General features: G+C 63.4%; 49 protein-coding genes and 2 pseudogenes (1 of these 51 running past the window's edge). 28 read left to right on the top strand and 23 right to left on the bottom strand.

Features of this window, described 5'->3' with window-relative positions; genetic code table 11:
• The 5 genes and pseudogenes from PSEMO_RS17630 to PSEMO_RS33840 form a co-directional block, all read left to right on the top strand.
• Positions 1-427, top strand: partial view of an ABC transporter permease gene (locus PSEMO_RS17630; protein ID WP_218641244.1) — the 3' portion only. It extends 599 nt beyond the left edge of the window; the window shows 427 of its 1,026 coding nt (coding positions 600-1,026); the start codon falls outside the window, past its left edge; it ends in the stop codon at positions 425-427.
• Between the two features lie 26 nt (positions 428-453).
• Positions 454-1,224: an SDR family NAD(P)-dependent oxidoreductase gene (locus PSEMO_RS17625; RefSeq protein WP_075804275.1), complete on the top strand. Its 771-nt coding sequence runs from the start codon at positions 454-456 to the stop codon at positions 1,222-1,224.
• A gap of 229 nt (positions 1,225-1,453) precedes the next feature.
• The gene (locus PSEMO_RS17620) at positions 1,454-1,762 is read left to right on the top strand and encodes a Dabb family protein (RefSeq protein WP_075804274.1); all 309 of its coding nucleotides are present in this window, start codon (positions 1,454-1,456) and stop codon (positions 1,760-1,762) included.
• Positions 1,763-1,931: 169 nt separating this feature from the next.
• Entirely contained in the window at positions 1,932-2,798 is an 867-nt protein-coding gene (locus PSEMO_RS17615; protein ID WP_075804273.1) for a sugar phosphate isomerase/epimerase family protein, read from the top strand.
• 238 nt (positions 2,799-3,036) lie between these two features.
• Positions 3,037-3,533: pseudogene (locus PSEMO_RS33840) on the top strand (transposase); the annotation flags it as partial.
• 54 nt (positions 3,534-3,587) lie between these two features.
• Here the strand turns inward: PSEMO_RS33840 and PSEMO_RS33010 are convergent.
• Complete coding sequence (locus PSEMO_RS33010) at positions 3,588-3,770, bottom strand: hypothetical protein (protein WP_144443590.1); 183 nt, start codon at positions 3,768-3,770, stop codon at positions 3,588-3,590.
• A gap of 84 nt (positions 3,771-3,854) precedes the next feature.
• Complete coding sequence (locus PSEMO_RS17600) at positions 3,855-5,153, bottom strand: mechanosensitive ion channel family protein (RefSeq protein ID WP_075804272.1); 1,299 nt, start codon at positions 5,151-5,153, stop codon at positions 3,855-3,857.
• 147 nt (positions 5,154-5,300) lie between these two features.
• On the opposite strand from PSEMO_RS17600, the gene PSEMO_RS17595 reads away from it, so the two are divergent.
• Positions 5,301-6,620 carry a DEAD/DEAH box helicase gene (locus tag PSEMO_RS17595; RefSeq protein ID WP_075804271.1) on the top strand — a complete coding sequence of 440 codons (1,320 nt, stop codon included), beginning with the start codon at positions 5,301-5,303 and terminating at the stop codon, positions 6,618-6,620.
• Between the two features lie 116 nt (positions 6,621-6,736).
• Here the strand turns inward: PSEMO_RS17595 and PSEMO_RS17590 are convergent, their stop codons facing one another.
• Entirely contained in the window at positions 6,737-7,006 is a 270-nt protein-coding gene (locus PSEMO_RS17590) for a hypothetical protein (protein WP_075804270.1), read from the bottom strand.
• Positions 7,007-7,123: 117 nt separating this feature from the next.
• On the opposite strand from PSEMO_RS17590, the gene PSEMO_RS17585 reads away from it, so the two are divergent.
• Both PSEMO_RS17585 and PSEMO_RS17580 read left to right on the top strand, forming a co-directional pair.
• Positions 7,124-7,519 (top strand): transcriptional regulator, encoded by a 396-nt coding sequence (locus tag PSEMO_RS17585; RefSeq protein WP_075804269.1) that lies wholly within the window; start codon positions 7,124-7,126, stop codon positions 7,517-7,519.
• Positions 7,520-7,629: 110 nt separating this feature from the next.
• Positions 7,630-8,562: a DMT family transporter gene (locus tag PSEMO_RS17580; protein ID WP_075804268.1), complete on the top strand. Its 933-nt coding sequence runs from the start codon at positions 7,630-7,632 to the stop codon at positions 8,560-8,562.
• Here PSEMO_RS17580 and PSEMO_RS17575 read toward each other — a convergent pair.
• The gene (locus PSEMO_RS17575; RefSeq protein WP_075804267.1) at positions 8,507-9,688 is read right to left on the bottom strand and encodes an MFS transporter; all 1,182 of its coding nucleotides are present in this window, start codon (positions 9,686-9,688) and stop codon (positions 8,507-8,509) included. The two genes, PSEMO_RS17580 and PSEMO_RS17575, sit on opposite strands and share 56 nt — an antisense overlap.
• A 110-nt stretch (positions 9,689-9,798) precedes the next feature.
• Between PSEMO_RS17575 and ptrR the strand changes: the two genes are divergently transcribed.
• Both ptrR and PSEMO_RS33835 read left to right on the top strand, forming a co-directional pair.
• The gene (gene ptrR, locus PSEMO_RS17570; protein ID WP_075804266.1) at positions 9,799-10,692 is read left to right on the top strand and encodes a putrescine utilization regulator PtrR; all 894 of its coding nucleotides are present in this window, start codon (positions 9,799-9,801) and stop codon (positions 10,690-10,692) included.
• A 112-nt stretch (positions 10,693-10,804) separates the two neighbouring features.
• Positions 10,805-10,927, top strand: a complete 123-nt coding sequence (locus tag PSEMO_RS33835) for a PA1414 family protein (protein ID WP_256721154.1) — start codon at positions 10,805-10,807, stop codon at positions 10,925-10,927.
• Positions 10,928-11,031: 104 nt separating this feature from the next.
• On the opposite strand, the gene PSEMO_RS17565 is transcribed toward PSEMO_RS33835, so the two are convergent.
• Positions 11,032-12,411: a sodium:solute symporter gene (locus PSEMO_RS17565; protein ID WP_075804265.1), complete on the bottom strand. Its 1,380-nt coding sequence runs from the start codon at positions 12,409-12,411 to the stop codon at positions 11,032-11,034.
• A gap of 142 nt (positions 12,412-12,553) precedes the next feature.
• Positions 12,554-13,504, bottom strand: a complete 951-nt coding sequence (speB, locus tag PSEMO_RS17560; protein ID WP_075804291.1) for an agmatinase — start codon at positions 13,502-13,504, stop codon at positions 12,554-12,556.
• A gap of 223 nt (positions 13,505-13,727) precedes the next feature.
• Here speB and PSEMO_RS17555 point away from each other — a divergent pair, with 223 nt between their 5' ends.
• The 4 genes and pseudogenes from PSEMO_RS17555 to PSEMO_RS17545 all read left to right on the top strand — a co-directional run bounded on the left by PSEMO_RS17555 (position 13,728) and on the right by PSEMO_RS17545 (position 17,001).
• A complete protein-coding gene (locus PSEMO_RS17555; RefSeq protein WP_075804264.1) occupies positions 13,728-14,624 on the top strand; it encodes a LysR family transcriptional regulator in 897 nt (298 codons plus the stop codon).
• Between the two features lie 133 nt (positions 14,625-14,757).
• Positions 14,758-15,039, top strand: a pseudogene (locus PSEMO_RS34315) (PAS domain-containing protein); the annotation flags it as partial.
• A gap of 156 nt (positions 15,040-15,195) precedes the next feature.
• Positions 15,196-16,323, top strand: a complete 1,128-nt coding sequence (locus PSEMO_RS17550; RefSeq protein WP_372239125.1) for a methyl-accepting chemotaxis protein — start codon at positions 15,196-15,198, stop codon at positions 16,321-16,323.
• 78 nt (positions 16,324-16,401) lie between these two features.
• Positions 16,402-17,001, top strand: a complete 600-nt coding sequence (locus tag PSEMO_RS17545) for a tRNA-uridine aminocarboxypropyltransferase (RefSeq protein ID WP_075804262.1) — start codon at positions 16,402-16,404, stop codon at positions 16,999-17,001.
• A 128-nt stretch (positions 17,002-17,129) separates the two neighbouring features.
• Here PSEMO_RS17545 and PSEMO_RS17540 read toward each other — a convergent pair whose 3' ends face one another.
• The 3 genes from PSEMO_RS17540 to PSEMO_RS17530 form a co-directional block, all read right to left on the bottom strand.
• Positions 17,130-18,476 carry an HlyD family type I secretion periplasmic adaptor subunit gene (locus PSEMO_RS17540; protein ID WP_075804261.1) on the bottom strand — a complete coding sequence of 449 codons (1,347 nt, stop codon included), beginning with the start codon at positions 18,474-18,476 and terminating at the stop codon, positions 17,130-17,132.
• Between the two features lie 135 nt (positions 18,477-18,611).
• Positions 18,612-20,765 carry a type I secretion system permease/ATPase gene (locus tag PSEMO_RS17535; RefSeq protein WP_075804260.1) on the bottom strand — a complete coding sequence of 718 codons (2,154 nt, stop codon included), beginning with the start codon at positions 20,763-20,765 and terminating at the stop codon, positions 18,612-18,614.
• Between the two features lie 36 nt (positions 20,766-20,801).
• Positions 20,802-22,175 (bottom strand): TolC family outer membrane protein, encoded by a 1,374-nt coding sequence (locus tag PSEMO_RS17530; protein WP_075804259.1) that lies wholly within the window; start codon positions 22,173-22,175, stop codon positions 20,802-20,804.
• Positions 22,176-22,691: 516 nt separating this feature from the next.
• On the opposite strand from PSEMO_RS17530, the gene PSEMO_RS17525 reads away from it, so the two are divergent.
• Complete coding sequence (locus PSEMO_RS17525; protein ID WP_178392014.1) at positions 22,692-32,708, top strand: retention module-containing protein; 10,017 nt, start codon at positions 22,692-22,694, stop codon at positions 32,706-32,708.
• Positions 32,709-32,813: 105 nt separating this feature from the next.
• On the opposite strand, the gene PSEMO_RS17520 is transcribed toward PSEMO_RS17525, so the two are convergent.
• Together PSEMO_RS17520 and PSEMO_RS17515 are read right to left on the bottom strand one after the other, a co-directional pair.
• Positions 32,814-33,179, bottom strand: a complete 366-nt coding sequence (locus PSEMO_RS17520; protein WP_075804290.1) for a YbaN family protein — start codon at positions 33,177-33,179, stop codon at positions 32,814-32,816.
• Between the two features lie 10 nt (positions 33,180-33,189).
• Complete coding sequence (locus PSEMO_RS17515; protein WP_075804258.1) at positions 33,190-33,777, bottom strand: UPF0149 family protein; 588 nt, start codon at positions 33,775-33,777, stop codon at positions 33,190-33,192.
• Between the two features lie 244 nt (positions 33,778-34,021).
• Between PSEMO_RS17515 and recQ the strand changes: the two genes are divergently transcribed.
• Together recQ and PSEMO_RS17505 are read left to right on the top strand one after the other, a co-directional pair.
• Positions 34,022-36,157 carry a DNA helicase RecQ gene (gene recQ / locus PSEMO_RS17510; RefSeq protein WP_075804257.1) on the top strand — a complete coding sequence of 712 codons (2,136 nt, stop codon included), beginning with the start codon at positions 34,022-34,024 and terminating at the stop codon, positions 36,155-36,157.
• Positions 36,158-36,270: 113 nt separating this feature from the next.
• Positions 36,271-36,711 (top strand): MarR family transcriptional regulator, encoded by a 441-nt coding sequence (locus PSEMO_RS17505; protein WP_075804256.1) that lies wholly within the window; start codon positions 36,271-36,273, stop codon positions 36,709-36,711.
• Between the two features lie 96 nt (positions 36,712-36,807).
• Here the strand turns inward: PSEMO_RS17505 and PSEMO_RS17500 are convergent, their stop codons facing one another.
• Positions 36,808-38,997: a patatin-like phospholipase family protein gene (locus tag PSEMO_RS17500; protein ID WP_075804255.1), complete on the bottom strand. Its 2,190-nt coding sequence runs from the start codon at positions 38,995-38,997 to the stop codon at positions 36,808-36,810.
• Positions 38,998-39,064: 67 nt separating this feature from the next.
• Between PSEMO_RS17500 and PSEMO_RS17495 the strand changes: the two genes are divergently transcribed.
• A complete protein-coding gene (locus PSEMO_RS17495; RefSeq protein ID WP_075804254.1) occupies positions 39,065-39,346 on the top strand; it encodes a SelT/SelW/SelH family protein in 282 nt (93 codons plus the stop codon).
• On the opposite strand, the gene PSEMO_RS17490 is transcribed toward PSEMO_RS17495, so the two are convergent.
• Together PSEMO_RS17490 and PSEMO_RS17485 are read right to left on the bottom strand one after the other, a co-directional pair.
• A complete protein-coding gene (locus PSEMO_RS17490; protein WP_075804253.1) occupies positions 39,343-40,224 on the bottom strand; it encodes a DMT family transporter in 882 nt (293 codons plus the stop codon). The genes PSEMO_RS17495 and PSEMO_RS17490 overlap by 4 nt on opposite strands.
• 77 nt (positions 40,225-40,301) lie before the next feature.
• Entirely contained in the window at positions 40,302-41,066 is a 765-nt protein-coding gene (locus tag PSEMO_RS17485) for a helix-turn-helix transcriptional regulator (protein ID WP_075804252.1), read from the bottom strand.
• A gap of 131 nt (positions 41,067-41,197) precedes the next feature.
• Here PSEMO_RS17485 and PSEMO_RS17480 point away from each other — a divergent pair, with 131 nt between their 5' ends.
• The gene (locus PSEMO_RS17480; RefSeq protein ID WP_075804251.1) at positions 41,198-42,019 is read left to right on the top strand and encodes a UDP-2,3-diacylglucosamine diphosphatase; all 822 of its coding nucleotides are present in this window, start codon (positions 41,198-41,200) and stop codon (positions 42,017-42,019) included.
• A 127-nt stretch (positions 42,020-42,146) separates the two neighbouring features.
• Here the strand turns inward: PSEMO_RS17480 and PSEMO_RS17475 are convergent, their stop codons facing one another.
• On the bottom strand, positions 42,147-42,458 hold the full coding sequence (locus PSEMO_RS17475) for a DUF962 domain-containing protein (RefSeq protein ID WP_075804250.1): 312 nt from the start codon (positions 42,456-42,458) through the stop codon (positions 42,147-42,149).
• 145 nt (positions 42,459-42,603) lie between these two features.
• Here PSEMO_RS17475 and PSEMO_RS17470 point away from each other — a divergent pair, with 145 nt between their 5' ends.
• Positions 42,604-43,680 carry an AraC family transcriptional regulator gene (locus tag PSEMO_RS17470; RefSeq protein ID WP_075804249.1) on the top strand — a complete coding sequence of 359 codons (1,077 nt, stop codon included), beginning with the start codon at positions 42,604-42,606 and terminating at the stop codon, positions 43,678-43,680.
• On the opposite strand, the gene PSEMO_RS17465 is transcribed toward PSEMO_RS17470, so the two are convergent.
• On the bottom strand, positions 43,637-45,091 hold the full coding sequence (locus tag PSEMO_RS17465; protein ID WP_075804289.1) for a TrkH family potassium uptake protein: 1,455 nt from the start codon (positions 45,089-45,091) through the stop codon (positions 43,637-43,639). The genes PSEMO_RS17470 and PSEMO_RS17465 overlap by 44 nt on opposite strands.
• A gap of 148 nt (positions 45,092-45,239) precedes the next feature.
• On the opposite strand from PSEMO_RS17465, the gene PSEMO_RS17460 reads away from it, so the two are divergent.
• Complete coding sequence (locus PSEMO_RS17460; RefSeq protein WP_075804248.1) at positions 45,240-45,794, top strand: NAD(P)H nitroreductase; 555 nt, start codon at positions 45,240-45,242, stop codon at positions 45,792-45,794.
• A gap of 128 nt (positions 45,795-45,922) precedes the next feature.
• Here the strand turns inward: PSEMO_RS17460 and PSEMO_RS17455 are convergent, their stop codons facing one another.
• The 6 genes from PSEMO_RS17455 to PSEMO_RS17430 all read right to left on the bottom strand — a co-directional run bounded on the left by PSEMO_RS17455 (position 45,923) and on the right by PSEMO_RS17430 (position 49,980).
• The gene (locus PSEMO_RS17455) at positions 45,923-47,263 is read right to left on the bottom strand and encodes a sensor histidine kinase (protein WP_075804247.1); all 1,341 of its coding nucleotides are present in this window, start codon (positions 47,261-47,263) and stop codon (positions 45,923-45,925) included.
• 55 nt (positions 47,264-47,318) lie between these two features.
• The gene (locus tag PSEMO_RS17450; protein WP_075804246.1) at positions 47,319-47,756 is read right to left on the bottom strand and encodes an LTXXQ domain protein; all 438 of its coding nucleotides are present in this window, start codon (positions 47,754-47,756) and stop codon (positions 47,319-47,321) included.
• Positions 47,757-47,882: 126 nt separating this feature from the next.
• Entirely contained in the window at positions 47,883-48,560 is a 678-nt protein-coding gene (locus tag PSEMO_RS17445) for a response regulator transcription factor (protein WP_075804245.1), read from the bottom strand.
• A gap of 7 nt (positions 48,561-48,567) precedes the next feature.
• On the bottom strand, positions 48,568-48,960 hold the full coding sequence (locus PSEMO_RS17440) for a translation initiation factor 2 (RefSeq protein ID WP_075804244.1): 393 nt from the start codon (positions 48,958-48,960) through the stop codon (positions 48,568-48,570).
• Positions 48,961-49,082: 122 nt separating this feature from the next.
• Positions 49,083-49,382, bottom strand: coding sequence for a YciI family protein (locus PSEMO_RS17435; RefSeq protein ID WP_075804243.1), 300 nt, complete (start codon positions 49,380-49,382; stop codon positions 49,083-49,085).
• 1 nt (position 49,383) lies between these two features.
• Positions 49,384-49,980, bottom strand: a complete 597-nt coding sequence (locus PSEMO_RS17430) for a septation protein A (RefSeq protein WP_218641243.1) — start codon at positions 49,978-49,980, stop codon at positions 49,384-49,386.
• A gap of 67 nt (positions 49,981-50,047) precedes the next feature.
• On the opposite strand from PSEMO_RS17430, the gene PSEMO_RS17425 reads away from it, so the two are divergent.
• From PSEMO_RS17425 to arfB, 7 genes are all read left to right on the top strand, one after another.
• A complete protein-coding gene (locus tag PSEMO_RS17425; protein ID WP_075804241.1) occupies positions 50,048-50,911 on the top strand; it encodes a PHP domain-containing protein in 864 nt (287 codons plus the stop codon).
• A gap of 13 nt (positions 50,912-50,924) precedes the next feature.
• Positions 50,925-51,554 (top strand): L-threonylcarbamoyladenylate synthase, encoded by a 630-nt coding sequence (locus tag PSEMO_RS17420; RefSeq protein WP_086937240.1) that lies wholly within the window; start codon positions 50,925-50,927, stop codon positions 51,552-51,554.
• Between the two features lie 128 nt (positions 51,555-51,682).
• Positions 51,683-52,381 (top strand): segregation and condensation protein A, encoded by a 699-nt coding sequence (locus PSEMO_RS17415; RefSeq protein ID WP_178392016.1) that lies wholly within the window; start codon positions 51,683-51,685, stop codon positions 52,379-52,381.
• 15 nt (positions 52,382-52,396) lie between these two features.
• Complete coding sequence (scpB, locus tag PSEMO_RS17410; RefSeq protein WP_075804238.1) at positions 52,397-53,185, top strand: SMC-Scp complex subunit ScpB; 789 nt, start codon at positions 52,397-52,399, stop codon at positions 53,183-53,185.
• A gap of 150 nt (positions 53,186-53,335) precedes the next feature.
• Positions 53,336-54,394 (top strand): 23S rRNA pseudouridine(2605) synthase RluB, encoded by a 1,059-nt coding sequence (rluB, locus tag PSEMO_RS17405; RefSeq protein ID WP_075804237.1) that lies wholly within the window; start codon positions 53,336-53,338, stop codon positions 54,392-54,394.
• A 727-nt stretch (positions 54,395-55,121) separates the two neighbouring features.
• Entirely contained in the window at positions 55,122-56,528 is a 1,407-nt protein-coding gene (locus tag PSEMO_RS17400; RefSeq protein WP_075804236.1) for an amino acid permease, read from the top strand.
• Between the two features lie 161 nt (positions 56,529-56,689).
• Positions 56,690-57,103, top strand: a complete 414-nt coding sequence (gene arfB, locus PSEMO_RS17395) for an alternative ribosome rescue aminoacyl-tRNA hydrolase ArfB (RefSeq protein WP_075804235.1) — start codon at positions 56,690-56,692, stop codon at positions 57,101-57,103.
• Between the two features lie 81 nt (positions 57,104-57,184).
• Here arfB and PSEMO_RS33830 read toward each other — a convergent pair whose 3' ends face one another.
• Positions 57,185-57,316 (bottom strand): hypothetical protein, encoded by a 132-nt coding sequence (locus PSEMO_RS33830; RefSeq protein WP_256721153.1) that lies wholly within the window; start codon positions 57,314-57,316, stop codon positions 57,185-57,187.
• Positions 57,317-57,671: the final 355 nt, after the last annotated feature.

Here is a 57,671-nt window from a genome sequence, read left to right as displayed (position 1 = left end):
GTTTGGTCTGTTCCTTCGCTATCACCGCATCGGTCGTAACTTCTACGCTATCGGCGGTAACCCTCAGGCAGCTCGGGTAGCTGGTATCCCGGTTGATCGTATGGTGTGGGCGGCTTTCATCATCGGTGGGCTTCTGGCCGCTCTGGCTGGCTTGATGCTGACTGGCCGTATCGCCTCGGTCGTCGCTAGCCAAGGTCAGAACATGATCTTCTACGTGTTCGCTGCAGCGGTAATCGGTGGCATTAGCCTGAACGGTGGCCAAGGACGTTTGATTGGTGCACTGACCGGCGTTCTGATGCTCGGCATCCTGCAGAATGTTCTGACTCTCGCCCAGATCGCGGCATTCTGGATTGATGCTTGCTTCGGCGCGATCATCCTTATAGCTCTCATCATTGCACGCATCAGTGGCGGCACTCCGCGCAGCTAATAACCAACAATAAAAGGGTAATAGAGATGTCGAATACACTTCCTGATCGCCTGCGTCTCGATGGTAAGGTGGCACTGGTAACTGGCGGCGCCGGTGGCATGGGTGAAGCCATTGCACTGAGCCTGGCTCAAATGGGAGCGAAGGTGGTGCTGACCGACGTCAGCCACCACGTAGCTGAGGTAGCTGCATCGATCGGTGCGAGCGTCGACTGGATCGTCGCTGATGTGACTGACAGCGCTGCTGTCGACTCTGTCGTGGCTGAGACTGTCAGTCGTCACGGCAAGCTCGATATCCTGGTCGCCAACGCTGGGATTTCCTACCAGTCCACCACTGTTGATCATGATGATGCTACCTGGCGCAGAGTGATGGCCATCAACCTAGATGGTACGTTCTACGCGATGCGTGCCGCCGGGCGCCAAATGCTGAAGCAGGGCAGCGGTAACATCATTGGCATTACGTCCATCTGTGCCGTTACCGCCGTTCGACCAGAAATTCACATCGGATATGACGTATCCAAGGCTGCGGTATCTCGGATGTGCCGCAATTTGGCAATCGAATGGGCAAGAACCGGAGTGCGGGTAAATGCCGTTGCGCCGGCTTACACCAAGACCAAAATGCTCCACGCTTCAGGCGATAGTCAGCCTGGTTTCATGGCGCAGTGGCTGGATGACATGCCCGTCGGGCGTCTGATGGAAACCCACGAAATTGCGGACACCGTGGCATTCCTTGCATCGGATGCTGCAAGCGGTATTACAGGCGTAGAGCTTATGGTCGACGGCGGCTATTCCGCAGGTTGATGTCCACACTGGACTGATCCCGAAGGGCAGCTTACGTGAGTGATGTTCCTTCGGGCAGTTGACTTGCCAGTTTGCTGTAACGCTTTAAAAGGTCGTCTGGTCTGAAAAAGAGAGAGTAGGCCGCCTTTTTATACGTGCCGCAAAACTGAAAAAGAGTTTCCCAGAATCAACGTTTCGCTCCGCGAATTGTGCGCTTACGATGAGTGCGCTCGCGAAAGGGAGGAGCAAAATGATTAAACACATTGTGATGTGGAACGTTCAAGGCGAGAACGAGCATGAGCGTTCGGAAGCGGCGCAGCTCGTCAAGCGTAAATTCGAATCGCTGGTGGGTCAGATTCCTGGATTAGTTGAACTAGAAGTTGGGATTGATGAAAGCCGGATTAGCTACGCCTGTGATGTCGTACTCTATTCAGTTTTCCATTCTGTCGAAGCGCTGAACGCATACGCCGAACATCCTCGTCACCTGGATATACGGCGTGACCTAGAAGGAATGCGCATCGCTCGTCATCAAGTAGATTACCGAGTGCACGCTAACTGAAAGCACGCGGCTAGGCTTCTCCCTAGCATTTAACTTTTAGCGAGACGAACAATTGTGTGTCATAGCCTTATAAAGGCTCTGCGGCTTTGAATGCGGCATGGACACTGGGAACTCTTAATCGATCTGAAATGCGGATCAAGTTGTATCACAATCCGAAACGGAGAGAACTATGACAAATATCATCGCAAGCTACTGGACTATCGCCGGCGATCGCTTCCCAGGTTGTGGGGCTGAGGCGTCCTCGCGTAGCTTCAAGGAACGTTACGAGATGGCCGGCAAGCTCGGCTATGCGGGCGCAGGCCTTGTTCTCGATGATTTGGTTGCTGCGCGTGACACCATTGGTTATGCCGAGCTAAGCCGAATCCTGAAAGGTAACGGCATCGTAGATCTTGAGGTCGAGATCCTGACTGACTGGTTCGCAACAGGCGAGCGTCGAGTTGAGTCGGATCGTCAGCGGGCCATCCTTCTGGAGGCAGGTGAAGCGCTAGGCGCCCATCACTTGAAAGTCTCTGGCGATTTCCAGTCCAAGGAACTGAATATCGAGCAGATGGCTGAAAGTTTCGCAGGCCTCTGTGCCGATGCTGAAAAGCGCGGCTTGCCAGTAGGTATCGAGGTAATGCCGTTCACTAACCTGGCTACCGTTAAGGAAAGCCGCGCAGTGGTAGAGGCTGCAGGTGTCAAAAAAGGCGGCCTGCTCCTGGATATCTGGCACATGGAGCGTAACAACATTCCTCATGCCGACATCGCCGCACTTCCAGGTGAGATGATCGTGTCGATCGAGATCAACGACGCTGCTGCAGAAGTAGAGCGCGATATCTGGTTCGACACCTTGAACCGCCGTATCCTGCCAGGCCAAGGCTCCTTCGACATCGATGGTTTCCTCGCGGCCATCTACAAAACGGGCTTCAACGGCCCGGTCGGGATTGAAATTATCTCGGAAGCGCAGCGTCAGAAGGCTCTTGAAAAAGGTCTGCGTGACGCCATGGACGCAGGTCGGCCTTACATCGAACGTGCTGTTAAAAAAGCTATCGCCTGATAGCTCGATCAGCTCTTGTTCTAGACATTCGATCCTCTACGCCAGTAGAGGGTCGAATGTCTAATCTCAGCATCCGGCCCGGCCATGCTGATTGTCTCCCGCCTATTTCGTATCCAGTCGCTGATCACCGTCCTTCAGAGTCCCTGGTTCTGTCTGAAATTGAGCGAAACCGAACTTCAGTGCCGCGAACGCTGAGATTTTTTAAGGTTTTCAGCCATCTATGGAAAGGAATCCTGTGATGGCTAAGCGCTACGAACTTTGGGAAGAAGCATGGAACCTGGTCGCAGATCTGTTCACCTCAACCCACACAAGAGGCAGGCCGCGATCAAGTGATCGCCTGATGCTCGATGGCGTGCTGTGGTTGCTGCGCTCCGGTGCTCCCTGGCGCGACATGCCCGAGTGCTTTGGGCCCTGGCGAACGGTTTATCACCGCTTCCGGCTTTGGCGAAACAGGGGAACCTTCGAGCAGATGCTCAAGCGACTGCATCTGAAGCTCAATGATCAAGGGCTCCTCGACCTGCAGACCTGAAATGATCGATTCAACTGCTGTTCACTGCTTTCTGGCGGTCAAGCTAGTGATATCAGCTACGCAGAGCCATTGCCGGACGATGTCTGCATCCCGACGAGCAACGCGGCCGACCTCGAAAACGCTGCCGCTGGTTTATGCCCGACAAGGGTTACGATGCTGATGCACTACGCCGATACTGTGACCTGTATCGCATGAAACCGTTTATTTCTTGCGTCTTGCGCAGGGGGCCGCAGAGCAGGGGATGGAGTGCACTCCGCTGTTCAATATGCCGAGACTTTACGACTGGCCTTGGCAAAACGCTCATTGATGGATGCCGAGTCCTCCGTCCGGAATAGCTCACGCGCAAACGTGCTCACAGCTTCTTTCGAGCTGTAGCGATCCAGCACCCTGGCTGCAAAGTCGCCTTTGCTGTCAGAACGTGACGCTTTTATCAGGCCGGCCATAAGCCCTCCAATGCTTCTCGCTAGTGCATGCCGCGCTCGTTTCGAGCACGGCAGACGCTGGTGCATTTGGCAGTTGCGAACCTCTCAAACCTCACTCATCTCACCCACCCGCCGCTCCACCGGCGCCACAGGCCGCCCAGCCAACCCCGCCCGCAAATCACTCCCACTAGGCTGCTGATACAACGCCAACCCAAACTCCGGCAACACCGCGAGCAGATAATCGAAAATATCCCCCTGAATCCGCTCGTACTCCGCCCACACCGTGGTCCGCGTAAAGCAGTAGATCTCCAGCGGCACACCTTCGGCGGTGGTCTGCATCTGCCGGACCATGCAGGTCATGCCCTGCTGCACGTCGGGGTGGTTCTTCAGGTAGGCGAGGGCGAAGGCGCGGAAGGTGCCGATGTTGGTCAGCTTGCGGCGGTTGGCCGAGAGCTCGGCGACCTGGCCCTGGGATTCGTTCCAGGTGTGCAGTTCGTTGCGCTTTTGCGCGAGGTAGTCCTTGAGCAGGCGCACATCGCTGAGGCGGTGCTGTTCTTCGGCGGTGAGGAAGCGTACGCCGCCGGCATCGATGAACAGGCTGCGCTTGATCCGCCGTCCGCCGGATTGCTGCATGCCGCGCCAGTTGCGGAAGGATTCGCTCATCAGGCGCCAGGTGGGGATGGAGACGATGGTCTTGTCGAAGTTCTGCACCTTGACCGTGTGCAGGGTGATATCCACCACATCGCCATCAGCCCCGACCTGGGGCATCTCGATCCAGTCGCCGACCCGCAGCATGTCGTTGCTGGTCAGCTGTACGCTGGCGACGAAGGACAGCAGGGTGTCCTTGTAGACCAACAGGATCACCGCCGACATGGCACCCAGACCGGACAGCAGCAACAGCGGCGAGCGGTCGATCAGGGTGGCGACGATGATGATCGCGCCGAATACGTACAACACCATCTTCGCCAGTTGCACATAACCCTTGATCGAGCGGGTCCGCGCGTGTTCGGTGCGTGCATAGATGTCCAGCAGGGCATCGAGTAGCGCGGCGACGGCGAACAGCAGGAACAGGATGGTGAAGGCCAGCGCCAGGTTGCCGAGGAAATGCTGGCTGGTGACGCTCAGTTCCGGCACCAGCTTGAGGCCGAACTGCACCACCAGCGACGGGGTGATCTGCGCCAGGCGGTGGAACACCTTGTTTTGCAGCAGGTCCTTGAGCCAGTGCAATGCCGGCTGTCGGCTGAGCAGCTTGACCGCGTGGAGGATGACGAAGCGCGCCACCCGGCCCATCAGCAGGGCGACGAGCAACAGCACGACCAGGCCGATACCGGCGTGCAGCAAGGGGTGCTGGTCGAGGGTGCCCCAGAGGTCGAGGGCGTCTTGCCAGAACTGTTGAATAGCCATGAGGGATGGAAAATCTCGTGAAAGGGGGAAAACAGGCGGTCCATTAGAGCCTTGCGAGCACCCTGCGGGCAAAAAGAAATTCGGCTCCGGCGGCGGAAAACGTTACCCTATGTGGCTGAATTTCTGCACATGCCCGAGGTTACATCCGTGTTCTCCCAATTCGCCCTGCACGAACGCCTGCTCAAAGCCGTCGCCGAACTCAACTTTGTCGAGCCGACGCCGGTGCAGGCCGCGGCCATTCCCCTGGCCCTGCAAGGGCGTGACCTGCGGGTGACGGCGAAAACCGGTAGCGGCAAGACCGCGGCCTTCGTCCTGCCGCTGCTCAACCGCCTGGTCGACCTGAACCAGAAACGCGTCGAGATCCGCGCCCTGGTCCTGCTGCCGACCCGCGAACTGGCGCAGCAGACCCTCAAGGAGATCCAGCGTTTCTCCCAGTTCACCTTCATCAAGTCGGGCATGATCACCGGCGGTGAAGACTTCAAGGAACAGGCCGCCATGCTGCGCAAGGTGCCGGACATCCTCGTCGGCACCCCGGGGCGCATGCTCGAGCAACTGAACGCCGGCAACCTGGAACTGGAACATGTGCAGGTGGTGGTGCTGGACGAAGCCGACCGCATGCTGGACATGGGCTTCGCCGAAGACGTCGAGCGCCTGTGCGGTGAATGCCCGAACCGCCAGCAGACCATGCTGTTCTCCGCCACCACCGGCGGTGCCGGCCTGCGCGAGATGATCGACAAGGTCCTCAAGGACCCCGAGCACCTGATGCTCAACGCCGTCAGCCAGCTCAACGAAACCACCCGCCAGCAGATCATCACCGCTGACCACAACCAGCACAAAGAGCAGATCGCCCAGTGGCTGCTGGCCAACGAGACCTACGAAAAGGCCATTATCTTCACCAACACCCGGGTCATGGCCGACCGTATCTACGGTCACCTGGTGGCCAAGGACATGAAGGCCTTCGTTCTGCACGGCGACAAGGACCAGAAGGACCGCAAGCTGGCCATCGAACGCTTCAAGACCGGCGGCGCGAAAGTGCTGGTGGCCACCGACGTGGCGGCCCGTGGCCTGGACGTGGACGGCCTGGACCTGGTGATCAACTTCGACATGCCGCGCAGTGGTGACGAGTATGTGCACCGTATCGGCCGTACCGGCCGTGCCGGCGCCGATGGCCTGGCGGTGTCGCTGATCTGCCACGGCGACTGGAACCTGATGTCGAGCATCGAGCGCTACCTGAAGCAGAGTTTCGAGCGCCGGGTGATCAAGGAAGTGAAGGGCACCTACAGCGGGCCGAAGAAGGTCAAGGCTTCGGGCAAGGCGGCTGGGGCGAAGAAGAAAAAGACCGACAAGAAGGGCGACAAGAAGGCTGTGGCCAAGCGCAAGCCGACTGCCAAGCCGCGTCCTAATGCGCCGCTGGCAAGCTCTGATGGTCTGGCGCCGTTGAAGAAGCGGGCTCCGGCAGCCGAGTAATCTGTCGCCCTTGAGGGCCCTATCGCTGGCAAGCCAGCTCCCACAGGTTCAGCGGTGCACGCGATCCTTGTGGGAGCTGACTTGCCAGCGATGAGGCCCTTAAATCCACTGCAAGATCAGGTCTTCTTCTCGGCCTCCCGCAACTCCTGCAACCGCTTGTCGATCAACTGGCACTTGTCCGGCAGATCCTTCGACTCGGTCCCCAGCTTCATCCCGCGCAATTCCTCATTGATCTCCTTGGCCTTCTGCGGATTCTGCTCCGTCAGCCGGGTCACTTCCTTGGCCAGTTCCTCACGTTTCTCAGTCGCTTCTTCCAGCGTGCAGGCCCAGCTTGGCAGGGCGAACAGCAGGCTGGCGGTGGCGGTCAGCATCATCAGGGTCTTCATGGTCGAGCCTCCTTGTCCAGGTTTCCGGTTGAGGACGGCACCGCCGGGAAAGTTCAGTCGAACCGCGGCGAACCGGGCCGGTCACAACCTTGACTGTCACCACGCGAGGCCTTTGCCATGAGCACTGTGTATGACTGGGACCTGATCGAACGCCTGCTCCACGAAGTGCAGAACAGCGCCGACCAGCACTTCACCCCGCGCCCCTACGCCGAACAGCACGCCGCGCAACTGGCGGCCGCCGGCGAGCCGGTACCGGACGTCGACCACCTGAAAACCCGCGCCTGCGACTACGAACGCGTGCTCCTTGAGCGCGGCTATATCGCCGATCGCCCGGAAGAAGAAGGCGGCAACGGCGAGAACTACGTGCTGACCGAACGCGGCTCGCGCCTGCTGAGCCTGATCGATAGCAGCATCCCGGGCAACGATCACCCGCGCCAGGTCCTCAACGACCAGGCCGACGCCCTGGATGAAGCCACCTTCGAGGAGGTCGCCTCGAAAGCGCAGATTGCCTGAAAATGGTGCAAGACATATCTGGTAATACCTGACCACCGTCATCAATAATTGGCGCCAATTCCTAGCTGCCAAGAGGTAGTCATGCCGTTGCCAGAGTTCGGGGGTGCGCGATGAGCGCTACCCGTCGCAATCCCGATGCCTTCGCCTTCCAGGTCATGCTGGGCCTGTGCCTGATCTGGGGTGTCCAGCAGGTCATGGTGAAGTGGGCCGCCGCCGACATCGCCCCGGTGATGCAGGCGGCGACCCGTTCCGGCATCTCTGCGCTGCTGGTCGGCCTGCTGATGTGCTGGCGCGGCGGCTGGGAGCAGGTCGGGACGACCTGGCGCGCGGGCTTGCTGGCCGGTGCGTTGTTCGGCCTGGAGTTCCTGTTTATCGCCGAGGGCCTGCTGCGCACTTCGGCGGCGCATATGTCTGTGTTCCTCTACACCGCCCCGGTCTTCACGGCCCTCGGCCTGCATTTCAGCCTGCCCAGCGAGCGCCTGCGGCCGTTGCAGTGGCTGGGCATCCTTCTGTCGTTCTGCGGGATCGCCGTGGCCTTCGCCGGCGGCGTGTCGCTGGATGATCTCAATGGCCCGATGCTGCTGGGCGATGCCTTCGGCGTGCTGGCCGGCGCGGCCTGGGGCGCGACCACCGTGGTGGTGCGCTGCTCGCGGCTGTCCGAGGCGCCGGCGACCTTGACCCTGTTCTACCAGTTGGCGGTGGGCTTCGTCGGCCTGCTGCTGATCGCGGCGTTCAGCGGCAAGATCACCCACGTCTCCCTGACCCCTATCGCCATCGGCAGCGTGCTGTTCCAGGCCTTGGTGGTGTCGTTCTTCAGTTACCTGACCTGGTTCTGGCTGCTGCGCAAATACCTGGCCTCGAACCTGGCGGTGTTCTCCTTCGTCACGCCGATCTTCGGCGTGACCTTCGGTGTGCTGCTGCTGGATGAGCCCCTGAGCCTGAACTTCATCCTCGGCGCGGTTTGCGTGCTGCTGGGGATCGTCCTGGTCAGCGCCGAGCAGTGGGTGCGCAGGCGGTTGCGCACAATGCTGGGACAGCGTTAGGCCGCAGGGTCAGCAGGCCGGCCAGGAGCAAGCCGCTGCCGGCCACCATCAGCGCCGGTTGCAGGCTGCCGGCGAACTGATTGCTCAGTGCGGCCAGCAACGGGCCGCACAGTTGGCCGACGGCGAAGCAGGCGGTGAGCAGGCCGGCATTGCGTTGCGTCGAGTGGGGCGCCAGTTCCCGCGAGCGCTGCATCACCAGTTGCATGCAGGCCAGGAACGGCGTGCCGCAGAGGATTACGCCCAAGGCCAGGCCGAGGCCGTCGCCCATCAGGCAGGCGAACACACCCGCCGCTTGCAGCCACAGGGTCAGCATCAGCCAGCGCGGTGTGCTGTTCGTCGTCGGCCGACGCAGGCTCAGCAGCATCACGCCAATCGCCGCCGCCAGCCCGAAACCGGGCCAGAACAGGTCGGCCATCCACTGTCCCTGGAAGCGCGCATTCGCCATCTGCGACATGAAGGTGGCCGGAATGATGTAGCCGATACCGTACAGGCCATAGATCAGGCCGAGGCGGGCGACGCCCCGGGTCGGATGGGTGGTCAGGCCGCTGGCGGGTTGCAGCGGGCTTTCTTCAGGTTGCGGGAGCAGCGGGCGCACGGCCAGCAGCATGATCAGCGCCGTGGCGGCATAGATCAGCCACAGCGGCGCCGAGCCCAGGCCGAAGAGGTTGGACACCAGGGCCAGCAGGCCGGTCAGCATGATCCCCAGGCCTGGGCCAGCGAATACCAGTGCGCCGAGTCGCGGCAGATTGCTGCGCGCCGCCAGTGGCTGGCTGAGGCTGGTGATCATCACCATCACCCAGGCGCTGGCGACACCGGTGCCGAAGCGCAGCAGGGCATGGCTGATAAGTCCGTCGGCGCTGTACGACACCAGGGTGAGCAGCACGCACAGCCACAGGCCGAGGTTCAGGCGCAGGCGCACCTGCTGCGGGCGGCGGGCGAACATCGCATCCAGCGCACCGAGCAGATAGCCGAGGTAGTTGGCGGCGGCCACCAGGCCGGCGGCGGTGAGGCTCAACTGGCCTTCGCCGACCAGGTGCGGCAGTTGCGGGGTGAGGGCGAAGCGGCCAATGCCCATGGCCATCATCAGGGCCACGAAGCTGGCGAGTAAGCGCAGGGTGGGCGACATGTCCGGTACTCCTGTCAGAAGGATGCGTTCGATGCTGTCAGACTACCGGTGGTTGTCATTCATAAAAATTGAATAATAATGAGCGACTTGTTCGATTTTGGAGAACGGTTATGGAGCTGAGCCAACTGCGCATTTTCCAGGCCGTGGCCGAGACCGGCTCGGTGACCCGCGCTGCCGAACAGTTGCACCGCGTGCCGTCCAACCTCTCGACCCGTCTGCGCCAGCTTGAGGATCAGCTGGGTGTCGAGCTGTTCCATCGCGAGCGCCAGCGCCTGCAATTGTCGCCGGCCGGCAAGGTGTTGCTGGACTACGCCGGGCGCATGCTGGCGCTGCATGACGAGGCTTTCGCGGCCGTGCAGGGCGGGCAGCCGGCTGGCGAATTCGTTCTCGGCAGCATGTACAGCACGGCGGCGATTCATCTGCCGGGTTTGCTCGCCCGGTACCACAAGGCTTATCCGGCGGTGAACCTGCAGGTGCAGACCGCGCCCAGTGGCGAATTGCTTGAAGGTTTATTGGCCGGACGCCTCGACGCCGCGTTGCTGGACGGCCCGCTGTCGCTGGCGGGCCTGGATGGTGTGCCGCTGTGCGAGGAAACCCTGGTCCTGCTCACCGAGCCTGACCATCCTCCGGTGCGCAGTGCGAGGGATGTGGCGGGGCGGGCGGTGTTCACCTTCCGCAAGGGCTGTTCCTACCGCATGCGCCTGGAAGCCTGGTACGCACATGACCATGCGGCCATGGGCCGGGCCATGGAGATCGAGTCCTACCCGAGCATGCTGGCCTGCGTGGTGGCGGGCTCCGGGGTGGCGCTGATGTCGCAGTCGATGCTCGACAGCTTGCCGGGTCGGGAGAATGTCGCGGTGCATCGCTTGCAGACGCCGTTCGACCAGGCGACCACCTGGCTGGTCTGGCGCCGTGGCATGCGTGGGGCGAATCTGGATGCCTGGGTGAGCTTGCAGGAGGAGGGGCGGGAAGCACCGTCCGTCGGCCAGGCGCTCAGCGCTTGATCCGGATCAGAAAGCTGTTGAATTCTACAAGCGGCATGTAGGATTTCGTCCTATGATGACTGGGAAACATCGTTGCTATTGGATTGCCACGATGACCCTCAAGGGGGACCTTATGAAAAACCTGATGATGAACTGGCTCCACGACCTGGCGGTGGCCCTGGGCCTGATCCCGCCGATGCAACCGGTACCGATTCCTGCCGATGAAGAGAAGCGCAGGCGTCAGCCGCGGCGCTGAGGGAGTCGAGCTGCAAGCGGTAAGCCCTAAGCTGCAAGAAAAAGCATTCGTGCCACTGGCCGGCTTTTTCTTACAGCTTGAAGCTTAAAGCTTGCAGCTTCCCATCAAGCCAGCTTGGCCGCATTCACCGCCGGCCGCGACAGCAAACTCACCACCACGAAACTGACCAGCCCGATCGCCAGGCTGTAGTAGATCGGCGTGTTCGCATCCATCCCGTCCTTGATCATGAACGCCAGCGCGGTCACGAAGCCCAGGCTCATGCTGACGATGGCGCCGCGAGTGGTTGCGCGCTTCCAGTAGATCGCGCCGATCAGCGGCACCAGCATGCCACCCACCAGCAGGTTGTAGGCCAGGGTCAGGGCGCTGATCACGTCTTCCACCACCAGGGCAATGCCCAGCACGGCGATACCGGTCAGCAGGGTGAACAGGCGGTTGATCGCCAGGCTCGACTGCTTGCCGCCACGCAGCTTCGGCAGCAGGTCTTCGGTCAATACGGTGGACGCCGCCAGCAAGCCAGCACTGGCAGTGGACATCATCGCAGCCAGGGCCGCAGCGATCACCAGGCCACGGATGCCGTCCGGCAGTGCGGTTTTGACGATCGCGGCGAAGGCGTTGTTGGCATTGCCCAGGTCCGGCAGCAGCACATGGGCGGCCATGCCGATCACCGCGCAGACCAGGCCGTAGATCACGCAGTAGATACCTGCGGTGGTGCCGGCGTACTTGGCGACGTTCTCGTCACGGGCGGTGAACACCCGCTGCCAGATGTCCTGGCCGATCAGGATGCCGAAGAAGTAGATCAGGAAGTAGGTGATGATGGTGTCCCAGCCGATGGTGGTCAGGCTGAAGCTGGCTTCCGGCAGCTTGGCCACCAGTTGGTCCCAGCCGCCGACGCGGTACAGGCAGATCGGCAGCAGGACGAACATCAGGCCCACGGTCTTGATCACGAACTGGACGATATCGGTCAGGGTCAGCGACCACATGCCGCCGATGGTCGAGTACACCACCACCACGCCGCCACCGAGCAGGATCGCCGCCCAGAACGGCAGTTCGAACAGCACTTGCAGCACGGTGCCGATGGCCAGGGTCGAGGTCACGCCGATCATCAGCGCGTAGGCGAGCATGATCACCGCACTGGCCTGGCGCGCCATCGGGTTGTAGCGGCGCTCCAGCACCTGGGTCACGGTGAAGATGCGCAGGCGCAGCAGGGGTTTGGCGAGGAACAGGTTGAGGGCGATGATGCCCAGGCCCAGCGCGGCGCACAGCCAGAAACCGGAGATGCCGTGGACATAGCCCAGCTTGACGGTGCCGACGGTGGAAGCCCCGCCCAGCACGGTGGCGGCCATGGTACCCATGTACAGGGTCGGGCCCAGATTGCGTCCTGCCACCAGGTATTCCTCGTGGGTCTTGGCGCGGCGCATGCCGTACCAGCCCAGCAACAGCATGCCGGCGGCGTATATCAGTACAACGAATATGTCCAAGGCCATGGGTGTCTCCAATTATCTTTTTTATGTGAGATCGATCCCGGGCGCGGCAAGGCGCCACGGGTCTTTTCTTCGTAGTAGCGCGACCCGTGCTCAACGGGTCGCCGTCATGGCTCCTGCCGCATGACGCTCCTTGCCATGGCGGTTAGCGACGGGCTACGCCGGGCAGCACGCAGAGCATTTCGTAGAGCAGGTTGGCACCCAGCAACGAGGTGTTGCCGGTGGTGTCGTAGGGTGGGGAGACTTCCACCAGGTCGCAGCCGATCAGGTCGAGGTCCTGGCAACCACGGATGATTTCAATGGCCTGGATGGTGGTCAGGCCGCCGATTTCCGGGGTACCGGTACCCGGCGCCCAGGCCGGGTCGATGCCGTCGATATCGAAGGACAGGTACACCGGGCCGCCGCCGACCTTCTCGCGGACTTCCGCCATCAGCGGCTCCAGCGACTTGTGCCAGCACTCTTCGGCCTGGACCACGCGGAAGCCCTGCTTGCGGCTCCAGTTGAAGTCCTCGGCGGTGTAGCCCTGGGCACGCAGGCCGATCTGCACCACGCGATCGCAATCCAGCAGGCCTTCTTCCACGGCGCGGCGGAAGGTGGTGCCGTGGGCGATCTTCTCGCCGAACATATGGTCGTTGACGTCGGCGTGGGCATCGATATGCACCAGGCCGATCTTGCCGTGCTTCTTGTGCAGGGCGCGCAGGATCGGCAGGGTGATGGTGTGGTCGCCGCCGAGGGTCAGGGGGATCACGTTGTGCGCGACGATCTCGTCGTAGGCTTCTTCGATGATGCGCACGGCGTCGAGCAGGTTGAAGGTGTTGATTGCCACGTCACCGATATCGGCGACCGACAGCGAGTCGAACGGCGCAGCGCCGGTGGCCATGTTGTACGGGCGGATCATCACCGATTCGGCGCGGATCTGCCGCGGGCCGAAGCGGGTGCCGGAGCGCAGGGAGGTACCGATGTCCAGCGGCACGCCGATAAAGGCAGCGTCCAGGCCGGCCGGGCTTTGCAGGTGAGGAAGGCGGAGCATGGTAGCGATGCCGCCGAAGCGCGGCATTTCGTTGCCGCCCAGTGGTTGGTGCAGAATCTTGTCCACGGTTTCGGGCCTCATCGATTCGATTGTTCTAGTTGTTGATATCTGTTCTCGACACCGGCCAGCCAGCCGAAAGTGTCCTGGAACAGTTGCTGTGCGGCGCAGTCTGCAAAAGGTAGTGCCCGGGAAGAATCGCTACCGGCAAATACTTAGTTCAGGTTTTTCTAAACTATTAGCCCGAGCGCGTTTAGACTGTGGCGATTTCCGACCTGCGGACGCCCCTGCCATGGCCTCGAACCTGCCCGACCTGAAGTTGCTGCGCATCTTTGCCAGCGTGGTGCGCCACCAGGGTTTCGCCAATGCCCAGCGTGACCTCAACCTGTCCACGTCGGCCATCAGTACCTACATGAGCCAGTTGGAAGGGGCGCTGGGGATCGTCCTTTGCCATCGCGGCCGTGGCGGATTCAGCCTGACCAGCAAGGGCGAGCTGTTCCACCAGGAGACCCTGCGCCTGCTCGCCGAACTGGATGGCTTCGAGCAATATGCGGCGGCGCTCAAGGGCGAGTTGCGCGGCACCCTCAACCTGGGCGTGATCGACTCCACCGTCGGCGACCGCGCCTTGCCCCTGGCCGAGGCCATCGGCGCCTACAGCCAGGAACACCCGGCGGTGCACCTGCACCTGTCGGTGTCGAGTCCCTACGAATTGCAGCTGGGCGTGCAGGATAATCGCCTGGACCTGGCCATCGGTGCGTTCTCCACGCGAATGAGTGGCCTGGTCTACCAGCCGCTGTACCGCGAGCAGCACTGGCTGTATTGCAGCAACCGCCACCCGCTGTACCACGAGCGGCGCATTCCCGAGCAGGTGATCACCCAGCAGCGCATGGTCGGGCGCGGTTACTGGAGCCAGGCGGAACTGGCCCGGCATGGCTTCAAGCACAGTGCGGCGACCGTGGAAAGCATGGAGGCGCAACTGATCCTGGTGCTGTCTGGCGCCTACATCGGCTACCTGCCCGAACACTACGCCCAGGCCTGGGCCGACAAGGGTGACCTGCGGGTGCTGTCGCCAGCGACCTTCGGTTACCAGGCGCCATTTTCCATGATCATCCGCCGGGGCCGTAGCCGCGAGCCACTGATCCAGACCTTCCGCGACCTGTTGCGCGCGCAATTGACCCCCAGCGGGTAAAGGCAAATGGCCAGCAATACTTTGTGCTTATGGTAAAAATACTGGCTCATTGCCTACACCCGGATGAATGCTCTGCTAGACCTTTTCTTGCTGTGATGAAATTTCCCACACTCTCATCAGCAGGGATCGCAAGATGCGTAACAACTTGCCCGTCACCGAGCAGGAAAGAACCTTCCCCCAGGAACAGCGACTGATCTCCACCACCGACCTGAACAGTCGAATCACCTACTGCAACGATGCCTTCGTCGCCATCAGCGGTTTCACCCGCGAAGAACTGATCGGCCAGCCCCACAACATCGTGCGCCATCCGGATATGCCGCCGGCGGTGTTCGGCCATATGTGGGAGACGATCAAGGAAGGCCGGCCGTGGATGGGCGTGGTCAAGAACCGCGCGAAGAATGGCGATTACTACTGGGTCAGCGCCTATGTCACGGCGATCTACGAAAACGGCCGGATCAGTGGTTATGAGTCGGTGCGCTCGTTGCCGACCCGCGAGCAGGTCGGCCGGGCCTCGGCCTTGTACGCCCGATTACGTGCCGGACGCTCGCCGACACCGCTGGCTGCCAGGGCCATGGATGTACTGGAACATGGCTGGCCGTTGCTGCTGGCCGGGCTGGTCTCGGTGATCGGCTACCTGACCTTGCCCCAGTACGCCGCCCTCGGCTTGCTCATGGCCAGTTTGCTGGGCGCCTGGTTTCTTCTGGAGAACCGCCAGAACCGGATTATCCGCCGTACCCTGGCAGAACATCCGAAAGCCTTCACCAGCCCCTTGGTGGCCCTGACCTACAGCCGAAATCTCGGACCGCAAGGTCAGCTCGATCTGGCGATGATCAGCGAGGAAGCGCGCCTGCAGACGGCGCTGACACGCCTGGTGGACGCCGGTGTCAGCGTGAAAACCCGGGCTTCGCAGTCCTCGGAACTGTCTGACTCCCAGGCGCAGATGCTCGACCGCCAGCGCAGCGAGACGGATCAGTCGGCCACCGCCGTGGCGCAGATGGCGGCGACCATCCAGGAAGTGACGCACAACGTGCAGAGCACGGCCCACGCCGCGTCTGACGCCGACGAGCTTACCCGCCAGGGCAGTGATCTTGCCCAGCAGAGCCTCAAGGCCATGGGCAGCATGACCGAGGCGGTCCACGAGATCGGCCAGGCGGTCAATGCCCTGGCCGAGCAGACCCAGTCCATCGGCAGCGTGGTGGATGTGATCACCTCGATTGCCGAGCAGACCAACCTGCTGGCCCTCAATGCCGCCATCGAGGCGGCCCGGGCAGGGGAGCAGGGCCGGGGCTTCGCCGTGGTGGCCGATGAAGTGCGCTCGCTGGCCCAGCGTACCCGGGCGTCTACCGAGGAAATTCACCAGATCATCGCCTCCTTGCGCGCCGGTGCCGACCGGGCGGTGAGCAGCGCCAGCAAGGGCGAGCAGATCTCCCGCGACAGCGTGCATAGCGTTGAGGCGGTGCAGCAGGCGCTGGGCGGGATTCGCGAGGCGGTGAGCCGGATTACCGGCATGAGCCAGCAGATCGCCACGGCGTCCGAGCAGCAGAGCCATGTGGTGGAAGACATCAACCAGCAGATCGTGCGCATCGCCCAGCTCTGCGACCGCAGCGCCGGGCAGGCCCGCGAAGGCGCGGAAATCAGCCAGGAACTGGAGCGCATGGCCGGCTACCTGCACGACCTCGCCGAACGCTTTAATCGTTAGCTTCCCTTCACCGGCCCACAAGGATGTGGGTGCTTTCCGGGACTGCTGTGGCAAAATCCGTCGCCCCAGGAGAACCCGATGTCCAGAATCCAGTGCGAACGCTGCCTGCGTCCACAAAGCCATTGCCTTTGCCCCTCGATCCCGTCCCTTGATAGCCGGACCCGGGTGGTGCTGTTGCAGCATCCCGATGAAGTGCGCCATGCGCTGAATACGGCGCGGCTGGCGGCGTTGGGGTTGCGCAATGCCGAACTGCGGGTGGGGGAGGTGTTCGAGGATCTTTCCGGGTTGATCGCCACGCCGGGGTATCGGGTGGGGCTGCTGTTTCCGGGAGACGAGGCGCAGGCGTTGACGGCCTATTCCGGTTCGGCGGATGAGCGGCCGTGGCTGCTGATCGTGCCGGACGGAACCTGGCGCAAGGCGCGCAAGCTGCTGTACCTCAATCCGCTGCTGGAAGGGTTGCCGCGGGTGACCCTGGCCCAGGTGCAGTCTTCCCGCTACCGGCTGCGCAAGGCGCCGGAGGAAGGGGCGCTGTCGACGGTGGAAGCGGTGACCCAGGCGCTGAACGTGCTGGAGGGGGCGGGGCGCTTCGATGCGTTGCTGCGGCCGTTCGAGGTGTTGATCGAGGGGCAGATTGCGGCGATGGGGAGGGAGACGTTCGAGCGCAATCATCTGCGCTGATGCTGATGGCCTCATCGCTGGCAAGCCAGCTCCCACAGGTACAGCAGTGCTCTTGCAGACACCGGTGAACCTGTGGGAGCTGGCTTGCCAGCGATAGGGCCATCAGCAGCACCGGAGATTCCCGGAAATTACCTCTCCCTCAAGGCCTCGGTCCGCGCCTTCAACACCGGCTTCAGCAGATAATCCAGCACACTCTTCTCCCCGGTGATGATGTCCACCGTCGCCACCATCCCCGGGATGATCAGCAGCGGCTTGTTGTCCCCGCCCAGGTGATTCTTGTCCGTGCGCACCTGGATCATGTAGAAGGCATTGCCCTTGTCATCGGTGATGGTGTCCGCCCCGATCAGTTCCAGCTTGGCCTTCAGCCCGCCATAGATGGAGTAGTCATAGGCACTGAACTTGACCATCGCACTCTGCCCCGGATGCAGGAAGGCCACATCCTGCGGCCGTACCCGGGCCTCGATCAGCAGGTTGTCCTCCACCGGGACGATTTCCACCATGTCGCTGCCCGGCTGGACCACGCCGCCGATGGTGTTGACCTTGAGCTGCTTGATAATGCCATGCACCGGCGAAACCACCGTGGTGCGCTTGACCCGGTCGTCGATGGCGACGCTGGTGGCGGTGATCTTCGACAGGTCGGTGCGTTTTTCATTGAGCTCCTTGGCCGCTTCGGAGCGGAAGCTGGCGTCGGTTTCCTCGATCTTGCTCTTGATCTCGGCGATCGCCGCCTCGGCCCGGGGGATCGCCAGGCTGGTGGCGTTCAGCGAGCCACGGGCTTCCACGGCATTGCGCCTGAGGCGAAGGATTTCCACCGGCGAGATGGCCCCGGTCTTGACCAATGGTGTGGACATGTCCAGCTCCTGCTGGAGCAAGGCCAGCCCGGAGCGGTACTGCTCGACCTTGGAACGGAACTCGGCCAGTTCCTGGGTCTTTTGCCGCAGTTGTTCATTGAGGGTCTGTTTCTCACTGGCCAGCCGGCGCTGGCGCGACTGGTACAGGGCCATCTCGTCCTCGGCCACCTGCGGCGCCTTGCTGCGCACCTCCGCGGAGACCTGGAACGGCCTGCCTTCGGCTTCTGCAGCGAGGCGGTCGACCTGGGCGGTGAGGGCGTAGCGGTCGGCTTCGCTTTCACCCTTGTTCGACTGGAAACGGGTGTCGTCGAGGCGCAGCAGGGTATCGCCCTTGTTCACCATCTGGCCTTCGCGGACGAAGATCTCAGTGACGATGCCGCCCTCGAGGTTCTGGATCACCTGGACCTTGCTCGACGGGATGGCCTTGCCTTCGCCGACGGTCACTTCATCGAGCACGGCGAACCTGGCCCAGACCAGTGCCACCAGCAGCAATGCCGCCGCCAGCCATACGGTGAGCCGCGAGCGGCGTGGCGAGTCCTGCAGGGTGGCCCTGGACAGGTCCGGCAGGTAGTCGTGCTCGGCGGTCTTGTTGAAGCTGTGGAAGTAGCTGCGGAGCGAGGACATGGGGTGCGCCTCTCATCGGAACAACGGTCAGCGCGGAACCTGTGGGAGCTGGCTTGCCAGCGATAGCGAGGGTGAATTCACTATTGCAATCGCTGGCAAGCCAGCTCCCACAGGGTTCGCGGTGTGCTTTGGTTTTTACAGGGCCTGCCCGATCCGGCCCTTGCGCAGCGCATCGATCACCGCATCCTTGGCCCCGTCCGCCACGATCTTGCCGTTGTCCAGCACCACCAGCCGGTCTACCAGGCTGAGCATCGAGGTGCGGTGGGTCACCAGCAGCAGGGTCTTGCCCTCGACCCAGCCGTGGAGGCGCTGGCGCAGTTGCTCTTCGCTGCTGTTGTCCATATGGCTGGTGGGTTCGTCCAGGACCATGATCGGCGGTTCCAGCAGCATCGCCCGGGCCAGCAGCACGGCCTGGCGCTGGCCGCCGGAGAGTAACTGGCCACGCTCGCCCAGGGGCCGGTCGAAGCCCCGCGGATGCTGCTTGGCCAGTTCGCTCACACCGGTCAGCTCGGCCACTTCGAGCATCCGCGCATCGCTGACATAGCGCGCACCAAGGGTCAGGTTGTCGCGCAGGCTGCCGGCCAGCAGCGGCAGGTCATGGGCGACATAGCCCAGTTGCTGGCGCAGGTCGGCGATGTCCAGTTGGCGCAGGTCGAGGTTGTCGAACAGGACCTGGCCGTCATCCGGTTCGTAGAAGCCCATCACCAGCCGCGCCAGGGTGCTCTTGCCCGATCCGCTGCGGCCGATGATCCCTACGCGTTCGCCTGGCTTGACGCTGAAGCCGACGCCGTTCAGTGCCGGGTTGGCCTGGCCGGGGTAACGGAAGGTCACCCGGTTGAGCTCCAGCGCCCCTTGCAGGCGGGTATGCTCCAGCGGCTGCTGGTCGGCGCGGCGCTCCTGGGGCAGAGCCATCAGCGCATCGGTGCTGCGCATGGTCAGTTGCGCCTGCTGGTAGCGGGTGATCAGCCCGGCGATCTGCCCCAGCGGCGCCAGGGTCCGGCTGCCGAGCATGTAGCAGGCGACCAGGGCACCGACGCTGAGGTTGTCGGCGATGATGCTGTAGACCCCGGCGACGATGGTGGCCATGCCGCAGAACTGCTGGACGAACAGCGTGCCGTTGGTGGCCAGGGCGGACAGTTGGCGGGCGTGGGCATCGAGCTGGGTCAGGGCGCCGTGGGTGCTTTCCCACTGGTACTGGCGCTCGCTTTCGGCGCCGCAGGCCTTGAGGGTTTCCAGGCCGCCGAGGGTTTCGATCAGCAGGGCCTGGCGCACCGAGCCGAGGGCCAGGCTTTTCTGCACGGTGTCGCGCAGGCGCACCTGGATCAGCAGGGCGAAGATGATGGTCAGGGGAAAGGCAATCAGCGGGATCAGCACCAGCCAGCCGCCGAGCAGGCCGATCACGGCAAGCATCAGGACCACGAAGGGCAGGTCGATGACGCTGGTCAGGGTCACCGCGGTGAGAAATTCGCGCAGGCCCTGGAAGTCATGGATGCTCTGGGCGAAGCCGCCGATGGTGGCCGGGCGGGCCTTCATCGACATCCCGGTGATGCGCTCGAACAGGGTCGCCGAGAGGATCAGGTCGGTCTTCTTCCCGGCCTGGTCCAGCAGGTGCGCGCGGACCACCCGCAGCACCAGTTCGAACAGCGTGCCGATCAGCAGGCCGATGACCAACACCCACAGGGTCGAGGTGGCCTGGTTGGGCACCACGCGGTCGTAGGTCTGCATCACGAACAACGGCACCATCAGGCCGAGCAGGTTGATCAGCAGGCTGGCCAGCAGGGCGTCGCTGTACAGCCAGCGGGACTGGCGCAGGGTATCGCGGAACCAGGCGTGGACCCGCGGCACCAGCGGGTCGCGCTGGTGTTCCAGTTCATGCCGGGGGCGGGCGAAGAGGGCGTGGCCGGCGTAGGACTCGGCCAATTCCTGTCGGCTGACCCACTGTTCGCCGCCGTCGGCTTCGCAGGGCAGGATCAGCGCCTGGTCGTCATCCTTCCAGCGCCGCAGCACGGCGCAGCGGCCGTCCTTGAACAGCAGCAGCACCGGCAGGTTGAGGGCGGAAATCGCTTCCAGCTCGCGCCGCAGCACCCGCGCCTGCAAACCGGCACGGGCGGCTGCCCGGGGCAGCAGGTCGAGGTCCAGACGCTGCTGCGGCAGGGGCAGGCCGCTACTCAGGCTGGCGCGGCTGGCCGTGCAACCGTGGAGCTTGCAGAGAATCAACAGCCCATCGAGTAACGGATCATCGAAACTCTGGCGCTGGTCCGCCGAGCTCGCCGGTTGCATGCTGGTCACAATGGCCTACCTCTCCGCCGAGGTGGCGGAACACGGTCAACGCATATCGGGTAACTGCACGTTGGTACGCACTTCGCTCTGGGCGATGGCTTCAGGTGGCAGGGAGATTCTTTGCCGGGTCAGCAGGTCGCCCATGTTGGCCAGCAGGCGGTAGCCGGAGAACTCTTCGATATAGCGCACTTCGACATAGCGCCGGTTGGCGTTATACAGCTCGTTCTCGCTGTCCAGCAGGTCGAGCAGGGTACGTTGGCCAAGGCCGAACTGGTCCTGGTAGGCGGCGCGCACGCGGGTGGTGGTTTCCGCGTATTGCCTGGCCGAGGGTGTCTGCTTGACCGCGTTCTGCTGCGCGTTCCAGGCCAGGGACAAGTCTTCGGTGAGCTGGCGCAGTGCGTTGTTGCGGATGTCCATGGCCTGGTTGATCTTGTACGCATCCGACTGCAAGCGTGCCTTGTCGGTGCCGCCGCGGAACAGGTTGTAGTTCATCTCCACGCCGACGCTCCAGTCGGTGTTGCTATGGCCCGGTTCGCCACCGATGTTGTTGTTGGCGCTGGTGGACACCACGGCATCGAAGCGTGGATAGAACGGCGACTTGGCCACTTCATATTGCTTCTCCGCCGCGTCGATATCGGCCTGGGCCGATTTCAGGTAGGGGTTGTCCTGCAGCATGGCGGTACGGGCATCCTGCAGATTGGCGGGCAGCGAGCCCTTGATCGACGCCGGGCTTTCCAGTTCATCCGGCATACGGCCGACCACGCTGTAGAAGTTGGCCTCGGCGTCCTGAAGATCCACTTCGGCGGTATTCAGGTTGTTTTCCGCCAGGGCACGGCGGGCGGTGGACTGGTCGAGGTCGGCGGTGCTGCCGACGCCGCGTTCGCTGCGCAGCCCGATCTGGTCGTTGACCCGCAGGTGCGCCTGGAGGTTGTTCTTCGCCAGGCTCAGCAACTCGCGACGCTTGAGCACTTCCAGGTAGACCTCGATGGTCCGCAGCGCGACGGTCTGCGCGGTTGCCTGGGTGTAATAGGCGCGGGACGTGGCTGTGGATTGCAGGCGATCCACTTCGTTGGCGGTGTTGAAACCGTCGAACAGCATTTGCCGCAGCCGCAGCTCCGACTGGGTGTAGTTCAGTGTTTCCTTGTTGTGGTTACGCGTGCCGTCGAGGTTGAGACCCCGTGTATTGAGGTTGTCCGAGCGTTGCCGGCCATAGCCTGCGACCAGGTCGACAGTCGGGTAGTAACCACCACGGGCCATTTTCACGTCCTCATCGGCGGACAGCCGGCCACTGCTTGCCGCCTTGATTTCCGGGTGGTAATCCACGGCGCTTTGCACGGCTTCCTGCAAGGACATGGCCTGTGCATTGGCGCAGGCGACGGCCAATAAAACTGCACTGGTGAGGGGGGTCAAAACGCGCATGGGTTACTTCTCCCTGATTCCATTTTTTGGTCTTGCATCGTCAATAAACTGACGAAAAATTGAGTTCAAACCGTTTCAGGCTTGTAACAACAGAGCTAAGAACATTTGCGGGCAAAGCTAAGAAGAAATGTTCATAAGAGTTATGCGAAAAAAAACTTATGCGGTCTAAGGAAACCGGCACATTGTTTAACCCGCAGACCCTGTAATTCGGCGCTCAGGCGCTTTTTTACTGGCGTCAGAAATTTTTCAGGTCGTTTTTCGGCATAGGGCAAGAAAGGAGTGGAGGCGCGCAGGGCAACGCAAATTATGGCGACAAAAAAATGGCATTAAGTCAGTCGCCACTAACCGTTGTCAGGCCGCCGCAGCGATAGACGCCAGGCACCCGGGTCTTGCTGGAAAACCCGCAGTCTTGACGGTCGCCGCGACTTCGAGCGGGACACCTTCCCGGGTGTTCGCCCACGAGATACCACAGGCTTTCCTGCAATGAGAACGTCGCCAGTGGAGAGGAGTGGCTAGATGGCTAAGTCAATCGGTGTGGTCAGCAAGGTGATCGGTCAGGTATTTGCGGTCGAGGCTGACGGAACCCGGCGGTTGTTGGTCGAGGGAGACCGTGTGTTTGTCGGCGAGCAACTGGAAACCGGTGCCACAGGTGCAGTGGCGGTGCACCTGGCCAATGGCGGCGAGCTGACCCTGGGGCGTGACAGCAGCCTCACCCTCTCCAATGCTCTGCTGGCCCACCAAGCGCCCCATGTGCAGACGCCGGAGATCATCACCCCGAGCGAAGCGCAGCTCACCGAAGTGGAAAAACTTCAGCAAGCCATCGCCGCCGGTGGTGACCCGACCCAGGATGCCGAGGCCACGGCGGCCGGGCCCACGAACGGTGCGCCAGGCGCCTTGGGTGGTGGACACAGCTTCGTGCTGCTGACCGAGGTGGGCGGGCATGTCGATCCGGTGATAGGTTTTCCTACGGTCGGACTACCCTTTGCCTTTGAACTGCCTGACCAGGATATCGGACTTATCGACCACAACGAGCCGATCCCGGCGGTCAATAACCCGATCACGCTTCTCGGACTGGCGGTGGAAGGCGGCGAACTCACCGTCAACGAAGCCAACCTGCCTTTGGGTTCGGCCAGCAACCCCGGCGCGCTGACCCAGACCGGCACCTTCAGCGTGGTGGCCCCGGACGGGGTGTTCAACCTGAATGTCGGCGGCATCAATGTCCTGACCAATGGTACGGTTACCGGTGTAGGGCAGTCCTTCAGCACCGGCCTCGGAAATGTCCTGACCATCACCGGCTATGATCCGGCCAGCGGTGTGGTCAGCTACAGCTACACCCTCACCACCGCCGGCAGCGCCCTGGGCGAAAGCATCCCGGTGTCGGCCAGCGACAGCAATGGTGATGTCACCAGCGGCAGTCTGGATATCGCCATCCTCGACGACGTGCCGCGGGCAGTGGACGACAGCAACCCGTCGGTGGCAACCGAAGTATCGACGGTGCTGACCGGCAATGTGCTGCCCAACGATATCCAGGGCGCCGACCGCGTGGCCAACCCGATCATTCCCGGGACCTTCGTCGGGACCTACGGGACCCTGGTCCTGGCTTCGGACGGCTCCTACACCTACACCCTGAATCCGTCGGATCCGGACTTCGTCAATCTTCATGGCGGCGGCAAAGGGACCGAGACCTTCACCTACACCCTGACCGATGCGGATGGCGATACCAGCACCGCCAACCTGGTGCTGAACATCACCAACCTCGATGACGGGGTGAACATCGGTGGGGTAGGCGCCAATGGCGGGCTGATCACGGTCTTCGAGAAAAACCTTGCCGCCGGCAGCAGTCCGGACGCGACGGCACTGACCCAGAGTGGCAGTTTCACCGTCAGTGCGGCGGACGGCCTGCAGAGCCTGAGCGTCGGCGGGATCAATGTGGTCAGTGGCGGGGTGGCCAACACCGGCATGCAGTCGGTGGTCACGCCGCTGGGCAATACCTTCACCGTGACCGGCTACGATCCGGCGACCGGGGTGGTGACCTACAGCTACACCCTGAATGGCAATGACGCCCATCCGGCGGGCGGCGGTGCCAACAGCCTGGGCGAGTCGTTCGCCGTGGTGGCGACCGATACCGACGGCAGCACCGGCAGCGTCAACCTGAATGTGGTGATCGTCGATGATGTGCCGACGGCCGTCGCCGATACCAATGCTTCTGTGGCGACGGAAGCGGCGACGGTGCTGACCGGGAATGTGCTGACCAACGATGTGCAGGGGGCCGACCGGGTTGCCGGACCGATCGTGGCCGGGACCTTTGTCGGTACCTACGGCACCTTGGTGCTGGCGGCGGACGGTTCCTACACCTACACCCTGAATCCGTCAGATCCGGATTTCTTCAATCTGCACGGTGGCGGGACGGGTACCGAGACCTTTGCCTACACCCTGACCGATGCGGATGGCGACACCAGCACGGCCAACCTGGTGCTGGATATCAAGAACCTCAACGATCCGGTGACCCTCGGCGGCCTCGATAACGCCGGAGGTGAGCTGACGGTCTTCGAGAGCAATCTCGCCGATGGCAGCAGTCCGGACGCGGCTGCCCTGACGCAGTCCGGCACCTTCACGGTGACTGCGCCGGATGGTCTGCAGACCCTGAGCGTGGGCGGTATCAACGTAATCAGCGGTGGCGTGGCGGCGACCTTCCCGCAAACCGTCACCACTGCTTTGGGCAATACTCTGACGGTCACTGGCTACAACGCCAGCACTGGTGTCGTGTCCTACAGCTATACCCTGGTGGATAACGATGCTCACCCAACGGGCGCAGGCGCCAACAGCCTGACCGAGAGCTTTACGGTTACGGCCACCGATACGGATGGCAGTACCAGCAGTGGCAGCCTGGACGTGAATATCGTCGACGATGTGCCTACCGCTGTGGCTGATACCAATGCTTCGGTCGCCACTGAAGCCGCGACCGTGCTGACCGGTAATGTGCTGACCAACGACGTGCAAGGGGCTGACCGGGTTGCCGGACCGATCACTGCCGGGACCTTTGTCGGTACCTACGGCACCCTGGTGCTCGCCGCGGACGGTTCCTACACCTACACCCTGAATCCGTCGGATCCGGACTTCTTGAATCTGCACGGCGGCGGGACGGGTACCGAGACCTTTGCCTACACCCTGACCGATGCGGACGGGGACACCAGCACGGCTAACCTGGTGCTGGATATCAAGAACCTCAACGATCCGGTGACCCTCGGCGGCCTTGATAACGCCGGCGGTGAACTGACGGTCTTCGAGAAGAACCTTGCCGATGGCAGCAGTCCGGACGCGGCTGCCCTGACGCAGTCCGGCACCTTCACGGTGACCGCACCGGACGGACTGCAGGCCCTGAGTGTGGGTGGTATCAACGTGATCAGTGGCGGTGTGACGGCCACCTTCCCGCAAACCGTCACGACTGCTTTGGGCAATACGCTGACCGTCACGGGATACAACGCTAGTACGGGTGTCGTTTCCTACAGCTATACGTTGGTGGATAACGATGCTCACCCAACGGGCGCAGGCGCCAACAGCCTGACCGAGAGCTTTACGGTTACGGCCACCGATACGGATGGCAGTACCAGCAGTGGCAGCCTGGACGTGAATATCGTCGACGACGTGCCGACGGCAGTGGCCGACACCAATGCCTCGGTGGCCACTGAAGTCGCGACCGTGCTGACCGGTAATGTGCTGACCAACGATGTCCAGGGGGCTGACCGGGTTGTCGGACCGATCACTGCGGGGACCTTTGTCGGTACCTACGGCACCTTGGTGCTGGCGGCGGACGGTTCCTACACCTATACGCTGAATCCGTCGGATCCGGACTTCTTCAACCTGCACGGTGGCGGGACGGGTACCGAGACCTTTGCCTACACCCTGACCGATGCGGACGGGGACACCAGCACGGCCAACCTGGTGCTGGATATCAAGAACCTGAACGATCCGGTCACGTTGACCGGGCTCGACACCGCAGGTGGGGAGCTGTCGGTCTATGAGAGAAACCTGAGCGACGGTAGTAGCCCGAATGCCTCGGCCCTGACCCAGTCCGGCACCTTCACCGTGACTGCACCGGATGGTCTGCAGGCCCTGAGCGTGGGTGGTATCAACGTAATCAGCGGTGGCGTGGCGGCTACGTTCCCGCAAACCGTCACGACGGCCTTGGGTAATACGCTGACGGTGACCGGCTACAACACCAGCACGGGTGTTGTGTCCTACAGCTATACCCTGCTGGATAACGAGTCTCACCCAACCGGCGCTGGCACCAACAGCCTGACCGAAAGCTTCACCGTCACCGCCACCGATACGGATGGCAGCACCAGCAGCGGCAGCCTGGACGTGAACATCGTTGACGATGTGCCGACGGCAGTGGCCGACACCAATGCCTCGGTGGCTACCGAGGCTGCAACCGTACTGACCGGGAATGTGCTGACCAACGATGTCCAGGGGGCCGACCGGGTTACCGGACCGATCACTGCCGGGACCTTCGTGGGTACCTACGGCACTCTGGTGCTGGCTGCGGACGGTTCCTACACCTACACCCTGAATCCGTCGGATCCGGACTTCTTCAATCTGCACGGCGGCGGGACGGGTACCGAGACCTTTGCTTATACCCTGACCGATGCGGACGGAGACACCAGCACGGCCAACCTGGTGCTGGATATCAAGAACCTCAACGATCCGGTCACGTTGACCGGACTCGACACCGCTGGCGGCGAGCTGTCGGTTTATGAGCGCAACCTGGGTGACGGCAGCAGCCCGAACGCAGCAGCCCTGACCCAGTCCGGCACCTTTACCGTGACTGCGCCGGATGGTCTGCAAACCCTGAGCGTGGGTGGTATCAACGTGATCAGCGGCGGTGTGGCGGCCACCTTCCCGCAAACCGTCACTACTGCATTGGGTAATACGCTGACCGTCACGGGCTACAACGCCAGTACGGGCGTCGTGTCTTACAGCTATACCCTGCTGGATAACGAGGCCCATCCTACAGGCGCTGGCACCAACAGCCTGACCGAAAGCTTCACGGTCACCGCTACCGATACGGATGGCAGCACCAGCAGCGGCAGCCTGGACGTGAATATCGTTGACGATGTGCCGACGGCGGTCGCTGATACCAATGCTTCTGTGGCGACGGAAGCGGCAACGGTGCTGACCGGCAACGTGCTGACCAACGATGTGCAGGGCGCTGACCGGGTTACCGGACCGATCACTGCCGGAACCTTCGTCGGAACCTACGGCACCCTGGTCCTGGCTGCGGATGGTTCCTACACCTACACCCTGAATCCATCGGATCCGGACTTCTTTAACCTGCACGGTGGCGGTACAGGTACCGAGACCTTCACTTACACGCTGAGCGACGCGGATGGTGACACCAGTACGGCCAACCTGGTGCTGAACATCAAGAACCTCAACGACCCGATCACCCTCAATGGCCTCGATACTGCAGGCGGTGAGCTGTCGGTCTACGAGAAGAACCTCAGCGACGGTAGCAACCCGAACGCAGCAGCCCTGACCCAGTCCGGTACCTTTACCGTGACGGCACCGGACGGCCTGCAGACCCTGAGTGTGGGCGGTATCAACGTGATCAGCGGTGGCGTGGCAGCGACATTCCCGCAAAGCACCACGACATTGCTGGGTAATACCCTGACGGTCACTGGCTACAACGCCAGCACCGGTGTCGTCTCCTACAGCTACACCCTGCTGGACAACGAAGCCCATCCAAGCGGCGGCGGCATCAACAACCTGACCGAGAGCTTTAGCGTTATCGCCACCGATACGGACGGCAGCAGCACCAGCGGCAGCCTGGACGTGAATATCGTCGATGATGTTCCGACAGCCGTAGCGGACACCAATGCGTCCGTGGCGACGGAGGCGGCGACGGTGCTGACCGGGAATGTCCTGACCAACGACACCCAAGGCGCCGACCGCATCACCGGACCGATCACCGCAGGCACCTTCACCGGCACCTACGGCACCCTGGTCCTGGCCGCAGACGGTTCCTACACCTACACCCTGAACCCAGCAGACCCGGACTTCTACAACCTGCACGGCGGTGGCACGGGCACCGAGACCTTCACCTACACGCTGAGCGACGCGGATGGTGACACCAGCACCGCCAACCTGGTGCTGAATATCAAGAACCTCAACGACCCGGTCACCCTCAACGGCCTCGATGCGAGCGGCGGTGAACTGTCGGTTTATGAAAAAAATCTGAGTGACGGCAGCAGCCCGAACGCAGGTGCCCTGACCCAGTCCGGCACTTTCACCGTGACAGCGCCGGACGGTCTGCAAACCCTGAGTGTGGGCGGTATCAACGTGATCAGCGGCGGTACTGCCGCCACCTTCCCGCAAACTGTCACGACCCCGTTGGGCAATACACTGACAGTCACTGGCTACAACCCGGCCACTGGCGTGGTTTCCTATAGCTACACCCTGCTGGACAACGAAGCCCATCCAACGGGCAGCGGGATCAACAGCCTGACCGAAAGCTTCACGGTCACCGCAACGGACACTGACGGCAGCACCAACAGCGGCAGCCTGGACGTCAACATCGTCGATGATGTGCCTACCGCCGTGGCCGATACCAATCCAGGCGTGGCGACAGAAGCCGCAACGGTGCTGACCGGCAACGTCCTGACCAACGACACCCAAGGCGCCGACCGTATCACCGGACCGATCACCGCAGGTACCTTCACCGGCACCTACGGCACCCTGGTCCTGGCCGCAGACGGTTCCTACACCTATACCCTGAATCCTGCAGATCCGGACTTCTACAACCTGCACGGCGGTGGCACGGGTACCGAGACCTTCACCTACACCCTGAAGGACGCCGACGGCGACACCAGCACTGCCAACCTGGTGCTGAACATCAAGAACCTCAACGACCCGGTCACCCTCAACGGCCTGAATGTCGCGGGCGGCGAGCTGTCGGTCTACGAGAAAAACCTCAGCGACGGCAGCAGCCCGAATGCCTCGGCCCTGACCCAGTCCGGCACCTTCACCGTGACCGCACCGGACGGCCTGCAAACCCTGAGCGTGGGTGGTATCAACGTGATCAGTGGTGGCACCGCAGCCACCTTCCCGCAAACCGTTACCACCCCGTTGGGCAATACACTGACGGTCACCGGCTATAACGCGAGCACGGGTGTCGTGTCCTACAGCTACACCTTGCTGGATAACGAAACCCATCCAAACGGCGCCGGCACCAACAACCTGACCGAGAGCTTCACAGTCACCGCAACCGACACCGATGGCAGCACCAGCAGTGGCAGCCTGGACGTGAATATCGTCGACGACGTGCCGACGGCGCGGCCGGACTCGAACTCGGTGGTCGAGGGCGGCACCGTCAGCGGCAACGTGCTGATCAACGACACCAAGGGCGCCGACGATCCGGGCAGCAACGTGGTGGTGGGGGTACGCGCCGGCTCCAATACTTCCACCTCGGCCATCGGCTCGCTGAACACCAATGTCGCCGGCACCTACGGCACCCTGACCCTGGATGCCGCCGGCAATGCGGTGTATCACGCCAACCCCAACTCGGTGGCGCCGGCCGGGGCCCAGGATGTGTTCACCTACACCATCCGCGATGCCGATGGCGATGAAAGCACCACGACCCTGACGATCAACGTGCAGGATTGCGGCCTGGTCGCCGGCAAGGATCAGGACATCACGGTGTACGAAAAGGCCTTGGACCTGACGAAAGACGGTCAGGACCTCGCCGCAGGGACGGTGATCGGCAGCGATCCGACCAATAGCGGAGAAACCGGCAGTGGGACCCTGGTGGGTTCGGTGTCAGGTGGTTCCGGCGCTATCACCTACAGCCTGGTGAGCAGTCCGACCGGTTCCTACGGCCAGATCCAGCTGCTGGCGAACGGCTCCTACACCTACACCCTGACCTCGGCACCCAAGACGCCCGGCGGTGCCAACGATGGCGCCAACGTGATGAGCGAGTCGTTCACCTACAAGGCGACCGATGCGCTCGGCAATTTCACCACCAGCACCCTCCAGATCAATATCGTCGATGACGTGCCCCAGGCCGTGGGCGCGACCCGGTCGGTCACTCCGGGGCAACTGGACTCCAACCTGCTGCTGGTGATCGACGTGTCCGGCAGCATGAACGACGCTTCCGGGGTGCCGGGGCTGACCCGTATCCAGCTGGCCAAGCAGGCGATCGCGCAGTTGCTGGACAAGTACGACGACCTCGGCGATGTGAAGGTGCAGATCGTCACCTTCTCCAGCGGCGCGTCCCAGCCGTCTTCGGTGTGGGTCTCGGTGGTGGATGCCAAGACCATCGTCAATGGCCTCAGCGCGGGCGGCAACACCTACTATGACTCGGCCACCACCCTGGCCCAGTCAGCCTTCGCCACGGCAGGCAAGATCACAGGTGCGCAGAACATCACCTACTTCTTCTCGGACGGTGAGCCTACGTCCGGCCATGCCATTTCCGGCACCCGGGAAACCACCTGGACCAACTTCCTCGATACCAACGGGATCAAATCCTACGCCATCGGCCTGGGCAGCGGCGTCAACACCAGCAACCTCAACCCGCTGGCCTACGACGGCAGCACCCATACCGACACCAACTCCACCGTGGTCACCGACCTCAACCAGCTCAACTCGGTGCTCTCCGACACCGTACAGGGCGCGCCGGTCACCGGCAGCCTGATGACGGGGGGCTATTTCGGTGCCGACGGCGGTTTCATCAAGTCCCTGGTGATTGATGGCACCACCTACACCTACGATCCGAAGGGCAATTCCAACCAGGGCTCCTATGTAGCCACGGGGGGCACCGATCGCGGCATGTTCGATACCCTGAGCAACAGCATCACGGTGAAAACGCTGCTCGGCGGTTCGATCGTGGTCGACATGGACACTGGGGAATTCACCTACACGCCGCCGAAGGACAATGGCAGCAGCCAGGTTGAGAACATCGGCTTCGTGGTCAGTGACAACGATGGCGACCTGAGCAACGCCACCCTGGTCGTCAATGTCTACACCAACGCCGCACCTGTGGCCGGCGCGGACCATGTGATCACCAATATCCTCTCCGGCACCATCACCGTGCCTTCCGAGGCGCTGGTGGCCAATGACACCGATGCCAACAACGACCGGCTGAGTGCCACGCCGATTACCTTCAATACCGGCTGGACGGCCCGCGGAGCGGACTTCACCGTGGGCAACACAACGCCAACGGTGGTGTTCAACGGCGTCGGCAACAGCACGGCGAACCAGCTCAAGGACATCGCCCGCAGCGCCTTCACCGGAGCGGCCAACAGCATGACGGCGGCGGTGCTGGTCACTGGCTACCTGGGCGCGGTTACCAACGCCAATGCCAACGACGAAGACACCATCACCGTGACCCTGAAGCAGGGCGAGTCCCTCAACCTGAACCATGACCGGCCTGCCGGCAACGTGCTGATGGAGTGGAAGGACGCGACCGGCAGCTACCAGACCATCGCCGATGGCGGCACCTTCGTCGCCAGCCACGACGGGGTCTACAGCATCCATGTGGTCAACCTCACCAACAGCGGTGGCGGGAGCAGCGCCAATAACGCGGAAAACTACCAACTGACCATGACCATCGATTACTCCGGCGCCGCCAACAACACGCCGCAGTACAACGGCAGCTACACGGTCAGCGACGGCCATAGCGGCACGGCGACCGGGTCGGTGGATATCAACTACCAGGACAGCTCGATCCTGACCGGGACGGTGAATGCCGACGTCCTGCTCGGTGGCAATGGCAACGACACCCTCAATGGCGGTGACGGCAATGATGTGCTGATTGGTGGGGGTGGCAACAACTCGTTGTATGGCGGCAACGGCAATGACCTGCTGATCGGTGGCCCGGGCAACGACCTGCTGGATGGCGGCGCCGGCATCGATACCGCCAGCTATGCCAGCGCCACGGCCGGGGTCACGGTCAACCTGTCCCTCGCCGGGCAGCAGAACACCGTCGGTGCCGGGCTGGATACCCTGGTGTCGATCGAGAACCTGATCGGCTCGGACTACAACGACACCCTCACCGGTGATAGCAATGCCAACGTGTTGAACGGCGGGTTGGGCAACGATGTGCTCAATGGTGGGGGCGGGGATGATGTGCTGATAGGCGGGCGCGGGGATGACACCCTGACCGGTGGCCCGGGAGCCGATACCTTCCTGTGGCAGCTTGGCGATACCGGGCATGACGTGGTGACCGACTTTACCCCGGGCACCGACCGGCTGGACTTGTCGCAACTGTTGCAGGGCGAGAACGCTACCAGTGCGTCGCTGGATGACTACCTGCACTTCAAGGTGACCGGCAGCGGGGCCAGCGTGGTCTCGACCATCGAGGTCAGTTCGGTAGCCGGGGCGGCGCCGAGCCAGACCATCGACCTGGCGGGGGTGGACCTGGCCCAGCACTACGGGGTGACGGCAGGGTCGGGCGGGGTGATAGCGGCGGGGGCGGATACGGCGACCATCATCAACGGGATGCTCAATGATCATTCGTTGAAGGTGGATACTGTGTAAGGCTTCAGGGCCCTATCGCTGGCAAGCCAGCTCCCACAGGGTTCGCGGCGCTGCCGAACCCTGTGGGAGCTGGCTTGCCAGCGATGAGGCCCTGAAGACAACAACCTAGTCCGGTCGTTGCAGGGTCTTCTGCCTGAGGATATAGATCGAAACCAGCACCGCACTGGTCAGCATGAACCCCCGGGCCCAGGGCGACGGCACCAGGTAGCAGGAAAAGCCGATACTCGCCCACATCAGGCCGATGGCGTAGACCTTGCCCTTGAGGGGAATGCCTTCGCCACTGAGATAATCACGAATCCACGGCCCGAGCCGCGGGTGGTTCACCAGCCAGTCATGGAAGCGGGGAGAGCTGCGGGCAAAACAGGCGGCCGCGAGCAATAGAAAAGGGGTGGTTGGCAGTACCGGAAGGAAAATGCCAATCACCCCCAACGCGACGCTGAGCCAGCCGACGGCCAGCAGCAGGTAGCGCACCACCACGCAATCAGTGGTGGCGCGGCTTGAGCAGTGCCGGCTTTTCGTCTGGCGCGTGGCACAGCAGGTACAGGGCGGTCAGCGCTTCCGGAATCTGCACGATCATGTCGTCCATCAGGTTGGCATCACTGGCGATATCGGCGAATTCAGGCTGCTCGTCGAACAGGCCGGAACCGACCATGATCGGCAGGAGCATCTCGCTGACTTCTTCCTCGGCGCTTTCGAACCAGGCTTCCTCGCGCAGGAACACGCCTTCCATGAAACCGATGCACCAGCCGCGCAGGTCGGAGTCGTCCGGCTCTTCGCCGAGGTCGAGGTCGCATGGCAGCTCGAATTCCTCGTCGCTGGCCAGTTGGCGGGCAATATGGCCCTTGAGCTGGACCAGGGTGGCTTCGATCTCGGCACGCTGGGCGTCGCTGGCGTAGTGCGGCTCCTCGGAGAACAGGGCGTCGATCCACTCGCGCTCCGGTACTTCTTCGGCGCAGATCGACAGCGCGGTCAGGTAACCGCAGGCGGCCACGTAGTCCAGCGCCTCTTCATGCAGCTCGTCGGCGTCGAGGAAGGCTTGCAGGCGGGTCAATTGCTCGGCGAAGGACATTTAGGGGCTACCTTGGAAGTGGTTCAATATTGAATTCTAGCATTGTGGGGGCCCTGCAAGGCAAAGGATGACGCTCTATCTCGCGGTCGCCCTGCGCGGGTGGGCGCTCGGGTATACTCTCGGCTTTTTTCCGCCGGGTGCGGGTTTTCCCCCGGTAAAAGCTGCTTGCGTTTTTTTACGTGAGTCGCGAGGGATTTTCATCCAGCCTGTATGGCCAGGATGGGTTCACGATTTTGGAGTGGTTATGCTCGAACAGGCTCAGCGCGTCCTCCGCGATATCTTCGGCTACGACAGCTTCCGCGGTCGCCAGGGGGCGATCATCGAACGCGTGGCCAAGGGCGGCGATGCGCTGGTGCTGATGCCGACCGGCGGTGGCAAGTCCTTGTGCTTCCAGGTCCCGGCGCTGCTGCGTGACGGCCTGGCGGTGGTGGTGTCGCCACTGATCGCGCTGATGGAAGACCAGGTCGCGACCCTCGATGAACTGGGTGTCGCCGCGGCTTCGCTGAACTCGACCATGAGCGCCGAGCAGCAGCGCGAACTGGCCGGACGCATCCGCCGTGGCGAGCTGAAGATGCTCTATCTCGCACCGGAGCGCCTGGTGCAGCCGCGCATGCTGGATTTCCTGCGCGAGCTGGACATCGCCCTGTTCGCCATCGACGAGGCCCACTGCGTTTCGCAATGGGGCCACGACTTCCGTCCGGAATACCTGCAACTGGGCCAACTGGCCGAGCTCTTCCCCCATGTCCCGCGCATCGCCCTGACCGCCACGGCGGACATGCGCACCCGCGAAGAGATCGTCACCCGCCTGCACCTGCAGGAGGCCGAGCGCTTCCTCTCCAGCTTCGACCGCCCGAACATCTTCTACCGCATCGTGCCCAAGGAGCAGCCGCGCAAGCAGTTGCTGGCGTTCCTCGGCGAACGTCGCGGCAACGCCGGCATCGTCTACTGCCTGTCGCGCAAGAAGGTCGACGAGGTGGCCGCGTTCCTCTGCGGCGAAGGCTTCCCGGCCCTGCCGTATCACGCCGGCCTGCCCGCCGAGACCCGTGCCGCCAACCAGCGCCGCTTCCTCAACGAGGAAGGGCTGATCATGGTCGCGACCATTGCCTTCGGCATGGGCATCGACAAGCCCAACGTGCGTTTCGTCGCCCACCTCGACCTGCCCAAGTCGCTGGAAGCCTACTATCAGGAAACCGGTCGCGCCGGCCGTGACGGCCTGCCCGCCGATGCCTGGATGGCCTACGGCCTGCAGGACATGGTGATGCTCAAGCAGATGCTGCAGAACTCCGAAGGCGACGAGCGGCACAAACGCGTCGAGCAGCACAAGCTCGACGCCATGCTCGCCCTCTGCGAAGAAACCCGCTGCCGCCGCCAGGCCCTGCTGCGCTACTTCGACGAAGAACTGCCCAACCCCTGCGGTCACTGCGACAACTGCGTCGACGGCGTGCAGACCTGGGACGCCACCGAGCCGGCCCGCCAGGCCCTGTCGGCGATCTACCGTACCGGCCAGCGCTACGGCGTCGGCCACCTGGTGGATGTGCTGCTGGGCAAGGACAACGAGAAGATCCGCAATTTCGGTCACGAGAAGCTTTCCGTCTATGGCGTCGGCAAGGGCCGCGCCGAGGGCGAATGGCGCTCGCTGTTCCGCCAGATGGTCGCCCGCGGCCTGGTGGATGTGGACCTGGATGGCTACGGCGGCCTGCGCCTGTCCGATACCTGCCGGCCCTTGCTGCGCGGCGAAGTGACCCTGGAACTGCGCCGCGATCTCAAGCCGCAGACCACCAGCAAGGGCAGCAGCAGTGGCGGCAGCCCGGCCAGCCAGCTGGTGCGCGGCGACGAGCGCGAGCAGTGGGAAGCCCTGCGCACCCTGCGGCGCAAGCTGGCCGAAGAGCATGGCGTGCCGCCCTACGTCATCTTCCCCGACTCGACCCTGCTGGAAATGCTCCGCAGCCAGCCCACCAGCCTGGCCGAGATGGCCCGGGTCAGCGGTGTCGGCGCGCGCAAGCTGGAGCGCTATGGCGAGGCCTTCCTCGAAGTGCTGGGCGGCGAGGCCGAGGCGCCGCCGGTGGTCACCGATCTGCGCCACGAACTGGTCAGCCTGGCCCGTGCCGGCATGACTCCGGCGCAGATCGCCGGGCAGTTGAAATGCAGCGAAAAGAACGTCTACAGCCTGCTGGCCGAGGCCATTGGTCGCCAGGAACTGTCGCTGGAGCAGGCCCTGGACCTGCCGGAAGACCTGATGATGGAAGTGCAGGACGCCTTCCTCGACGGCGAAGGCGAACTGCCTCCGGTCTCGGAAATCCTCCCGCTGTTCGCCTCGCGGGTGCCGGAAGGGGTGCTCTATTGCGTGCGTGCGGCCCTGGCCGCTGAGTTCGAGATGTAATGGGGTTGTCACTATTTCTTACGTTTGGTCAAGATCGTCGCCCAGATGAACCTTGCCTAAGCGCAATGGGCATGGTTAGCTGACTAATAATTAGTTCTGACCATGAGTTTTCCATGCCTTTGACCGATCAACACCGCTTCGGGATGCAACTTGCCCATATGTCCCGAGGCTGGCGCGCCGAGCTGGACCGTCGCCTGGCGGGCCTCAACCTGTCCCAGGCGCGCTGGCTGGTGCTGCTGCACCTTGCCCGTTTCGACGAAGCCCCGACCCAGCGTGAACTGGCCCAGAGCGTGGGCGTGGAAGGCCCGACCCTGGCCCGCTTGCTGGACAGTCTCGAATCCCAGGGGCTGGTCAAGCGCCATGCGGTGCTGGAAGACCGTCGGGCCAAGAAGATCGTCCTGTGCCCTTCGGCCACGCCGTTGATCGAGCAGATCGAAACCATCGCCAATGCCCTGCGGGTAGAGCTGTTCACCGGGGTAGATGAAGAGGAACTGGCGGTGTGCATGCGGGTGCATACGCGGATTCTGGCGAATCTGGACAAGTCCAAGGTTTGATTGTGCTCTTGAGGGCCTCATCGCTGGCAAGCCAGCTCCCACAGGTTCGGCGGTGCACGCGGACCCTGTGGGAGCTGGCTTGCCAGCGATGAGGCCCTAGAATGTTTGCCCCAGATTCAGATACACCGCCTTCTGATCCTCGGTGTTGAACCCATAGCTGAAGCTCAACGGCCCCAGCGGCGTATCGAAGCCGACGAAGATGCTCGCCGCATTGATATAGCCACTGTCGAACTCGTTGTCGTTGTTCCACACCCGCCCGCGTTCCAGCGAGCCGCCCAGGTACAGCGGGAAGTCCAGCGGCAGGTAGGCCCGCGGGGTCAGGCGGCGGTAGTACACCATCCGCGCCAGGCTCAGGTTCTGCCCCGATAGCGAGTTCTGCCGGAAGCCCGATAGCTGCCGTGCTCCGCCCATCACCATCGCCGACACCACCGCATCCGCGTCATCCAGCGTGCGTCCATAGCGCCCGCCCAGCACCCAGGTGTTCGGGCCGCTGCTCAGCGCCTTGTCCAGTTTCATTTCCCACTGCTGATAACGCTGGTCCGAACCCAGGGCCGGCTCGAACTGGCGCAAGGTCAGGCGGAAATCCTCGCCGCTGTGAGGGAAGTAGACGTTGTCGAGGCTGTCGAAGGAGTACTTCAGGTCGTAATAACCTTCGGTGAGGCTGACGTCCGGCAGGTCCTGGTCGCCGATCCTGACCCGTGCCCGGCCCCACGCCTGGCCCACACCCAGGCGTACCTCACCGCTGGTGCCGATCTGCCGGCCGACGTTCAGGCCAAAGCCATAGCGCTCCAGGCGGTACTCCGCGACCGGATCCTCATCCAGCGCCACGTCGATGTTCTGCGAGCCCAGTTCCAGATAGGGCGCGACGAAGTAGCGCGATCCCGCATCCAGCGGCTGGTAGAACTCGCTGTACAGCTCCTGCACATCGCCGATCTGCGCCCGGGTCAGCCATTCCGCGCCCAGCTTGTTGATGCCGTTGACCCGGTAGCTGGCGCCGAGGTTGAAGGCGCTGTCGCCGCGCATGTCGTCGGAGAGGTTGAGCCCCAGGCGCAGGTAGTCGGTGCCCCCGCGGCGCCCACGGGCGTTGATCACCAGGGTGTGGTCCTGGCCCTTGTGCACCACGCGGTACTGCACCCGGTCGAAGTAGTCCAGGCCGTACAGGGTGCCCATGTCGGTCTGCAGGCGGTCCAGGTCCAGCGGCTGGCCGATGTTCTGGCGGATGTAGTAACGGATCACGTCGTCGCTGACCTTGGAGTCGTTCTCCACCTTGATCGCGGTGATGACCGGCGTGCGCTGGTCCGGCGAGCGCGCCACCGCCAGTTCGATGTCGCTGCCTGCGGGCGGACGCAGGGCGGCCAGGCGGCTGTCGAGGATGCGCGTGGCGCGGTAGCCGGCGTCCATCATTTCCTCGGCGCGGCCGAAGTCGGTGGCGCTGATGCTGGCCAGCGGTGGCTGGATCAGGATGTCGTCGCGGTGCAGGGCCGCCAGTTGTTCCTCGGAATTGCGCCGGGTCATCAGGGTGATGGACTGGTTGAGCACATCCACCACCGTGCCCAGTTGCTTGCGGTTGCGCAGCGGGGTGCCGATATCGACGACGATCGCCACGTCGACCCCCATCTGCCGCACGATATCCAGGGGAATGTTGTCGACCATGCCGCCGTCCACCAGCAGCCGGCCATCCAGCTCCACCGGGGCGAACACCGCCGGGATCGACATGCTGGCGCGGATCACCTGGGGCAGGTGGCCGCGGCTGAACACCACTTTCTCGCCGCTGGCGATATCGGTGGCCACCGCGCGGAAGGGTATTGGCAGCTTGTCGAAGTCGCGGGTATCGCTGGTATGGGCCAGCAGGCTTTCCAGCAACAGGGCGAGGTTCTGGCCCTGGATCACCCCCAACGGCAGGCCGAGGCTGCCGTCGTCGCGGAAGCTGATCTTCTGTTTCACCAGGAAGTCGCGGTCGTCCTGCTTGCGCCGGAAGGGCACGTCCTTGCGCGGCGGGGCATCGGACAGCGCCTGCTGCCAGTCGATGCTGCGCGCCAGCTTTTCCAGTTCCTCGACCTTGTAGCCCGAGGCATACAGCCCGCCGATCACCGCGCCCATGCTGGTACCCGCGATGGCATCGATCTTCACCCCCTGTTCCTCCAGGGCCTTGAGCACGCCGATATGCGCCAGGCCACGGGCGGCGCCGCCGGACAGCACCAGGCCGACCTTGGGCCGGGTGGCCTCGGCGGCGAACAGTTGCAGGGACGGGAGCAGGAAGAGCAAACACAGCAGCAGGCGGCGCATCGCGATTCTCGAAGCCAGGGGCAAACCGCTAGTATAAGCGCCACTTATTTTGTTTGAGGTCGTTACCGTGAGTGCGTCGAAGCCGGAAATCGTCATCACCTACTGCACCCAGTGCCAATGGCTGCTGCGCGCCGCCTGGCTGGCCCAGGAACTGCTCAGCACCTTCAGTGACGAGCTCGCCCGGGTGGCCCTGGAGCCGGCCACCGGCGGCACCTTCCGCATCACCTGCGACGGCGTGCAGATCTGGGAGCGCAAGGCCGATGGTGGCTTCCCGGAGGCCAAGGTGCTGAAGCAGCGGGTACGCGACCAGATCGATCCGCAGCGCGACCTGGGGCACAACGACCGCTAATGTTCCGCCGCTGTCTTGCGTGACGCGTTGCTGGCCGCCAGGCGGCTGGAAATGACGATGGCGAAGATGATCAGCACGCCGCCCAGCAGCATGCGTGGTGTCGGGGTTTCGGCGAACAGCATCCAGGCCACGGCGATGCCATAGATCGGCTCCATGGCGAAGACCACGGCGGCGGTGCGCGCCTTGATCACATTGAGCGCCGCGACGAACAGGCTGTGGGCGACGCCGGTGCAGAACACCCCGAGCAGGCCGATCCACAGCCAGTCCAGCGCCGGCACTTGGCTCAGGCCTGGCGCGGCGAAGGGCAGCAGGCACAGGGCGACCACCAGGTTCTGGCACATCGCCGCCTGCACCGCCGGAACCCGTCCCGAACCAGCGCGGTTGGTCAGCGACAGCAGCGAGAACAGCAGGCCGGACAGCAAGGACCAGAGCAGACCGCCAGTGGCCTCGCTGGCCAGGTTGAATTCCGGGGTGACCAGGATCAGGCCGACACTGACCAATCCCACCAGGACCAGCTCGTTGCCGCGAATCCGCTCGCGGAACAGCAGGCCTTCGAGGATCACGGTGAAGGCCGGGAAACTGGCGAAGCCGAGGGTGGCGATGGCCACGCCGCCGACCTTCACCGAAATGAAGAAACTCACCCAGTGCCCGGCCAGCAGCACGCCGCCCAGGCCGAGGCGGCGCCAGTCCTGGGCTTGCAGGGCTTTCCAGCCCGGCCCGGCGAGGCGGGCGAACAGGGCCAGGGCGAGCACCGCGAAGGCGGCGCGACCGAAGACGATGATCGAGGGCGAGGCGCTGGCCAGCTTGCCGAAGACGCCGGTCAGGCCGAAGAACAGCGCGCCGATATGCAGGGCGCCGAGGGCGGTGCGGTGGTTCATGGAAGTCCTTGCAGGGTCGGGGAGCGACGCGGCCAGTCTACGGCGCCCGGGCCCCGGCGTCTGTCGCCGGACTCGCGTCAGTTGTCGCCGGACTCGCGGCGCAGCGCACCGGGGCTGCGTCCGAAAGCCTTGAGCATGGCGGCGGCGAAGGCGCTCTGGGAACTGTAGCCGACCCGGCTGGCGATCTCGCCGATGGGCAGGCGGCTGCCTTGCAGCAACTGGCGGCCGCGCAGCAGGCGGTGCTGGCGGATGTAGTCCATCGGCGTGATCCCGCGCTCGGCCATGAAGCGCGCATGCAGCCGCGCGCTGGACAGGCCGGCCAGGCGGGCGAGGTCGGCGACTTGCAAGGGATAAGCGGCGTATTGCTCGATATGCGCGTCGAAGGACGCATAGGGCAGTTCCCGCGACGGCGGCAGCGGGCTGTTGCCCGGATTCAGGCTGGCCAGCAACAGGACCGCGCCCTGGCGGGTGATCAGGGCATCGTCCATCGGGCTGTGCGCCAGCCAGTCCACCAACTGTTGCTGGCGGCTGTCCAGCAGCAGCGGGCCGGGGCGCTCCAGCAGGCGCAGGCAGTCGCTGCTGCGCTCGCCGAGACTCTGCGCCAGCCAATTTTCCGCCGGCACATCCAGCACCAGGCAGTGGCTGCCGACAGGGCTGCCGCAGGTGTGATGGGCGCCAGCGGGAATCACCATCAGGTCCTGGCGTTCGACCCGTCCGCCACGGCCGTCCACCTCGAAATCCAGGCGCCCGCCGAGACCGAACACCAGTTGCGGGTGGTCGTGGGCATGGGCGATCAGGTCGTCGCGGTAATGGCGCAGGGAAAGAATCGGGCCGTTGCTCATCTGGCGTGCTGTCCGGCTGGGCGAAGGGGGCCATTGTACGCCTCGGCGGCTGTCATGGGACTGCCGCAGGGCTGTCATGTCGGATTAACCGCTGGCTGGCAAGGTCGAGCAAATTCACTGGAGCCTCGCCCATGAACAGTGCCGCGTTTCTCAAGCCCACGCGCAAGCGGCGTGTCCGCACCCTGTGGATTTCCGACGTGCACCTGGGCACCCGGGATTGCCAGGCCGAGCATCTCTCGCAGTTTCTCAAGCGCTACCACGCCGACCGCATCTACCTGGTGGGCGACATCATCGACGGCTGGAAACTGCGCGGCGGCATGTACTGGCCGCAGGCCCATACCAACGTGATCCGCCGCCTGCTGACCATGAGCAAGCGCGGCACCGAGGTGATCTACGTCACCGGCAACCATGACGAATTCCTGCGTCGCTATTCCAAGTTGATCCTCGGCAATATCCACCTGGTGGACCAGGCCGAGCACCTCACCGCCGATGGTCGCCGGTTGCTGGTGATCCATGGCGACCAGTTCGACGTGATCACCCGCTACCACCGCTGGCTGGCCTTCCTCGGCGACTCGGCCTACGAATTCACCCTGACCCTCAATCGCTGGCTCAACCACTGGCGGGCGCGTTATGGCTATGGCTACTGGTCGCTGTCGGCGTACCTGAAGCACAAGGTCAAGACGGCGGTGAACTTCATCAGTGATTTCGAGGAAGCCATTGCCCACGAGTGCGTGAAGCAGGGCTATCACGGGGTGGTCTGCGGGCATATCCACCATGCCGAGATCCGCAAGGTGGGGGAGGTGGATTACCTCAACTGCGGGGATTGGGTGGAATCGTGCACGGCGTTGATCGAGCATTGGGATGGCAGTATCGAGCTGTACAGGCTGGCCGAGGATCAGGCGCGGATGGCGGAGGAAGAGGCCGCCAGGGTGGCCGAGTCCGTGCAAGGCTGACGGGCCTCATCGCTGGCAAGCCAGCTCCCACAGGTACAGCACAGGCCTCAAGATTTGTGCTGACCCTGTGGGAGCTGGCTTGCCAGCGATAGGGCCCTGAAGAGCAAAGCAAATTCCTGAACCTGCCTCAGAAGCTTACTTTCCCGCGCAACATGTCGCGATACATCACGAAATCCCCCAGCAAGCTATAGAACGGATGCTGAAAGGTCGCCGGCCGGTTCTTCTCGAAGAAGAAATGCCCGATCCAGGCAAAGCCGTACCCGGCGAACGGCACGGCCAGCAGCAGCAACCATTTGCCGCTACCGATCGTGTAGGCAAGCAGGGCGATGACCAGGGTGGTACCCACGAAGTGCAGGCGACGGCAGGCGGGGTTGGCGTGTTCGTTCAGGTAGTAGGGGTAGAACTGCGCAAAACTGCTGAATCGTCGAGAGCTTTCCACGGGGCTTGGGCCTCCTTGTTCTTGTCGATCGTCAACGGATACGGCGTGGAGCCTGAACCCAGTCTAGAGTCATTAGCTGTATCAGCAAGTGACAATAAGCGCCACTTTAGTATCCTTGCGCCTTATCCCATTTCAGAGCCCGCCCATGAACGAGAGAACCACGTCAGCAAGCTGGGCCTCGGGCATTGTCAAGGCGCTTGAACTCGAAGGGCTGGACTGCGCGGCCCTGTTCCACAAGCTTGGCCTGGACTTCGCCGCGCTGAGCGACCCCGATGCACGTTTCACCCAGGATTCCATGACCCGCCTCTGGCAACTCGCCGAGGAGCTGTCGGGCAACCGCGCCATCGGCCTGAACATGGCCCGGGTGGTGCGCCCGGCGTCCTTTCACGTGGTCGGCTATGCGCTGATGTCCAGCCGCACCCTGGCCGAGGGTTTCGGGCGCCTGGTGCGCTACCAGCGGATCATCGCCGAGAGTTCGGACCTGAGCCTGGAGCTCGGCCCGGAAGGCCATGCGCTGATCCTCACCGTGCACGGCGACCATCTGCCGCCGACCCGGCACAGCTCGGAGGCCTCGCTGGCCTGCGCGCTGTCCCTGTGCAGCTGGCTCAGCGGGCGGACCATCCAGCCGCGTCGGGTACTGATCCAGGGGCCGCAGCCCGAGGATATCGAGCCCTACCGCATCGCCTTCCATTCGCCGCTGGTGTTCAACGCACCCTATGATGCGCTGATCTTCGAACCCTCCGACCTGCAAAGCCCGCTGCCCACCGCCAACGAGGCGATGGCGGTGCTGCACGACCGGTTTGCCGGAGAATACCTGGCGCGCTTTTCGGAAAGCCGGGTGACCCACCAGGCCCGTCAGGTGCTGTGCCGCGTGCTGCCCCAGGGCGAGCCCAAGCGCGAACTGGTGGCCCAGGCCTTGCACCTGTCCCAGCGCACCCTGCAGCGCCGCTTGCAGGAGGAGGGCACCAGCTTCCAGGCGCTGCTCGACGATACCCGCCGCGAGCTGGCCGAGCAGTATCTGTCGCAACCGGGCATGACCCTGCTGGAAACCGCCTATCTGTTGGGCTTCGCCGACCCGAGCAACTTCTTCCGCGCGTTCCGCCGCTGGTTCGACCTCACCCCCGGCGAATACCGCGCCCGCCGCCACGGCCTGAAGACCGAGGCCGAGACAGACGCCGTCAGTGCCGCCAGAACGCCGGCATACACAGAACAAATACGGTAATGATCTCCAGGCGGCCGAGCAGCATGCCGCCTGCCAGGATCCATTTGGCCGCATCCGGCAGGGTGGCGAAGTTGCCCGCCGGGCCGATGGTCTCGCCCAGGCCCGGGCCGACACCGGACACGGTACTGGCGGCACCGGTCAACGCGGTCATCCAGTCGACGCCAAGCAGCGACAGCAGCAGGGCGATCACGCAGATGGTGATGGCGAAGAAGAACGAGAACGTCAGGATCGAGCGCACGATTTCTTCGTCGAGGCGGTGACCGTTGTACTTCTGCTTGATCACCGCGCGCGGGTGGATCAATTGGTTCAACGAGGCCTTGAGCAGGATGTAGGCGACCTGGAAGCGGAAGATCTTGATCCCGCCGGCGGTGGAGCCGGAGCAGCCGCCGATGAAACCCAGGTAGAAGAACAGCATCAGCGAGAAGTTGCCCCACAGGCTGTAGTCGCCGAGGGCGAAGCCGGTGGTGGTGACCACCGAGGTGACGTTCAGCGCCACATGGCGGAAGGCGTCCAGCCAGTGCAGCTTGGTGGTCGCCCAGTACCAGGTGCCGAGCACCACCCAGGTCGCCACCAGCAGGAACAGCAGGCCCTGCACCTGCTGGTCGCGGATCAGCGCCCTGCGGTTGCCGCGCAGGGTTGCGACATACAGGGTGAAGGGCACGCTGCCGGCGATCATCACTACCACCGCGACCCAATGCACCGCCGGCGCGTCCCATTTCGCAAGGGACAGGTCAGAGGTTGAGAACCCCCCGGTGGAAATCGCCGACATGGCGTGGTTGATCGCATCGAACGGGCTCATCCCCGCCCACCAGAACGCCAGGCTGCCGAGGATGGTGATGCCGACGTATACCAGCACGATGTACTTGGCCACCATGTGCGAGCGGGGCATGACCTTTTCCGAGCGGTCCGAGGATTCGGTCTGGAACAGGCGCATGCCACCGATGCGCAGCAGCGGCAGGATCGCCACCGCCATGCCGATGAAGCCGATGCCGCCGAGCCAGTGCAGCAGCGAGCGCCACATGAGGATGCCCGGCGACATGCTGTCCAGGCCGCTGAGCACGGTGGAGCCGGTGGCAGTGATCCCCGACATGCTCTCGAAGAAGGCATCGGTGTAGCTGATGTGCTGGGTCAGCAGGAACGGCAGGGCGGCGAAGATGCACACCACCAGCCAGCTGCTCACCGTCAGCAGGTACATGTCCCGCGGGCGCAGGTGCACGTGCGCGGGGCGCCCGGGCAGGACCAGGGCCAGGCCGGCGACGAAGGTGATCAGGCTCGACCAGAGGAACGACGGCATGTCGCCGGTGCGCTCGAAGATGATCAGCGTGGCCATGGGGACCGTCATGCTGATCGCCAGGGTGATCAGGAAGATGCCGATAATGAAACCGATGATCCTGAGGGTCGGCAACGCCACCATGTACTGAGTCCTGACTCGAAACGGAAGGGCGCCATTCTACCTGCGACCCTTTTTAAGTAAACGGCGCTGTTAAGTAAACGGCGCTGTGCGCTTTGCCGAAGAGCACCCTAGAATGGTCGTTCATTTTTCCACTGGAGGGTAGCCGATGGAGGCTCTCGACGCTTTGCTCAACCGTGTATCCGTTCCGCGCCTGACCGAGCCTGCGCCCAATGCCGCGCAGCGCGAGGGCCTGTTCCAGGCGGCCTTGCGCGCGCCGGATCATGGGCAACTGCGGCCATGGCGCTTCATCACCGTCGAAGGTGAAGGGCGCAGCCGGCTGGGTGATCTGTTCGCCGAAGTGGTGGCACAGAAGGGCGATGCTGACCAGGCTGCGCTGGACAAGGCCCGGGCCATGCCGTTGCGTGCGCCGCTGCTGGTGCTGGTGATTGCCCGGACCCGTGAGCACTTCAAGGTGCCGGTGTCGGAGCAGGTGCTGGCGGCGGGTTGTGCGGCCCACGGGATTTTGCTGGCGGCGCATGCCCAGGGGATTGGTGCGGTGTGGCGTACTGGCGAGATGGCCTATTCGGCCCATGTGGCCAAGGGGCTGGGGCTGGAAGAAGGTGAGGAGCTGATCGGCTTCCTGTACCTGGGCACGCCGATGGGAGAGCCGCGTACGGCGCCGGTGCTGAAGACCGAGGATTTTGTCAGCGCCTGGGGCTGAAATCTTCAGTGGGGCTGATGGCCCTATCGCTGGCAAGCCAGCTCCCACAGGTACAGCACAGGCCTCGAGACTTGTGCTGACCCTGTGGGAGCTGGCTTGCCAGCGATGAGGCCATCAGCCTCCCAGTATTAACCACTGACACTCCCCTGGACCGGTAGCACCAGGGTAGCCACAAACCCACCCTGCGGATGATTGTCCAACTGCAACACCCCGCCATGCCGCTCCGCCGCCTTGCGCGCGATCGCCAATCCCAGCCCATGCCCTGCCGCCGTCTGCCCCGGCGCGCGGAAGAACGGCTCGCCCAACTGCTCCAGATGCTCCGGTGCCACGCCCGGCCCGTGGTCACGCACGCTGAGCACGATCCGTTCGCCATCCCGCTGCGCCACTACCTCGATCGGTTCACCCTCGGGATTGAAACGCAGCGCATTGCGCAGCAGGTTGTCCACCGCTCGCTCCACCAGGGTCGGCCAGCCCTGCAGGCTCAGCCCCGGCATTTCCTCCAGCTTGATCAACTGCTCCGGCGCACTCAGTTGTGCGTCCTTGCACACCCCGTTGACCACCGCATTCACATCCACGGGCTCGGCATGCGCCTGCTCGGCATCGACCCGGGCCAGCACGAGGATCTCGCTGATCAGCGCTTCCAGGCGGTCGCATTCGCGGGTCAGGCGTGGCCAGTAGGTATCGCGCTGCTCCGGTTCGGCGCGCTCGGCCAGAGCGAGGGCGATACGCAGGCGGGCCAAAGGAGAGCGCAGTTCGTGGGAGACGTCACGCAGCAACTGGCGCTGGCTACCGATCAGGCTCTGCAGGCGCGAGCCCATACGGTTGAAATCATTGGCCAGCACACCGAATTCATCCCGGCGCGCGGCCAGGCGGGCCAGGCTGTTCTGTTGGTAGCTGGCCTGGCCAAGGTCATGCACCGCGCCGCGCAGGCGACTGAGCGGGCGGGTGATGGACAGGGTCACCAGCAGGCTGAACAGGGTCAGCACCACCAGGGCGATCCCCAGGGCGCTGAGCGGCCAGATCAGGCTGTCGCGGTGCCAGGCGTCCAGCTCCGGGTGCGGGATGCGATAGATCAGCAGGTAGGTTTCGCCGCTGGTGGGGCTGGTGTATTCCTCGGTCAGGCGGCGCCAGGGCAGCGGCCGGTGATCGTTGCCCTGACGGGCTTCGAAGTCCGCCGCACGGCGCGGGAAGGTCCCGGGCACCACGGAGTCACCGGCTTCGTTGAGCACCTGGGTATCGATGTGGTAACGCCGCTTGCGCTGTTCCAGGTACTTTTGCGCCGCTTGCGGACCGAGGGTCTCGTAGCGCTCGGTCCAGTTCTTCGCCAGGGTGTTGAGGCCCGGATGGCGGCTGAGGATCCAGTTGTCCTGGTTGAGCATGTGCCCAAGCAGGATCGACAGGCCGGCGACCAAGGCGATGGCCAGCCAGAAGCTGGCCAGGATACGCCAGAACAGTGAGCGCAAGGGCAGTCCCTCAAACAGGAAAAGCCCGGCCTGCGTGCGCAGGCCGGGCGGGGGTCATGGATTATTGGGCCTTTTTGCCATGTTCGGCTTTCCAGGCCTGGAACTCTTGCCATTCGGCACGGCGTTCCTCGCGTTTTTTCTTCATTTCGTCGAACTGCTTCTGCTGTTCAGGCTTGAGCAGGGCGCGGATATCGGCCTGGTTCTTGTCCTGCTTGGCTTTCAGCTCGTCTTTCATCGCCTTCTGCTCAGCGGCAGGCAGCTTGTCCAGGTATTTGCGGGTGACCTCGCGGCGGTCTTTCATTTCCTGGCCCATCAGCTTGCCGATCTGCTGGCGCTGTTCGCGGCTCAGGTCCAGCTTGCCCAGCGGGTCGCCACCGCGGTGGTGCTCGCTGAAGCGTGGGCCGTGGTCAGGACCCGGGCCCGGGCCGGCGTCCGGCATGGCCATGGCGACGGTCGGCAGGGCGGCAGCGAACATCAGGGCGATAAGGGTCTTGCGCATGGTGTATCTCCTTTCTGAAGGCCGGTCGTTACCGGATGTGGCCAGTTTAGGGAGATCAAGGTCAGCGGCGGTCAGCCATCGGTAAAGCTTGGGTAAAGAGGGTCGGTGACCGTGCTGACATAGCGCCTACAGGCTGTAGTAGTAGCCGCGGCTACGCAGGGCGACGATGCGCGGACGGCCGTCGGCATGGGGGCCGATCTTCTTGCGCAGGTTGCTGACATGCATGTCCAGGCTGCGGTCGTACAGGGTCAACTTGCGGCCCAGGGCGATCTGCGCCAGCTCCTGCTTGTCCAGCGGCTCGCCGGGCTGGCGCAGCAGGGCTTCGAGGATGCGGCTTTCGGACAGGGTCAGGGTCAGCTCGCGCTCGTCGATCTCGACCACGCCGCGGGCCGGGCTGAAGCTGAGGTCGCCCAGCTCCACCTGGGTCGGTGCCGCCGGGGCGTGGCTGCGGCGCAGCACGGCGCGCAGGCGGGCGGTGAGCTCGCGGGGGTCGCAGGGCTTGGCCAGGTAGTCGTCGGCGCCCAGTTCCAGGCCGAGGATGCGGTCCAGCGGCTCGCCGCGGGCGGACAGCATCAATACCGGCAACTCGGCGTGGTCGTTGCGCAACTGCTTGAGCAGCTCCAGGCCGCTGCCGTCGGGCAGCATCACGTCCAGCACCACGGCGGCGGGGGCCTGCTCGGCCAGGGCCTTGCGGGCGCTCAGGCCGTCGTGGCAGGCACGGACCTGGAACCCCTCCTGGCCCAGCCAGTGGGCAAGCAGTTCGCAGAGTTCCTGGTCATCGTCAATCAGTAGCAGTTCGCTCATTTCTTACTCAGTTCAACCATTGCTTGCGCCGTCTGTGGCTGCCACTGGCAAAGATACCGCAAAGCACGGCGATCAGGGCGACTCCGCCGCCGGTGACGAACCATTGCTGCTGATCGCTCAGCAGGCGTGGGCTGACACTGGCCTGGGCTTCCTTGAGCGCCAGCTTCAGGCGCTGGTTTTCCTGGCGCAGGCGGCCCAGTTGTGCGCTTTCGCGTTCGTTGTCGGCGTTCTGCAGTTGCTGGGCCAGGGCTTCGCGCTGGCGTTCGCTTTCCTGCAGGCGCTGCTGCAATTCGGTGATCTGGCTGCCGGCGCTCAGCGACAGCGGGGTGGATTCTTCGGCCTTGGCCATGGGGCTCAGCAACAACAGGCACAGCAGCAGGGACAACGGACCTTGACGCATTTTAACTCCTGTAATTCAAGACGAATGTTCAGGACGTTGTCGGCAGGGCGATGAGAATAATGAGCAACGGGAGGGATTTAAAGCCTGGATGGCGCGCCGCCGCCGGGCGGCGCGCCAATGCATTACGGCAGGACTTGCTTGAACGGTTTGACGATGACGTTGGCGTAGACGCCGGCGGCAATGTACGGGTCGGCATCGGCCCAGGCCTTGGCGGCCTCCAGCGAGTCGAACTCGGCGACGATCAGGCTGCCGCTGAAACCGGCGGCGCCCGGGTCGTTGCTGTCGATGGCCGGGTGCGGGCCGGCGAGGACGATGCGGCCTTCGGCCTTCATTTGCTGCAGGCGCTCCAGGTGCGCCGGGCGGGCAGCCAGGCGGGCATCCAGGGAGTTGGCGACATCGGTGGCGATGATGGCGTAGAGCATGTCATTCCTCGGGTTTGGGAGTGGTGGGATCACTGTCGTGCAGGTGCCGGGACAGGTAGACGCCCTGGGCGACCAGGAACAGCACGGTCATGCCCAGGCTGCCGAACACCTTGAAGTCGACCCAGTAGTCCTGGAAGGTGAACGCGACGAACAGGTTGGCCGCGCCGCAGAACAGGAAAAACGCGATCCAGGCCACGTTCAGGCGGCTCCAGACAGTGTCCGGCAGAGTCAGGGCATGGCCCATGATGCGCTTGATCAGCACCTTGTCGCCGATGAAGTGGCTGCCGAGGAAGGCCAGGGCGAACAGCCAGTTGACCACCGGCGCCTTCCACTTGAGGAAGGTTTCACTGTGGAAGGCCAGGGTCAGGCCGCCAAACACCAGGCAGGCCACCAGGGTCAGCAACTGGCCTTTTTCCAGGCGGCGCTGGCGGATGAACAGCGCACCGTAGACCACCAGCGAGCTGATGATCAGCACCGCGGTGGCACTGTAGATGCCGCCCAGGTTGAAGCTCTGGCCAGCGACCTCGACCAGGCGCGGTTCGATCTTGTAGACGATGAAAAACAGCAACAGCGGGATGAAATCGATGAATTGTTTCACGGTAGCAGCCAGGAGCGGGATGTCCCGGCATAATAACAAACCTCAATGAGAGGAAAAGCTTCACCCCATGAATGTTGATCTGCACTGCCACAGCACCGCGTCGGACGGCTCGCTGACCCCCACCGAACTGGTCGCCCGCGCCTATGAGCAGGGCGTACGGGTGATGGCGCTCACCGACCACGACACCCTCGAAGGCCAGCTCGAGGCCCGCCAGGCCATGCGTGAGCGGGGCATGCAGTGGGTCAGCGGCATCGAACTGTCGTGCACCTGGTCGGGCGCCACCATTCATGTGCTGGGCTATGGCTTCCCGCTGGATGCGCCGCCCTTGCTGGAAGCGGTGGAGTCCCTGCACCGCGGCCGCTGGCTGCGGGCCGAGGAAATCTCCCGACGCCTGGCGGCCAAGGGCATGCCGGGCGCGCTGGAAGGCGCGCGGGCGATCCAGCAGGCCCTGGGCGACAGCGGCAATGCGCCGGCCCGTCCGCATTTCGCCGATTTCCTGATCCAGGCCGGCCACGTCAAGGATCGCGCCGAAGCCTTCCGCAAGTGGCTCGGTGCCGGCAAGCTGGGCGACGTCAAGCTGCACTGGCCGACCCTCGACGACACCGTAGAGACCCTGCGCAAGTCCGGCGCCTGGGTCAGCCTGGCCCATCCGATGCATTACGAACTCACCCGCAGCAAGCGCCGTCGCCTGATTGCCGACTATATTCAAGCGGGGGGCCAGGCTCTGGAGGTGGTCAACGGTATGCAGCCGGCGGAACAGGTCGGCACCTTGTCCATCCTGACCCGCGAGTTCGGTCTGCTGGCCAGTGCCGGCAGCGACTTCCATGGCCCGGGCACCTGGTCGGAAATCGGTGTCTACCGGCCTTTGCCGGAGGATCTGCCACCTCTGTGGCGTCGATTCAAACATGAGCAGCCATCCGCGGACGCCTGAACAGGAAGACAACGTGAGTCAATTTTTCCAGATACACCCGGAGAATCCACAGCTGCGCCTGATCAAGCAGGCGGTGGAGATCATCCGCAAGGGCGGGGTGGTGGTGTTTCCCACCGACTCGTCCTACGCCATGGGTTGCCAGATCGGCGACAAGGGCGCCATCGAGCGGGTACGCCGCCTGCGCCAACTGGACAAGAACCATAACTTCACCCTGATCTGCTGCGATATGTCGCAACTGGGGCTGTTCGCCAAGACCGACACCGGCATTTTCCGCCTGCTCAAGGCCCATGTGCCGGGGCCCTACACCTTCATTCTCAATGCCACCCGCGAAGTGCCGCGCCTGCTGATGCACGAAAAGCGCCGCACCATCGGCCTGCGCGTCCCGGATCACCCGATCACCCTGGCCCTGCTCGAAGAACTGGGCGAGCCGCTGATGAGCGTGAGCCTGATCCTGCCTGGCGACGAAGAGCCGATGACCGATCCCTACGAAATGCGCCAGGCCCTGGAGCATCACGTCGACCTGATCATCGATGGCGGTTTCGGCGGCCTGAAGGCCTCCACCGTGATCAACCTGGCCGACGGCGAGCCGGAAGTGGTGCGGGTCGGCTGCGGTGACCCGACCCCGTTCATGGTCGAAGCGTGAGCGCGGTCGAAACCGTCGAGGCGCCCGTCGATCCCCAGGCTGGCGCCCAGCAGGAACTGCCGCTGGTGATGGTCTATGGCCAGGCCCTGACCGAAATGCCGGTGGACCTGTACATCCCGCCGGACGCCCTGGAAGTCTTCCTCGAAGCCTTCGAAGGCCCGCTGGACCTGCTGCTCTACCTGATCCGCAAGCAGAACGTCGATATCCTCGATATCCCGGTGGCGGAAATCACCCGCCAGTACATGGGCTATGTCGAGCTGATGAAGACCGTGCGCCTGGAGCTGGCCGCCGAATACCTGGTGATGGCCGCCATGCTCGCCGAGATCAAGTCGCGCATGCTCCTGCCCCGGGCCGAGACCGCCGAGGAAGAAGAGGACGACCCGCGCGCCGAGCTGATCCGCCGCCTGCAGGAATACGAGCGCTTCAAGGCCGCCGCCGAGGATATCGACCAGCTCAGCCGGGTCGGTCGCGACGTTATCGTGCCGCGCCTGGAGGCCCCGCAGGCCAAGGCGCGCAAGCTGCTGCCGGAGGTGATCATCGAGGAAGTGCTGATGTCCATGGCCGAAGTGCTGCGGCGCAGCGACCTGTTCGAGAGCCACCAGGTCAGCCGCGAGGCGCTGTCCACCCGCGAGCGCATGAGCGAAGTGCTGGAGCGCCTGCGCGGCGCCGGCTTCGTGGCCTTCGGCGAGCTGTTCAAGGCCGAGGAGGGCAAGCTCGGCGTGGTGGTGACCTTCATGGCGATTCTCGAGCTGGTCAAGGAACAACTGGTCGAACTGGTGCAGAATGAGCCCTTTGCGCCGATCCATGTCCGGGCCCGGGCAGAGTAATCCACGAGCACCCCAATGAACCTGACTGACCCCCACGACCTGGCGCCGCTGCTGGAAGCCTTCCTGCTGGCCTCTGGCAAAGCGCAATCCCTGGAGCGCCTGTTCGAGCTGTTCGAAGAAGCCGAGCGCCCTGAGCCGGAGGTGTTCAAGGAAGCCCTGGAACTGCTCCGCGAGTCTTGCGAGGGCCGGGCCTTCGAACTCAAGGAAGTGGCCTCCGGCTATCGCCTGCAGATCCGCGAGGACTACGCCCCCTGGGTCGGCCGCCTGTGGGAAGAACGCCCGCAGCGCTATTCCCGCGCCTTGCTGGAAACCCTGGCGCTGATCGCCTACCGCCAGCCCATCACCCGTGGCGAGATCGAGGATGTGCGCGGCGTGGCGGTCAACAGCAACATCGTCAAGACCCTGCTCGAGCGCGAGTGGGTGCGGATCGTCGGCTACCGCGAGGTACCCGGGCGCCCGGCGATGTTCGCCACCACCAAGGCGTTCCTCGACCACTTCAACCTGAAAAGCCTCGACGAGTTGCCGCCGTTGGCCGAACTGCGCGAAATGGAGCCCTCGCCGCTGCCGCCGGTGGACCTCGACGACCTGCCGGTCCCGGCCCATCTGCAAGCCATGGCCGACGCCAGCGCCGATCCGGACGAGCAGCCGCCGGCCGAGGAAACCAGTTTCCGCACCCTGCTGACGGAGCTGGATGCGATGGAGGAAGGGTTGAAGACCGATTTCGACGACCTGCTGCGGGACCTGCCTGAAGCTGGCGACGAGGCCGAGCCGGTCGAGGCGGACCCGGAACAACCCAAGGATTGACTCACCGCCGGGCGCAAAGCCCGGCGTGCAACACGATATCGGTCTACTCTCTGGTGCGTTTGCGCCGCGATCAGCGTATGATTCGCGGCCTTTTTGGTGCCCGCTGCACCAGGAACCCAGATTCGACTTTTTACACCGGGAGGTGCCCAGATGAGTGAACAAGACCTGCAAGACAGCCCGCCACGTCCGGCCGGGGAAAAACTGCAAAAAGTACTCGCGCGCATTGGCGTTGGCTCGCGCCGCGACGTCGAGGCCTGGATCGGCGAAGGCCGCATCAAGGTCAACGGCGTGGCCGCGACCCTTGGCCAGCGTGTCGACCTGCACGACGCGATTTCCGTCGACGGTCGCCTGATCAAGCGTGAAGAAAGCGCCGAGTCCGTGCGCCGCGTGATCATGTACAACAAGCCCGACGGCGAGATCTGCACCCGTGACGACCCGGAAGGCCGTCCGACCGTGTTCGACCGCCTGCCGCGTCCGAAAGAGGGGCGCTGGATCAACGTCGGCCGCCTCGACATCAACACCACCGGCCTGCTGCTGTTCACCACCGACGGTGAACTGGCCAACCGCCTGATGCACCCGTCCTTCGAGATGGACCGTGAATACGCGGTACGTGTGCGCGGTGAGGTCGATGACGACATGATCGCCCGCCTGAAAGAAGGCGTGGTGCTGGAAGACGGTCCGGCGCGTTTCACCGATATCCAGGTAGCGCCGGGCGGTGTGGGCTTCAACCACTGGTACCACTGCGTGGTGATGGAAGGCCGCAACCGTGAGGTGCGCCGCCTGTGGGAATCCCAGGGCCTGGTGGTCAGCCGCCTGAAGCGCGTGCGTTTCGGCCCGGTGTTCCTCAACTCCGACCTGCCGATGGGCCGCTGGCGCGAAATGAGCCAGGGCGAGATCGACATCCTGGCGGCGGAAGTGGGCCTGACCCCGGTAGCGATGCCGGCGATGAACGCCAAGACCAAGGACAAGCTGGAGCGCATGCAGCGTAAATCCAGCAAGCCGGTGGGTCGTGGCGAGCGCGTGCGGACCTTGCGTCCGGCTGCGGAGGGTGCAACCTCCGAGCGTCCGGCACGCAAGCCGCGTGAAGAGGCTCCGCGCAAAGGCCGCACCACCGTGGCCGAGCGTCCGAGCGATGTGCGGCGCAAGCCGGCGGGGGCGCCGAAGCGTTCCGGGCCGGGTACTGGTCGTGGCAAGCCTCGGTCCGAGTAAGGGGCTGATGTGAAGAAAGCCAACCTTAGGGTTGGCTTTTTTGTGCCTGGAGGTTTTGTGGTGGCTGTGAGGGCCCTATCGCTGGCAAGCCAGCTCCCACAGGTTCACCTGTGTCCGCAAGAGCACCGCTGTACCTGTGGGAGCTGGCTTGCCAGCGATGAGGCCCTCACAGGCACTGCATCAGCCAGTGCCTGGAAATATTTTGAACCACCTTGTAAAAAAATCCTTACGCCAACCACCCCTTTCCCCAACCAATCCAGCCCCCGCCGGAACCTGTAAACATTCCTTGCCGAAATCCCTCCAGAATTCCCCTTTACGCTTACGTCAACACCTTGCCCAAACCCCCGCAAACCGGGCTTGATGTCGCCGACAGCCAAGTGCCTGACCCGCCGCAGAGCGGGACAGAAAACAGAACAAAAACGGAGGGCGCGATGTACGCCATTCACTCCCCCAGGCTTCATTTCTTCCGCGGGAACGCTGCGTGCCGTTATCAAAACGTTACGCGGTGTGTTGACCCCTGCGTCAATGCAAGGGTATACAGTGCGCCGCGTTTTACCTGTGACCCTTCTGCGTACCGCGCATTCTGGCTGACGCCAGGCTGATCTTCCGGGCTTGTCCGCGGAAACCGCCGCGTCCGGCCCAAGGTAACCACCTTGCCCATTCCGCCGCGCCACGAGCGAGGCGGGTCCGATCCCGTCACAGATAAAAACAACAGGTGACTTCGTTCATGAGTGGAACAACTCCGCATTCAGGTGAGCTCAAGCGCGGCCTGAAGAATCGCCATATCCAGCTGATCGCCCTCGGTGGCGCCATCGGTACCGGCCTGTTCCTCGGCTCGGCCGGGGTGATGAAATCGGCCGGTCCGTCGATGATCCTCGGCTACGCCATCTGCGGCTTCATCGCCTTCATGATCATGCGCCAGCTCGGCGAGATGATCGTCGAAGAGCCGGTGGCCGGCTCTTTCAGCCATTTCGCGCACAAGTACTGGGGCGGTTTCGCCGGCTTCCTGTCGGGCTGGAACTGCTGGATGCTGTACATCCTGGTGGGCATGTCGGAGCTGACCGCAGTCGGCAAGTACATCCACTACTGGTGGCCGGAGATCCCGACCTGGGCCTCGGCGGCGGCGTTCTTCATCCTGATCAACGCGATCAACCTGGCCAACGTCAAGGTGTTCGGCGAGGCCGAGTTCTGGTTCGCGATCATCAAGGTCCTGGCCATCGTCGGCATGATCGGCCTCGGCAGCTACCTGCTGGTCAGTGGCAGCGGTGGTCCGGAAGCCTCGATCGGCAACCTGTGGGAACACGGCGGCTTCTTCCCCAATGGCGTGAGCGGCCTGGTGATGGCCCTGGCGATCATCATGTTCTCCTTCGGCGGCCTGGAAATGCTCGGTTTCACCGCAGCCGAAGCGGACAAGCCGAAGACCGTGATCCCGAAAGCGATCAACCAGGTCATCTACCGCATCCTGATTTTCTATATCGGTGCCCTGGTGGTCCTGCTCTCGCTGACCCCATGGAACAGCCTGGTGGCCAATATCGACGCGGCCGGCGGCTCCTATAGCGGCAGCCCGTTCGTCCATGTGTTCTCGATGCTGGGCAGTGATGTTGCGGCGCATATCCTCAACTTCGTGGTCCTGACCGCGGCGCTGTCGGTGTACAACAGCGGCACTTACTGCAACGCCCGCATGCTCTACGGCATGGCCGAGCAGGGCGATGCCCCGGCCAGCCTGGCGAAGATCGACAAGCGCGGCGTGCCGGTGCGGTCGATCCTGGTCTCGGCGGCGGTGACTCTCGTGGCGGTATTGCTCAACTACTTCATGCCGCAGAATGCCCTGGAGCTGCTGATGTCGCTGGTGGTCGCGACCCTGGTGATCAACTGGGCGATGATCAGCTACTCGCACCTGAAATTCCGCCAGCATCTGGACCGTACCGGGCAGAAGCCGCTGTTCAAGGCATTGTGGTACCCGTTCGGCAACTACTTCTGCCTGGCCTGGGTGGTGTTCATCCTCGGCATCATGCTGATGATCCCGGGGATCCAGGTGTCGGTGTATGCCATGCCGGTCTGGCTCGGGGTGATGTGGGTCTGCTACCAGCTCAAGAGCAAGCGGGTGGCGGCTGGGGCTGCTTTGGCCAAGTAAACATCCGGGACCGCTTTGCGGTCCTTCGCGGGCAAGCCACGCTCCTACAGACGACCGCATCCATCTGTAGGAGCGTGGCTTGCCCGCGAAGGGCCGCAAAGCGGCCCCAATCCAGACAACACCGGGTATCCTGACTGCCTCTTTATCCCGGTCCCCTCCGAATGCTCCAACTCTCCAACACCGTCCACATCCCCGACGAAGAAATCGAATTGAACGCCATCCGCGCCCAGGGCGCCGGTGGGCAGAACGTCAACAAGGTTTCCAGTGCCGTGCACCTGCGCTTCGACAGCCAGGCTTCTTCCCTGCCGCCGTTCTACAAGGAGCGCCTGCTCCAGTTCAGCGACAGCCGCATCACCCGCGACGGCGTGGTCATCATCAAGGCCCAGCAATACCGCACCCAGGAACAGAACCGCACGGACGCTCTCGAGCGCCTGCGCGAACTGATCCTGTCAGCCGTGAAAGTGGAAAAGAAACGCCGTCCGACCAAGCCGACCCTGGGCTCGAAAACCCGCCGCCTGGAAGGCAAGAGCAAGCGCGGCGTGATCAAGGCCGGGCGCGGAAAGGTGGATTACTGAAGGGGGTGAAGCGAGGAGGGGGCTTGAGTGTGTGAAAACCGGTTGGACAACCAAGGTTTCCACACTCCCTGTAGTGCGCGGTTATTCCTGGTCGGCGCTTGGCGATTCATCGCCTTGTTGATCCGCCGACTGGGCGGGCTCAGCGTTGATGGGGGCCGGCTTCTGCTCGACATGATTCAGGCTTGGGAAGGGAAGATTCGGGATTTCGTGCATCTCGTCGTTCCTCGCAAGGTGGTCGTAGGTGGGAAGTTCACGCCAAAAGCGCGTATGGCTCCGGTGAAGCCGGGGGCAGGATACAGCAGTCTGGATGACAGATTGAGTTTTTCCTGCTGATTGGTAGGAAATTTACAACATTAGCGGGTCTTGAGGGCCTCATCGCCGGCAACGCCGGCTCCCACAGGTTTCGCGTACGCCGCCGATAATTGGACTGCCCCCAAGAAGTTGGAGACTAATCCAACCCTTGGGGGAGTTATGAAGTACACCGAACAGTTCAAGCTGGCAGCCATCACTGCCTATCTAGAGGGCAGTGATGGTTTTCGAAAGGTAGCCCAGCATTTCAACATCGATT

Source organism: Pseudomonas putida (assembly GCF_001941965.1).
Classification (GTDB): Bacteria; Pseudomonadota; Gammaproteobacteria; order Pseudomonadales; family Pseudomonadaceae; genus Aquipseudomonas; species Aquipseudomonas putida_L.
The sequence above is the reverse complement of the archived record's forward strand: the minus strand, read 5'-3'. Positions and strand labels throughout refer to the sequence as shown.

What these genes read in the sequence shown, in the direction of transcription:
- PSEMO_RS17550 (WP_372239125.1), top strand. Translation starts at nt 15,196, where the DNA reads ATGGATGTACTGGAACATGGCTGGCCGTTGCTGCTGGCCGGGCTGGTC.
- PSEMO_RS17490 (WP_075804253.1), bottom strand. Translation starts at nt 40,224, where the DNA reads ATGAACCACCGCACCGCCCTCGGCGCCCTGCATATCGGCGCGCTGTTC.
- PSEMO_RS17565 (WP_075804265.1), bottom strand. Translation starts at nt 12,411, where the DNA reads ATGGCCTTGGACATATTCGTTGTACTGATATACGCCGCCGGCATGCTG.
- PSEMO_RS17445 (WP_075804245.1), bottom strand. Translation starts at nt 48,560, where the DNA reads ATGAGCGAACTGCTACTGATTGACGATGACCAGGAACTCTGCGAACTG.
- arfB (WP_075804235.1), top strand. Translation starts at nt 56,690, where the DNA reads ATGCTCCAACTCTCCAACACCGTCCACATCCCCGACGAAGAAATCGAA.
- PSEMO_RS17460 (WP_075804248.1), top strand. Translation starts at nt 45,240, where the DNA reads ATGGAGGCTCTCGACGCTTTGCTCAACCGTGTATCCGTTCCGCGCCTG.
- PSEMO_RS17470 (WP_075804249.1), top strand. Translation starts at nt 42,604, where the DNA reads ATGAACGAGAGAACCACGTCAGCAAGCTGGGCCTCGGGCATTGTCAAG.
- PSEMO_RS17440 (WP_075804244.1), bottom strand. Translation starts at nt 48,960, where the DNA reads ATGCGTCAAGGTCCGTTGTCCCTGCTGCTGTGCCTGTTGTTGCTGAGC.
- PSEMO_RS17585 (WP_075804269.1), top strand. Translation starts at nt 7,124, where the DNA reads ATGAGCACTGTGTATGACTGGGACCTGATCGAACGCCTGCTCCACGAA.
- PSEMO_RS17435 (WP_075804243.1), bottom strand. Translation starts at nt 49,382, where the DNA reads ATGCTCTACGCCATCATCGCCACCGATGTCGCCAACTCCCTGGATGCC.
- PSEMO_RS17525 (WP_178392014.1), top strand. Translation starts at nt 22,692, where the DNA reads ATGGCTAAGTCAATCGGTGTGGTCAGCAAGGTGATCGGTCAGGTATTT.
- PSEMO_RS17545 (WP_075804262.1), top strand. Translation starts at nt 16,402, where the DNA reads ATGTCCAGAATCCAGTGCGAACGCTGCCTGCGTCCACAAAGCCATTGC.
- PSEMO_RS17575 (WP_075804267.1), bottom strand. Translation starts at nt 9,688, where the DNA reads ATGTCGCCCACCCTGCGCTTACTCGCCAGCTTCGTGGCCCTGATGATG.
- PSEMO_RS17620 (WP_075804274.1), top strand. Translation starts at nt 1,454, where the DNA reads ATGATTAAACACATTGTGATGTGGAACGTTCAAGGCGAGAACGAGCAT.
- PSEMO_RS17515 (WP_075804258.1), bottom strand. Translation starts at nt 33,777, where the DNA reads ATGTCCTTCGCCGAGCAATTGACCCGCCTGCAAGCCTTCCTCGACGCC.
- PSEMO_RS17425 (WP_075804241.1), top strand. Translation starts at nt 50,048, where the DNA reads ATGAATGTTGATCTGCACTGCCACAGCACCGCGTCGGACGGCTCGCTG.
- PSEMO_RS17590 (WP_075804270.1), bottom strand. Translation starts at nt 7,006, where the DNA reads ATGAAGACCCTGATGATGCTGACCGCCACCGCCAGCCTGCTGTTCGCC.
- PSEMO_RS17580 (WP_075804268.1), top strand. Translation starts at nt 7,630, where the DNA reads ATGAGCGCTACCCGTCGCAATCCCGATGCCTTCGCCTTCCAGGTCATG.
- PSEMO_RS17530 (WP_075804259.1), bottom strand. Translation starts at nt 22,175, where the DNA reads ATGCGCGTTTTGACCCCCCTCACCAGTGCAGTTTTATTGGCCGTCGCC.
- PSEMO_RS17600 (WP_075804272.1), bottom strand. Translation starts at nt 5,153, where the DNA reads ATGGCTATTCAACAGTTCTGGCAAGACGCCCTCGACCTCTGGGGCACC.
- recQ (WP_075804257.1), top strand. Translation starts at nt 34,022, where the DNA reads ATGCTCGAACAGGCTCAGCGCGTCCTCCGCGATATCTTCGGCTACGAC.
- PSEMO_RS17505 (WP_075804256.1), top strand. Translation starts at nt 36,271, where the DNA reads ATGCCTTTGACCGATCAACACCGCTTCGGGATGCAACTTGCCCATATG.
- PSEMO_RS33835 (WP_256721154.1), top strand. Translation starts at nt 10,805, where the DNA reads ATGAAAAACCTGATGATGAACTGGCTCCACGACCTGGCGGTGGCCCTG.
- PSEMO_RS17625 (WP_075804275.1), top strand. Translation starts at nt 454, where the DNA reads ATGTCGAATACACTTCCTGATCGCCTGCGTCTCGATGGTAAGGTGGCA.
- PSEMO_RS17400 (WP_075804236.1), top strand. Translation starts at nt 55,122, where the DNA reads ATGAGTGGAACAACTCCGCATTCAGGTGAGCTCAAGCGCGGCCTGAAG.
- PSEMO_RS17540 (WP_075804261.1), bottom strand. Translation starts at nt 18,476, where the DNA reads ATGTCCTCGCTCCGCAGCTACTTCCACAGCTTCAACAAGACCGCCGAG.
- PSEMO_RS17500 (WP_075804255.1), bottom strand. Translation starts at nt 38,997, where the DNA reads ATGCGCCGCCTGCTGCTGTGTTTGCTCTTCCTGCTCCCGTCCCTGCAA.
- scpB (WP_075804238.1), top strand. Translation starts at nt 52,397, where the DNA reads ATGAACCTGACTGACCCCCACGACCTGGCGCCGCTGCTGGAAGCCTTC.
- PSEMO_RS33830 (WP_256721153.1), bottom strand. Translation starts at nt 57,316, where the DNA reads ATGCACGAAATCCCGAATCTTCCCTTCCCAAGCCTGAATCATGTCGAG.
- PSEMO_RS17480 (WP_075804251.1), top strand. Translation starts at nt 41,198, where the DNA reads ATGAACAGTGCCGCGTTTCTCAAGCCCACGCGCAAGCGGCGTGTCCGC.
- PSEMO_RS17485 (WP_075804252.1), bottom strand. Translation starts at nt 41,066, where the DNA reads ATGAGCAACGGCCCGATTCTTTCCCTGCGCCATTACCGCGACGACCTG.
- PSEMO_RS17450 (WP_075804246.1), bottom strand. Translation starts at nt 47,756, where the DNA reads ATGCGCAAGACCCTTATCGCCCTGATGTTCGCTGCCGCCCTGCCGACC.
- PSEMO_RS33010 (WP_144443590.1), bottom strand. Translation starts at nt 3,770, where the DNA reads ATGGCCGGCCTGATAAAAGCGTCACGTTCTGACAGCAAAGGCGACTTT.
- PSEMO_RS17555 (WP_075804264.1), top strand. Translation starts at nt 13,728, where the DNA reads ATGGCCTCGAACCTGCCCGACCTGAAGTTGCTGCGCATCTTTGCCAGC.
- PSEMO_RS17615 (WP_075804273.1), top strand. Translation starts at nt 1,932, where the DNA reads ATGACAAATATCATCGCAAGCTACTGGACTATCGCCGGCGATCGCTTC.
- rluB (WP_075804237.1), top strand. Translation starts at nt 53,336, where the DNA reads ATGAGTGAACAAGACCTGCAAGACAGCCCGCCACGTCCGGCCGGGGAA.
- ptrR (WP_075804266.1), top strand. Translation starts at nt 9,799, where the DNA reads ATGGAGCTGAGCCAACTGCGCATTTTCCAGGCCGTGGCCGAGACCGGC.